Source organism: Pseudomonas sp. B2021 (assembly GCF_018135665.1).
GTDB lineage: Bacteria > Pseudomonadota > Gammaproteobacteria > Pseudomonadales > Pseudomonadaceae > Aquipseudomonas > Aquipseudomonas lactis.
This window is the reverse complement of record NZ_SMOF01000001.1, coordinates 3,267,524-3,325,194: the sequence shown is the minus strand read 5'-3', so window position 1 is coordinate 3,325,194 and position 57,671 is coordinate 3,267,524. Positions and strand designations below refer to the sequence as shown.

The following is a 57,671-nucleotide window of genomic DNA, read 5'->3' as shown; positions in this document are numbered from 1 at the left end:
GAGCTTTGCGCCGCCCGGGCCGGCCTTGCGCAGCCGGGTCAACCCAGAGCGGCTGATCGTGTTTTCTTCGTTCGAAAAGGTGTTGGGCCCGGAAGCCCCCTTTGGTTACCTGCTGGCGCGGCAGATGAGCAGTGAATTGCAGCGCCAATTCTTGCTGCGTTCATTTCGACTGTCTGCTATCCGACAACGCGCCATTGCCCGGCTTTATGAGAGTGGGCGGTTTGACCAGCACCTGCAGACGCTGCGTCAGCGCCTTCACGAGCAGGCCCATGCCATGAGTCACCGCTTGGATGTGCGTCTGCAAGGGCGTGTGCATTACCGCATGCCCGTGGCCGGGGCGAGTTTTTGGTTGCAGTCGACGGCGCCGGTGGACATGCGCCTGGTGTTTCAGCGCATGCTCGCCCAGCAGGTGGTGATTGCCCCGGGCGAGCTGTTCAGCCTCAGTGGTTTGCATCACCAGCATATGCGCTTGAGCCATACCTTTAGTGGCCATCCCAACCTCGACATCGCCCTGGATACGCTGGCGCAGTCACTACGGCAGGCGCAGACTGAGTAGGAGCGAGCTTGCTCGCGAAAAACGTCAACGATAACGCGCGCTGCCTGAATAAACGCGGCGCTTGTGAGTTTTTCGCGAGCAAGCTCGCTCCTACAACTATCCAATGTGGGAGCTGGCCTGACAGCCGGTCAGGCCGAGTGCATATCCTCACCTCAATTATGCGAAATTTCTCTTCAGGCTGTCGGATCGATACCGTCGCGCAGTAGTCCAAGTCTCAGTAAACTGTCATTTTTTCCGAATCCTTCTTTTCGAGGTTTATGCATGACTATCAGTCCTTTTGCGGGCAAACCGGCGCCAGCCCAGTTGCTGGTGGATATCCCGCGACTGGTCACGGCCTACTACACCGGCCAGCCTGATGCAGCGATCTCCACTCAGCGCGTGGCTTTTGGTACCTCCGGGCACCGTGGCAGTTCGTTCGAACTGAGTTTCAACGAGTGGCATGTGCTGGCTATCAGCCAGGCCATCTGCCTGTACCGCGAAGCCCAGGGCATCACGGGCCCATTGTTTGTCGGCCTGGATACCCATGCATTGTCGACGCCAGCCGGTGCCAGTGCCTTGGAAGTCCTGGCGGCCAACGGCGTGCACGTGATGCTGGCCGAGGGCGATGAGTACACGCCGACGCCGGCGATTTCCCACGCCATCATTTGCTACAACCGTGGCCGTACCAGCGGCCTGGCGGACGGCATTGTGATTACACCGTCCCACAACCCGCCGCAAAGTGGCGGCTACAAGTACAACCCGCCTAACGGTGGCCCAGCCGATACTCACGTCACCAAGTGGATCGAAGCCAAGGCCAACGAACTGCTCGCCAACAAGTTGGCCGGGGTCAAGCGCATCACTCACGCCCAGGCGCTCAAGGCAGACACCACCCATCGCCATGACTACCTCAACAGCTACGTGGCCGACCTGATCAACGTGATCGACATGGACGCGATCCGTAGCGCCGACCTGCGCTTGGGCGTGGATCCATTGGGCGGAGCAGGGGTGCGCTATTGGTCGGCGATTGCCGAGCACTACCGCTTGAACCTGGAGGTGGTGAATACCGAGGTCGACGCAACCTTCCGCTTCATGAGCGTCGACTGGGATGGCCAGATTCGCATGGACCCGTCTTCCAGCTACGCCATGCAAAGCCTGATCGGGCTCAAGGAACGCTTCGACGTTGCGTTTGCGTGTGACCCGGACCACGACCGCCACGGCATCGTCACGCCCTCTGGTGGCTTGCTGGCGCCCAACAACTACCTGGCGGTGTCCATCGACTACCTGTTCCAGAACCGTCCGGACTGGCGTGCCGACGCGGCCGTAGGCAAGACCGTGGTCAGCAGCGGCCTGATCGACCGCGTCGCAGCGCGCATCGGCCGTCGCCTGTACGAAGTACCGGTGGGCTTCAAGTGGTTTGCCGATGGCTTGTTCGAAGGTTCGTTGGGGTTTGGCGGCGAAGAAAGCGCCGGCGCCTCGTTCCTGCGCAAAGACGGCAGCGTGTGGAGCACCGACAAGGACGGCCTGATCCCGGCCTTGCTGGCCGCAGAAATGACCTCGCGCAAAGGCCAGGACCCGAGCCAGTTCTACCGTGGCTTGACCGATGCCCTGGGTGAGCCGTTCGCCATTCGCGTGGATGCCAAGGCCACTCCAGCGCAAAAAGCCCTGCTGGGTAAACTGTCGCCGGAGCAGGTCACGTCCACGCAATTGGCCGGGGAGAGCATCCAGCAGATCCTCAGCCATGCGCCGGGCAACAACCAAGCGATTGGCGGTTTGAAAGTCATGACCGAAAACGGCTGGTTTGCCGCACGGCCTTCGGGCACTGAGGACATCTACAAGATCTACGCCGAGAGCTTCATTGGCGAAGAACACCTCAAGCAACTGGTGGAAGAGGCGCAGGTGTTGGTCGATGGTGCAATCAGCCAATAACTGACACTGTATGTAGGAGCGAGCTTGCTCGCGAAAAACGTCAACGATAACGCGTGCTTCTGAATGAACGCGGCGTCGGTGAGTTCTTCGCGAGCAAGCTCGCTCCTACATGATCAGGCCAGGTCTACCAGCACAATTTCGCTGTCTTCAATCGCCGTCACCCGCAATACCTCTTCATCCTCCACCGCCACACCGTCTCGCGCCTTTGCCTGCACACCATTGACTTCAATCACGCCCGTGGCGGGCACCAGGTAGGCACGGCGACCGCTGTCCAACCGGTACTCCGCGCTTTCCCCGGCCTTCAGGTTCGCCGCCACCAAGCGTGCATCCGCACGAATCCGCAAGCTTTCAATGTCGCCAGCCTTACCACTGGCCAGCGTTACAAAGCCCTCGCGGTGGCCTTGTGGAAACGGTTTGGCGCCCCAGGACGGCGGCAAGCCAGCCTCATTGGGAATGATCCAGATCTGAAAGATCTTGGTGGGCGTAGCCTCCAGGTTGTACTCGCTGTGGGCAATGCCGGTGCCTGCACTCATTACTTGCACGTCGCCGGCTTCGGTGCGGCCTTTGTTACCCAGGCTGTCGGCATGGCTGATGGCCCCTTCGCGCACATAGGTGATGATTTCCATGTCGCGGTGCGGGTGCTGGGGAAAGCCGCTGCCGGGGGCGATAATGTCGTCGTTCCACACCCGCAGGTTGCCCCAGTGCATGCGCTGGGGGTCGTGGTATTCGGCAAAGGAAAAGTGGTGATGAGCGTCAAGCCAGCCATGGTGGGCGCCGCCCAGTGTGTTGAAAGGTCGAAGTTCAAGCATGATCGTCTCCTGTTGATGGGCCTATCATCCAGCAGCGCATGATCGAGAAAAAGCGTAAAAAACGCCTGTTTATGATTCATTTATTCGATGGTTAACCCCGGTGTTCACTTTCACTTCATCGCCTAACTGCATGACAGCAAAGCATTTGGCTGGAACTGAGCGGCGTTTCCGGCGACCATGACGGCTTGGTCAAAACAAGCTCACCGCAGGAGTCCGCGTGTCGCAACAACAGCCTGATCTACCTCCCGAACTGCGCCCCTTGGCTGAAATGCCGCTGTTGAAGCGGCTTGCCGCTCGCCTGTTCGGCCATGGCCTCACGCGTTTGCGTGCGCAACATCGGTTTTCCTGGTTGCATGGCCAGGCGGACGGCTTTCGCAGTGGGCATGAGGCGGGCGTTGAATACGGTTACCGCGAGGGCAAGGCCGATGGCATTGAAGAGGGCCGCCAGGTCCTGTTGATTCGTGACTTTCGCCCCGATGAGTACCGTGCGCCAGGCGTAGATGACAGCCTGTTCGACGATTGGCGGTTGCCGCTCACCGCAGAGCTGAAGAAACGCATGAAGGCCGATGTCGCACGCCTGCTGCCAGCCCACGCGCAGCCAAGTGCGGCGCAATGGAAGATGATCTTCAGCGACACGCCCTCGACCTCAGTGATTGCGGGCGCAGGCGCCGGCAAGTCGACGTCCTTGGTGCTGCGCATCCTGCTGCTCAGCCATTACCTGGGCTTTGAGCTAAGTTCCATGACGGTGGTGACGTTCACCCGCGAGTCGCGCAAGGACTTCATCAACAAACTCATGGAGATTCTCAGCCTGTGGGGCCAACCCCTTGGCATTAAAGAAGCTCAGGCGGTGGTGCGCACCTTTCATTCGCGCATCCTGCCGATGGTGCGCAGCCTGCCGGGCTTTGAACGGCTGCAAGCCTTTGAGAACCTCAATGGTGGTTTTGACGACGCCGACAGCAACGCTTTCGACCTGCGTATCAGCGACGCCCAGCGGCAACAGATGAACGCCTGTTATCACCGCTTGTATGGCCGCCATGAGCGCTTTCGCGAGTTGATAGCGCCGTTGGCACGCCATGGCCTCCAGCTCAAGGAGCTGGAGCGCGATCATCCGGACGTGCAAAAGCGCATGGCCGTGACTGAACTGGCCGCCAAGCGTGATGAAGAACTCTGTGATGTGATCGAAGACCTGTGGTTTCGCGCCGGTGCCTGGCCGATCAAAGGCATCGAGCCCAGCCGTCAGGTCTTTGAAATCAACGGCGCGCAATTTCATTGCCACGGCTATATCCCGGAGCTCGATGCCTGGGTGGTACTGGGGTTCGATGGGCGCGAAAACCCGCAGATCAGTCGGCCGAATTCGAAACTCTCGGTGCGTGCAGAATGGGCGGTGAAGCGCACGTTGTTTCAAGCTTTCTGCAATAAGCCGCTGATATGGCTGGATAATTACGAATCTTCCAAGCGCCTTTTGAGCAGCCTGGGCGGCGATGCTACGGCCGGGCCAGGCTTTGATTACAAGGTTAAAGGCGAGCTCGCTTCGGCGCCCCTGTTGGACAGTTTTGTCATGGCAGCCGGGTTTATCGAGAACCTTGGTTTGGATGTGCCTACGGCGGTTGGCCAGATGAGCTTCGCCAAAGACGACCCGGACCGGCTGTTCTTCGAGGCTCTGAGCATTTTCTGGAAGGCCCTGGAAGATCACCTGCTGGAACAATCGCCGCCGATCATGACCTACAACCGGATGTTCTCGCTATTTGGCGAAAACACCCCGGAGAACCTCAAGCTGCTCAGCGATCCGCTGTTGCGGCCGATGTCGCACCTGATGATCGATGAATTCCAGGACGTGTCGCCGCAGATCGTGTCCTGGATCCGCGCCAGCCTGCGGGAAATCCGCAGCCGCGGGCCGGCCATGCACGTCGGGCGTGGGGCGCAACGCTCATCCTTGTTGTGCGTGGGGGATGACTGGCAATCGATCTACGGCTGGCGCGGCAGTTCGCCCAAGTACTTCATGGAGTTCAACAAGGAGTTTGTTTCGCCCAGCACTACCCGCGTGATGCTGGGGGAGAACTACCGCAGCCACCAGCACATCATCGACGCCGCCGAACATATCGTACGCAGTGCACCGGCCATCCCGGGCAAGAAGGCCAGGGCCAGTGGCGAGCCCAAGGCATTGGTGCCCGTCACGGTGTTGGAACGTGACGACGCGGCACTGGGGCAGCGGTTGCTGAAGCACTATCAGCGGGGCGATTCAATCCTGATGCTTTATCGAAAAAGTAGCGATAAGTTATTGATTCAGGAACATATTCAGTCGGTAGTTAATGTTGATTCTAGCTTGGCGCCTCAGGCGCGCAGGCTTAAACAGCTGACTTATCACAGTGCCAAGGGCTTGCAGGCGGATGCGGTGTTTTTGCTGGGTGATTGTCAGCATGTCACCAGTTCGCCGTACAAGAATCAGGTGTATCGCATGGCGGGTTTGGGCAAGGATGGCGACAGCGAGCCTTATGACAATGCGCAGAGAGACGAAGTGTTGCGCCTGGCCTACGTGGGGATTACCCGGGCGGTCAGCCATTGTTATTGGTATGTGGAGAAGCCGGAAGGCCAGGGTGTGAATGTGCCGAGGGCGTCTGAGCGGGTGGATGGCAGGAAGGTGTTTTTTGATGATCAGCGTTCAGTGAAGGGGGCTGGCTGACCTGCGATGACGGCCTGCCAGCCGACGCCTATCTACCTGACACCCCAACGATCGAAAATGTGGGAGCTGGCTTGCCTGCGATTGCGGCCTGCCAGCCGGCGCCTATCTACCTGAAACCCCACGATCAAAAATGTGGGAGCGGGCTTGCTCGCGAAGACGGCCTCACAGTCGACACCGTTATACCGAGTGCATATCCATTCCTGCGGTAACGGCCGCTTAGGGTTCCGCTCTGACAGCGGCTCACTTTGCAAAAGCGGCAAAGTAAGCAAAACGCTCTTGCCCCACCACTCGGCACCTCGCCTAGGCTCGGTGTGCCCGAACGCAGGCTTGAATCCGTGGGCCGCCGCCACGCGCCATCCATGGCGCGGGGCGGCTAACCCGGCGTCCTGCCGGGTTACCCACGAATTCAAGCCTGCATTCGGCCAGCGTGGTTTAACGGGGCGCCTGAGATCAAGATCAAAAGCAGATCAAGATCAAAAGCAGATCAAGATCAAAAGCAGATCAAGATCAAGAGCGACTCGCTTCGCATCGTGGTTACCGTCAAAGTGGGGCGTTACTACGCTATTGCCACCTCACGCCCGCAACGACAACGGCGGCACGAAACTCTCCAATTCATCCTCCACTGCCTCGATGATGCGCTCAACATCAGCCGCGTTCATCACCGTAGCGCACGGAATCCCCGCGATAGCGATCAACGTCTCACCGCTGGCCCGGTCGAACAGGCGGACGATCATGCTGCCGGGGGCGTCCATGCTGCCCTCGAAGCCCATCGGGTGAAAATGCCAGCGCATCAGCTGGCAGGCGTTGGGGAATGTCACTTTGTTCATGTTGCCCACCTTGTTCATTGAGCGCTTCCTTTAGCTCGCGGCAGGGGCCAGGACCTTCACTGGTCATGACAGATAAGGACTTAAAAATAGCATTCGTTCGCAACTGCAAGGTGACTTTTTTGGGCCCGTTCAGCGGTTCTTTCGCCTAATTTTGATATGGATCATGTCCTACAGAGGAATAGGCAAAAGGCCATTAGTCAGGCGCTCGATTTGACTCTTGAAGAGGCGGGTAAACTTCGGCAGTCTCAAGTATTTTTCCCGCGATAGAGCCCGATATGCCCGACATCGCTCCAGACGATGAGTATCAGAATTCCCACGCTACCGGCGCGCTGGTGCTGCGCCATCACTTGTGCTGGCGCCATCGCGATCTGGACGGAGTGATGGCCTACTATCACCCCGAGATCCAGTACCACGATTTTTTCCAGAACCGTGTGGTGGGCTATGCCGAGTTGCGCGAGTACTTGCAGGCCAGCATGCCCCGTGAGGCAGACGAGGCGATTGAACACACCGATCGCATCCGCGCCGATGGCGATACGGCGTTTATCCAGTACCGCATTACCTTGCGTGGCGGCCAGGGCCTGGTGTCGTTTCGTACCAGTGAGGCCATTACGGTGCGCGACGGGTTGATCTGGCGGGTGAATGAATATGCGTCCCTGGTGCACGAGCAACCGACCCAGGCGCTGCGCCCGACGGTCAGCCGCCTGGGTCTGTCGCCCCAGCAGTTGGGTTATATGGCCAATGACCTGCAACAATATTTCGAGCGTCAGCAACCGTACCTGGACCCGGAGCTGGACCTGCAGCGGGTCGCCAAGGCCTGTGGCTACAGTCGCAACCAGATGTCCTACCTGCTGAACCAAGTGCTGGGGCAGAGCTTCTATCGCTACGTCAACCAGGCGCGACTTCAGCATTTGCTGGCCGCGCTGGACTGCGCCACACCACCCATCAAGGTGGATGATCTGGCCTTTGCCGCCGGTTTCAATTCACTTTCGGCGTTCTACAGCGCTTTTCGCCAGCACACCGGGCAATCGCCCAAGGCGTACCTCAAACAAATTTCTCTGCGTGCACGCGCGCAAGACAGCCCCTGACGCTGCGCTCTAGGATCGACCCTATCGAACCGAGGTAGGGGAACCTGGCATGCCGGCATGGCGCAGTATCAGTTTATGGATGGACCAACTGGACGACCCGCTGGTGGCGCGGCCGTCGCTGGAGCACGACCTGGACGTCAATGTGGCGATCATCGGCGCCGGCTACACCGGCCTGTGGACCGCCTATTACCTGAAGCGCCAGGCCCCCGAGCTGAAAATTGCAATCATCGAGGCGCAAACGGCCGGTTTCGGCGCATCCGGGCGCAATGGTGGCTGGTTGATGGGCAACCTCTTGGGAGAAGACCGTCTTCTGGCGGGGCTTGCCCCCAATCAGCGTCGCGCTTCGTTTGATCTTTTGCATGGCATTCCCGATGAAGTGGCCCAGGTGCTGGCGCGCGAAGGCATTGACTGCGATTACCGCAAAGGTGGCGCCTTGTATTGCGCCGCACGCTACCCCGAACAGGAAGGCAGCCTGCGCCGCTATCTGGACAAGCTGTACGCCCAAGGCCTCACCGAAGCGGACTACCGCTGGCTCAGCCCGCAGCAATTGGCCGAGCAGGTCCGCATTGCCAAGCCTTATGGCGGCATCTATGCCCCCCACGTCGCGACCATCCACCCGGCGAAACTGGTGCGTGGCCTGGCGTGGGCCGTTGAGAACCTGGGTGTAGCCATCTACGAGAACAGCCCCGTGACCCATTGGCAGTCCGGCAGCCTGCGCACCGCCAAGGCCAGCGTGCGCGCCGCCTGGGTGGTGCCTGCTGTCGAGGGTTACGCCAATACCTTGCCGCCGTTGGGCCGCTATCAGTTACCGGTGCAGAGTTTGATCGTTGCCACCGAACCGCTGTCGGCCAGCACCTGGGCAGACATCGGGCTCAGCCAAGGCCAGGCCTTTGGCGAGAGCAGCCGTCAAGTTACCTACGGCCAGCGTACGGCCGACAATCGCCTGGTGTTCGGCGCCCGTGGCGGTTATCAATTTGCCGGCAAGTTGCGGCACAACTTCGACCTGACCGACAGCGAAGTGGAGTTGCGTCGCTACCTGTTTGGCGAACTCTTCCCACAGCTGAAAAAGGCCAGGATTACCCACTCCTGGGGCGGCAACCTCGGCATGTCGCGCCGTTTTCGACCGCACATGCTCTGTGACCACAGCACCGGCGTCGCACTGTCCGGCGGCTATGGCGGGGAGGGCGTGGGGGCCACCAACCTCGGCGGCCGCACCCTGGCCGATTTGATCCTGGGTCGCGACACCTTGCTGACCCAACAACCCTGGGTGATTCGCGAGGGCGGCCTCAAAGCACTAAAGGCCTGGGAGCCCGAGCCGTGCCGCTGGCTGGGCTACAACGCGATCATTCGCAGTTTTGTTCATGAAGATCAGGTCTTGGCCAACCCCAACACTGCGCCCTGGCGTCGCAAGCTGGCGACCGGCATTGCCAGTTTCATGGAAGGTTTAATGCACTAAGTCGTTCCACCCACAGGGGAAAACCCATGAGCATCACCCAATTCAAAGACACGCTGAACACCCCTCTGCCGGATTCATCACCGGTGGCGGCGCCCCTGGGCGAGCCCATCGCCGTGGCCTCCACGCTGAGCGTGGAGCGCAACGACGGCGTCGAGACCGGTATCTGGGCCTGTACGCCGGGGCGCTGGCGTCGGCAGATCACGTCCCAGGAGTTCTGCCATTTCATCCAAGGGCGCTGCACCTTCACGCCTGATAACGGGGAAACCCTGCACATACAAGCCGGTGACGCACTGATGTTGCCAGCCAATAGCACCGGTATCTGGGATATCCAGGAGACCGTGCGCAAGACCTATGTCCTGATTCTGTAACGCTTTGATCCTTGATCGCCTGCCATAAAAAGCCCTAAAACCGCCAGGAAATCGAACCATGAAAGCCATTGCCCTGTTGCCCTTGATGTTGGTGGCCTCTATCAGCCAGGCCGCTGAGACTGTGAAGATCTATAACTGGTCGGACTACATCGCACCGGACACCACCAAAAATTTCCAGCAAGACACCGGCATCGGTTTCACCTACGACGTGTACGACAGCAACGAAACCCTCGACGGCAAGCTGATGACCGGTAAATCAGGCTACGACGTGGTATTCCCCTCCAACCATTTCATGGCTCGGCAGATCCAGGGCGGCGCCCTGAAAAAGCTAGACAAGAGCCAGTTGCCCAACTGGAAAAACCTCAACCCGGTGCTGCTCAAGGCCCTGGAAAATAACGACCCTGGCAATGCCCACGGCTTCCCGTACCTGTGGGGCAGCACCGGTATCGGCTACAACATCGACAAGGTCAAGGCGGTACTCGGCGACAATGCCCCGGTGGACTCCTGGGACTTGATCTTCAAACCGGAAAACATGGCCAAGCTGCAAAAATGCGGCGTCGCCATCCTCGATAACGGCCCCGAACTGCTGCCTGCCGCGCTGAATTACCTGGGCTTGCCGCACCACAGCAAAAAAGCCGAGGACTACAAAAAGGCCGAAGCCCTGCTGATGAAAGTGCGACCTTACGTGGCGTATTTCCATTCTTCGAAATACACCGCCGACCTGGCCAATGGCGATATCTGTGTAGCCGTCGGTTTCTCCGGCGATATCCTGCAGGCCGAAAGCCGCGCCAAGGAAGCCAAGAACGGCGTGAATATCGGCTACAACATTCCCAAGGAAGGCGCAGCGATCTGGTTCGACATGGTGGCCATGCCCGTCGACGCACCGAATGAGAAAGCCGGCTATGCGTTCATGAACTACCTGCTGCGCCCCGACGTGATGGCGAGTATCACCAACTACGTGCACTACGCTAACGGCAACGCGGCGGCCGACAGCCTGGTAGACCCGGCGATCAAGGCCGATACAAAGGTGTATCCAAGCGCGGAAATGATGGGCAAGTTATTTGCACTGGAGGCCATGCCGTTGAATATCGACCGGGTGCGTACTCGGGTTTGGAACACCATTCGCACAGGGCGATAATTCACACCTTTCGTGTGCTGGCATGGAGTGTTTTTTAATAGTGCGGACTTTATTAAGGTGTCCGCATAATTAAACTGCCATACCAGCATACTGCCATTGAAATAAATGCTCGCAACAGGGAGCTCTTTCGGGATTGTTAAGTCACTATAAAGTTGATAGGGCGAATGAACGGTTGCGAGATATGTACAGTGTCAATTTCTTGAAATGATGTGTTAAAGATAATGGCTGGGAGATGAGGGGGGAATGTGAGAGCGTTGCGTACTGAAATATGCGTAGTACTTCAACATAAAACTGACTAAAGGGTTATAAATATGACGACATACGCCCCCCTTCCTATCGGTGGAACCTGGACCTCACCGGTCTCTCATACTCCCGTATTACGGGGCGAAAACCGTGCTGAACGGCTTGTCGCCGTCCCCGGCGAAGCGTCTGTGCTTATCGGGCGGGGCGGCGCTGACCATTTATGGGGAGCGTGGGGTGCAAATACCTTCAAGTATGAAAAGCTCTCCGACTCCTCTCGCACTAACGAAGATGTTATCTTTAATTTTGATCCTGGGGAGGACAAGATTGACGTATCAAAACTGCTAAGTAAGTACAAGGTGAAGGAAGTCAGAATTCGGAATGAGCCGCCCGAGAAAATAGGTGATGTACAGATCATACATAGCCCCTTTGGCGACAGTAGACTCACAATCAAAGTGCGCCCCCATGGGCCAGACTTCTCTGTTCGTATTGATGCCATGAAATTGTTGCCTGAGCATATCGATTTCTTCAGTCGTCGTTAAAGTCTTGGTTGATGCCGGGTCGATCAGGTAAGCCATACCGCTGAGTATCGATCACGTGGGTGCTCGGGTAGGGAATGCCATCCGAACGAGGGATGATTAGCTGGCGGTCACATTTATAAGCCGCTGGCTTGAAGTATAAGCCAGCAGCCCTGGCGCCCAGATGATAAATGCGCTATTGGCGGTGACCTTAATAAATAATAACGTCATATTTAAGACATTTAATGTCAAGTATTTCGAGTGGAAAGTGTTATTGCCTGCGTGAGAAATTTCGATCCGCAGCGCGTAACACTTTCACATACACTCATTATCTGACAGGTGACTTATATGTCCTCAATACAAAGCCTTCCCACTGGCGGCACGTGGACCCAACCGGAAAACAGCCCGCCGACCTTGCGTGGTACAGACCAGCGTGAGCGCCTGGAAGCCAAGCGCGGCGAGCCCTCGGTGCTCGTCGGCGGCGGTGGTGCCGACCAGTTGGTGGGGCGCCAAGGTGAGAATACATTCAAATATGAAAAAAGCACCGACTCCCTTGGCGATGACCCAGACACTATCTTGAATTTCAACCCAAAGGAGGATGAGATCGATGTGTCCGGAGTTTTAAAAGAAAACAACATCTCAGCCATTAATATCCAAACAGGCCCGCCCGTGGACGTGGGTGATGTGCAACTGACCCACGAATTTGGCGTAAGCACCTTGAATATCAAGGTTAACCCTGAAGGGCCGAACTTTTCTGTGCGAGTGGACGGGGTAAATCTCTTGCCGGAGCATATTAATTTCTTTCAGTAGGATTAAGCCTATGGGTTCTCCAAGTCATGGCCCAACGACTGAATGAATAACGAAAACAACTCGGGCTGCGACGAGATGTCCAGCTTGGCGTACAAATGCCTGCGGTGCACTTTTACCGTGTCCGGCGAGATCTTCAGGCGTTCGGCCATGGCCTTGGAGGAGAACCCACGCAACACCAGGCGGGCGATTTCCAGCTCGCGGTCCGACAGCACACCGCTGCCGAAATGACTCAGCGCATCGCGAATCTGGCTGTCCATCGCCGGCGCCCGCTGGGTGCTTTGCTGCCAATGCTGCTGCATGAGCGGCAACACCCAGGCCGACAGCGTGGTCAACAGCCCGGTTTCTTCAAAGCTGAAGCGCCGCTGCATGCCCAGTGACAACGACAATGTGCCGGCGCCAGGCAATTGCAGGATCAACTGCACCTCGTCTTCCAGCACGTTGTCGTGGAAGTAATTGAGGAAGTACTCACTCTGGCGGAAATGATCCGGCGCCACTTCCTCCAGGCGGTATACGCCGCTGGCATAGTGCTCGCGGCAGGCTTGGTAGAACGGGTCGAGCAGGTACAGGCCGTTGAGGTACACCAGCATCGATGCCGGTTTGCTGCTGGGTTGGGCGTCGTACTCTTCCAATGCCTGGGGCGGGCCATCCAGCGGGTAGAAAATCGCCAGGGCATTATCGAAGGGCAGGCATTGGTGCAACAACAGCACCAGTTGCTTCCAGAACCGCTCGGTGCCGATCTGAGACAAGGTGCGGCCCAACCCCGCATGCATACCCACTTCCCGGAACAGGCTCATCCAACCATCCCCACCCTAAAATGATCGGCCAAGGGTTAGGCTTCTGGCGAGCACCGTCAAGGGGAGTACGCCAATAGGGGAATTGGCCGACAGGCCCGTCAGCCGATAACGTCGCCACTACTCAACGGGAAGCATATCCCGAGCAAATATCATTTTTCGTTTCTGCCTCACACCAAAAACAACGACAGAGGATAACGATATGAGTGCTACCCCCGCGCCCGATGGCGTGCTCAAGCCCACCCTGAGCGTCTTTGATGTAGTAGCCATTACCGTTTCAGCGGTAACGCCGGCCAGTTCCGTCTTTGTGATCGCCCCGTTTGCCATCCAGCAGGCGGGCAGTGGCGTGTTCCTGGCGTTTGTGATGGCGGCGCTACTCGCGTTGATGTTCGCCTTCTGCTACGCCGAACTCGGCCGCGCCCATAACAGCGCCGGCGGCGAGTATGTGTATGCCAAGCGCGTATTTGGCGGCATGGCTGGTTACGCCACCTTCCTGACGGTGCTGGTGATGTTGTTGTTTATCCCGCCGGTATTGGCCACCGGTGCGGCGACTTATCTGAATAACGCCCTGGGCACCAAGTTCGACGCGCAAACGGTCGCCCTGGTGATCGTGGTGTGCAGCTACGCCCTGGGCATTCTCAATATCAAGCTCAACGCCTGGATTACCGGCACCTGCCTGCTGTTGGAAGTGGCAGCGTTGCTGGTGATCGTGGTGATCGGCTTCGGCAATCCGGTGCAGCCGGCCAGTGTGTTGTTGCAGCCGCAGATCGTCGAAAACGGCGTGTTGCACCTGGCGCCTTGGGCCTTGGTGATCGGCGCCGTCGGCATTGGCCTGTTCTCGTTCAACGGCTACGGCCCGGCGGTGTTGCTGGCTGAAGACATGAAGTGCGGCGGCAAGGGCGTGCACAAGGCGGTGCTCTGGTCCCTGGGGTTGGTGGTGGTCATCGAGTTGGTACCGATCACAGCGCTGTTGATTGGCGCGCCGTCCCTGAGCGAGATGATCAGCAGCCCCGACCCGATCGGCTACCTGTTGACCAGTCATGGCAATGAAACCTTGTCGCGGCTGGTGAGTGCCGGGATTTTCCTGTCGGTGTTCAACGCGATCGTCGCCATCGTGATCCAGATTGGCCGGGTGGTGTTCAGCAGCGGTCGCGATGCGCTGTGGACGCCGAGTATCAACAAGCTGTTCACGCGTATTCACCCGCGCTGGGACTCGCCGTGGCTGGCGACGCTGTTCCTGGCGATACCCTCGGCGCTGTTGAGCTTCAGCTCTAACCTGGCCGACCTGACCTCATTCAGCGTGCTGCTGATCATGCTGGTGTACCTGGTGGTGGCGCTGAGCGCGCTGATGAGCCGGGTGCTGCTGCGTGATCGCGAGCATCCCTATCGCATGCCGTTATGGCCGCTGCCGGCATTGCTGGCGGTGCTCGGTGCCGGTTACCTGCTGGTTACCTTGATCCTGGAGGCCTCGGTACGCGACATCATGATCATCATCGGCTTGCTGGCCCTGTCGGTGATTTTGTATTGCATCAGTGGCCGGTTGAGTCCGGCGTTTCAGAAACTGTAAGGAGTGGGTATGCGTGCACGTCAATTGGGCATTACGTTGGGGTTGGGCATGCCCGGCGAATTGAATGCCATCACCGATGTTCCCGGGGTTCGCGTCGGCCATGCCACGCTCAAGGCGCAGGTCGACGGCAAGCAGGTGCGTACCGGCGTTACGCTGATCCAGCCGCGTGCCGGGGAAGCGCGGCATCAACCGTGTTTTGCCGGCTACCACGTGCTCAACGGCAATGGTGACGCCACGGGGCTTGAATGGATCAGCGAGGCGGGGCTGTTGACCACGCCGATGGCGATCACCAACACTCACAGTATCGGGGTGGTACGCGACAGCCTGATCGCCCTGGAGCGCGAGCGGCTGGCGGACCCGGCGGTGTACTGGTGTATGCCGGTGGTCATGGAAACCTACGATGGCCTGCTCAACGATATCTGGGGCCAGCACGTGCGCCCAGAGCATGTGCGCCAGGCCCTGGACCAGGCGGAAAGCGGCTCGGTTCAGGAAGGCGCGGTGGGCGGTGGCACCGGCATGATTTGTCATGAGTTCAAGGGCGGCATCGGCACCGCGTCACGGCGGTTGCCAGCGGAGCAGGGCGGCTGGACCGTCGGCGTACTGGTGCAGGCCAACCATGGCAAGCGCCAGGAGCTGCGGGTCGATGGCTACCCGGTGGGCCGTCACTTGATGGACATTGCTTCGCCCTTTGCCGAGCAAGGTACCCCCGGCATGGGCTCCATCGTGGTGATCATCGCCACGGACGCCCCCTTGCTGCCCCACCAGTGCCAGCGCCTGGCACAGCGTGCGTCCATCGGCATCGCGCGCACCGGTGGAGGCACCGAGGATTCCAGTGGTGACCTGTTCCTGGCCTTTGCCACCGGTAACCAGGATTTGCCACCGGCCGACTATGGGCGCAAGGACCTGCCGCTCAGCACCGGCTTGCAGATGGTCAACAATGATCATATTTCGCCGCTGTTCAGCGCGGCGGCAGAGGCGGTGGAGGAGGCGATCATCAACGCCATTCTGGCGGGTGAAGACATGACCACCCAGGACGGCGTCAAGGTGCCGGGCCTGGCTGGCGAAACCCTCTTGGCAGCCCTGCAACAGTGTGGCTGGAGTATGTCCCGGTAATGGGGGGCAGCGCACTTTAATAGTGCGAATAGTGGCTCTTTAATGTTGCTAATGACACCGTGACAATATATTGGATCCATTAATCAAGTCGGCCGCTCACTTAGAGTGGCTTTACTTGTATTTAATATTTAAATAGTGGTGAGCGCCGATTCGGCCACACAAACGCAACGGCCCCCAATAAACACTGCGTGGGACTTCTGCAACTTGAACCTGCGTCACAATTGTGCGATGGAAATAGATGTAGACGAAAGATTTCAAGTTGTGTCAGTTTTCTTACGCCTTCAAAAGAGGTGAGTGATAGGACTATCCTCGCCCGCGAGGTTCCTATCGAACAAAGACTGATGCACTTGCAAACAAGGAAGTACGTTTATGTCAAAAGTAAAAGACAAAGCTATTGTATCTGCCGCGCAAGCCAGCACTGCTTACTCGCAAATCGATAGCTTCAGCCATTTGTATGACCGTGGCGGTAACCTCACAGTCAATGGCAAACCGTCCTACACCGTGGACCAGGCAGCGACCCAGCTGCTGCGGGATGGTGCTGCGTACCGGGACTTTGATGGCAACGGCAAGATCGATCTGACCTACACCTTCCTCACCTCGGCTACCCAGAGCACCATGAACAAACATGGCATCTCGGGGTTCAGCCAGTTCAACACCCAGCAGAAAGCACAGGCCGCACTGGCCATGCAATCCTGGGCGGATGTTGCCAACGTGACCTTTACCGAAAAGGCTTCCGGCGGTGACGGCCACATGACGTTCGGCAACTACAGCAGTGGCCAGGACGGCGCCGCGGCCTTCGCTTACCTGCCCGGTACCGGTGCAGGCTACGACGGCACCTCGTGGTACCTGACAAACAACAGCTACACGCCGAACAAGACCCCGGACCTGAACAACTATGGCCGGCAGACCCTGACCCACGAAATCGGCCACACCCTGGGCCTGGCTCACCCTGGCGACTACAACGCCGGGAACGGCAACCCGACCTATAACGACGCAACCTATGGACAGGACACGCGTGGTTATAGCCTCATGAGTTACTGGAGCGAGAGCAACACCAACCAGAACTTCAGCAAAGGCGGCGTCGAAGCTTACGCTTCCGGCCCGCTGATCGACGACATTGCCGCGATCCAGAAGCTCTACGGTGCCAACCTCAGCACCCGCGCCACGGACACCACCTACGGGTTCAACTCCAACACCGGGCGTGATTTCCTCAGCGCCACGTCCAACGCCGACAAGCTGGTGTTCTCGGTATGGGACGGTGGCGGCAACGACACCCTGGACTTTTCCGGTTTCACCCAGAACCAGAAGATCAACCTCACGGCCACCTCGTTCTCTGATGTGGGCGGCCTGGTGGGCAACGTGTCCATCGCCAAGGGCGTCACCATCGAGAACGCATTCGGCGGCGCGGGCAACGACCTGATTATTGGTAACCAAGTTGCCAACACCATCAAGGGCGGGGCCGGCAACGACCTCATCTACGGCGGCGGCGGTGCGGACCAACTGTGGGGCGGCGCGGGCAGCGATACATTCGTGTACGGTGCCAGTTCCGACTCCAAGCCAGGGGCTGCGGATAAGATCTTCGACTTCACGTCCGGTTCGGACAAGATCGACCTGTCTGGTATCACCAAGGGTGCGGGCGTGACCTTCGTCAACGCCTTTACCGGGCATGCCGGCGATGCTGTACTGAGCTATGCCTCGGGTACCAACCTGGGCACCTTGGCCGTGGACTTTTCCGGGCACGGCGTGGCGGATTTCCTCGTCACCACCGTTGGCCAGGCGGCTGCCAGTGACATCGTAGCCTGATGTAAAGCGCGCGGCGCTTCGGCGCCGCGCTCCTGGCTGGAGTTGGATATGCCACGTTTTTCCCCTTTGATCGCCTGTGTTGTGCAGGTGTTGTTCGTGTCGGCAGGAGCCCACGCAATGGCTAGCAGTCTTGTATTACCCACCTCCGCGCAGCTTGCCGGGCAGTGGGAGCTGAAGCAGCAGGATCAGGTGTGCGTGCTGAAGTTAGTGGAGCAAGCCAATGCCCTTGGGGGCGATATCGCTTGTGCCGAGCAGTGGCTGGGCGACAAGCCGCAGACATGGTCACCCACGCCGGATGGTATCTGGCTGTTTAACGCTGAAGGCTCAGGGATCACCCATTTAAATCGCCAGAAAGAGGGCGACTATCAAGCCCGCACCAAAGCTGGCGAAGTTGTAACGCTGCAACGTAAACCTTAATTAAAAGTTATAAGCATATAACTCGATTTGTTAGGCGGCCGTACCCTACTTGGTAGGGGTGACCCTTTTGCGTAATTCGCTGCAAGGAAAAACAATTAATATGGCGAAGTCCCATGGGGTGGCGCCCTTATTCAGGGCGCTGGGTGAATACAAGAGTATTTTGATCAGCGTTGGCTGTTTCACGGCACTGATTAACCTATTAATGCTGGTGCCCTCGATTTACATGCTGCAAGTGTATGACCGTGTGTTGTCCTCCCAGAATGAAACCACCCTGGTGATGTTGACGCTGATGGTCGTGGGCTTCTTTGCGTTTATCGGCCTGCTGGAAGTGGTGCGCAGCTTTATCGTGATCCGCATTGGCAGCCAGTTGGAGCGGCGTTTCAACTTGCGCGTGTACAAAGCCGCGTTCGAGCGCAACCTGCAGCGCGGCCAGGGGCATGCCGGGCAATCCTTGGGCGACCTGACCGCTCTGCGCCAATTCATCACGGGGCCGGCGCTGTTCGCGTTTTTCGATGCGCCGTGGTTTCCGATCTACCTGTTCGTGATTTTCCTGTTCAACGTGTGGCTCGGCGTGCTGGCTACGGCGGGCGCGGTGCTGTTGATCGCACTGGCGTGCCTTAACGAATACTTGACTAAAAAGCCGTTGGGCGAGGCCAGCGGCTATTCGCAGCAGTCCACCCAACTGGCCACCAGCCATTTGCACAACGCCGAAACCATCCAGGCCATGGGTATGCTCGGCGCGCTGCGCCAACGCTGGTTTGGCGTGCATTCGCAGTTCCTGGGCTTGCAGAACCAGGCCAGCGACACCGGTTCGATCATCACCTCCTTAAGCAAATCCCTGCGCCTGTGCCTGCAATCACTGGTGCTGGGCCTGGGCGCCTACCTAGTGATCAAGGGCGACATGACCGCCGGGATGATGATCGCAGGCTCCATCTTGATGGGCCGCGTACTCAGCCCCATCGACCAATTGATTGCGGTGTGGAAGCAATGGAGTTCGGCCAAGCTGGCCTACCAGCGCCTCGACGAGCTGCTGCGCGAATTCCCGCCAGAGGTCGAGCACATGGCCTTGCCGGCGCCCCACGGCCAGGTCAGTTTCGAGCAGGTCAGCGCCGGCCCACCGGGGCGACGCATGGCCACCCTGCATCAGGTCAGCTTCAACCTGGCCGCCGGTGAAGTGCTGGGCGTGCTCGGCGCGTCGGGCTCCGGCAAATCCACCCTGGCCCGCGTGCTGGTGGGCGTGTGGCCGACCCTGGCCGGTACCGTGCGCCTGGACGGCGCGGATATTCACCGCTGGAACCGCGACGACCTCGGCCCGCATATCGGCTATTTGCCCCAGGACATCGAGCTGTTCAGCGGCAGCATCGCCGACAACATCGCGCGCTTTCGCGAGGCCGACCCGGAGCTGGTGGTCAAGGCCGCGCAACAGGCCGGTGTGCATGAATTGATCCTGCGCCTGCCCCAGGGCTACGACACCGTGCTGGGCGACAACGGCGGTGGCTTGTCCGGCGGCCAGAAACAGCGGGTCGCCCTGGCTCGCGCCCTGTACGGCGGGCCGCGCCTGATCGTGCTGGACGAGCCCAACTCCAACCTCGACACCGTCGGCGAAGCCGCATTGGCCAGCGCCATCATGCAAATGAAAGCCCAGGGCAGCAGCGTGGTGCTAGTCACCCATCGTTCCTCGGCATTGGCCCAGGCCGATAAATTGCTGGTGCTCGGCGAAGGCCAGTTGCAGGCATTCGGGCCAAGCCAGGAGGTGCTGCGGGCGTTGTCCGGGCAGCAGGAAGCGCCGAAAGAAAAAACCGGTGTCAGTTTCAGTCGTCAGTACCCGGCCGCAAGGAATCCAGGCGCATGAGCAGCCTTACTGTTGAACCTCGTAGCAAAGAACGCGATGCCGGCTTTTTCGTAAAAATGGGCTGGGTGATGACCATTGTCGGTGCCGGCGGGTTTTTCCTCTGGGCCAGCCTCGCACCGTTGGATCAAGGCATACCGGTCCAAGGCACCGTGGTGGTGTCTGGCAAGCGCAAGGCGGTACAAACCTTCAGCCCCGGCGTGGTCAGCCGCATCCTGGTGAAAGAGGGCGAACTGGTCAAACAAGGGCAGCCGCTGTTTCGCCTCGACCAGACCCAGAACCAGGCCGATGTGCAATCGCTGCAAGCCCAGTACCGCATGGCCTGGGCCAGTGTGGCGCGCTGGGAGAGCGAACGTGACAACCTGCCCGGCATTACCTTTCCCGCTGAACTGAGCGCCAATCCCGATCCCGCGCTGATGCTGGTGCTCGAAGGCCAGCGCCAGCTGTTTAGCAGCCGTCGCGACGCGTTCGCCCGTGAACAGGCCGGGATTCGCGCCAGCATCGAAGGCGCCACCTCTCAGTTAAGTGGTATGCGCCGTGCGCGCAGCGACCTGACCTCACAGGCCCAATCCCTGCGCGCGCAACTGAGCAACCTGCAACCCTTGGCCGACAACGGCTATATCCCGCGCAACCGGCTGATGGACTACCAGCGCCAGTTATCCCAGGTGCAGCAGGACCTGGCGCAAAACGCCGGGGAAAGCGGCCGGATAGAGCAGGGCATTGTCGAATCTCGCCTCAAGTTGCAGCAGCACAGCGAGGAATATCAAAAGGAAGTGCGCAGCCAACTGGCCGACGCGCAACTGCGCAGCCTGACCCTGGAGCAGCAACTGACCTCCGCCGGCTTCAACCTGCAGCACAGCGAAATCAACGCGCCGGCCGATGGCATTGCGGTCAACCTCAGCGTGCACACCGAAGGCGCCGTGGTGCGCGCCGGTGAAACCCTGTTGGAGATCGTGCCCCAGGGCACGCGCCTGGAAGTGGAAGGGCATTTGCCCGTGCACCTGGTGGACAAGGTCGGCACGCACTTGCCGGTCGACATCCTCTTCACCGCCTTCAATCAAAGTCGCACTCCACGGGTGCCGGGCGAAGTCAGCCTGATCTCCGCCGACCAGATGCTCGATGAAAAAACCGGCGCGCCGTATTACGTGCTGCGCACCAGCGTGAGCGAGGCGGCGATGGAAAAACTCAACGGCCTGGTGATCAAGCCCGGCATGCCCGCCGAGATGTTCGTGCGCACCGGCGAGCGTTCCTTGCTCAACTATCTGTTCAAGCCGCTGCTGGATCGCGCCGGCTCCGCGTTGACCGAGGAATGAGCATGAAGCCAGTGTTCATTTCGCTGTTGCTGGTGTGTGGCAGTGCCCAGGCAGCCATGGGGCCCTTCGATGTGTACGAGCAGGCGCTGCGCAACGACCCGGTATTCCTCGGCGCCATCAAGGAACGCGACGCCGGCCTGGAAAACCGCACCATTGGCCGCGCCGGCTTGCTGCCGCGGCTGTCCTACAACTACAACAAGGGCCGCAACAATTCCGAAGCGCACCTGCCCGACGGGCGCGGCGGCAGTTACCGCGACGACCGCAACTACAACAGCTACGGCTCGACCTTCAGCTTGCAACAGCCGCTGTTCGACTACGAAGCCTATGCCAACTACCGCAAGGGCGTGGCCCAGGCGCTGTTTGCCGATGAGAGCTTTCGCGACAAGAGCCAGGCGTTGCTGGTGCGGGTGTTGAGCTATTACACCCAGGCGCTGTTTGCCCAGGACCAGATCGACATCGCCAGGGCCAAGAAGAAGGCCTTCGAGCAACAGTTCCAGCAGAACCGCCATCTGTTCCAGCAAGGCGAGGGCACCCGCACCGATATCCTTGAAGCCGAGTCGCGCTATGAGCTGGCCACCGCCGAAGAGATCCAGGCCCTGGATGAGCAGGACGCCTCGCTCCGGGAACTGGGCGCATTGATCGGTGTGCAAAGTGTCAACATCAACGACCTGGCACCGCTGAACCAGAGCTTTGCCGCGTTCACCCTGACCCCGGCCAACTACGACACCTGGCATGAGTTGGCATTGACCAACAACCCGGTGCTGGCTTCGCAGCGCCAGTCCCTGGAAGTGGCGCGTTATGAAGTGGAACGCAACCGCGCCGGGCATTTGCCGCGAATCACCGCGTATGCCACCTCGCGCAAGCAGGAGTCCGACAGCGGCAACACCTATAACCAGCGCTACGACACCAACACCATCGGCGTCGAAGTGAGCATGCCGCTGTATGCCGGTGGCGGTATCTCGGCCTCCACCCGCCAGGCCAGCCGCGCCATGGAGCAGGCTGAGTACGAGCTGGAAGGCAAGACCCGCGAAACCCTGATCGAACTGCGTCGCCAGTTCAGTGCGTGCCTGTCAGGCGTGAGCAAGTTGCGCGCCTATCAGAAAGCGCTGGCATCCGCCGAGGCGCTGGTGGTGTCGACCAAGCAAAGCATTCTGGGCGGCGAGCGCGTCAACCTCGACGCCTTGAACGCCGAACAGCAGCTGTACAGCACCCGCCGCGACCTGGCCCAGGCGCGTTATGACTACTTGATGGCCTGGACCAAATTGCACTACTACGCGGGCAACTTGCGTGACACCGACTTGGCCAAAGTGGACGAAGCCTTCGGCCCAGATGGAAAACTGTAGGAGCGAGCTTGCTCGCGAAAAACGTCAACGATAACGCGGGCAACCTGGATGCACGCGGCGTCTGTGAGTGCTTCGCGAGCAAGCTCGCTCCTACAGGGGGAATAACAATAATAGGGAGTGTGCACATGATCACCGATTCACCACGTTTCAAACCCTTCACCGCAGGTTCCTTGCTCTTGCTGTCCGTTGCGGCACAGGCGCAATACACCGAGACCGGCCAACCGGGTAACCCTGCCAGCTGGCGCTCGACCGAGTACCAGAGCGACTGGGGCCTGGGCCGTATGAAAGCCGATGAAGCCTACGCCGCCGGGATCAGCGGCAAGGGCGTGAAAATCGGCGCGCTGGACTCAGGGTTCGATGCCAATCACCCCGAAGCCGCCAAAGACCGTTTCCACCCGGTCACCGCCACTGGCACCTATGTCGATGGCAGCGCCTTCAGCACCACCGGCGCGCTCAACCCGAACAACGATTCCCACGGCACCCACGTCACCGGCACCATGGGCGCCGCCCGCGACGGCGTGGGTATGCATGGCGTTGCTTACAACGCGCAAGTCTTTGTGGGCAACACCAACGCCAACGACAGCTTCCTGTTCGGCCCCACGCCAGACCCCAAATACTTCAAGACCGTGTACACCGCTTTGGTGGACTCCGGCGTGCGCGCTATCAACAACAGCTGGGGCAGCCAGCCCAAGGACGTCAGCTACCAGACCCTGGACAACATGCATGCGGCGTACGCCCAGCATTACAACCGGGGCACCTGGCTGGACGCTGCGGCGGACGTGGCCAAGGCCGGTGTGATCAACGTGTTCAGCGCTGGCAACAGCGGCTATGCCAACGCCAGCGTGCGCTCGGCCTTGCCGTATTTCCAGCCGGAACTGGAAGGCCACTGGCTGGCCGTATCCGGGCTGGATAAAGCCAACAACCAGAAATACAACAAGTGCGGCGTCGCCAAGTACTGGTGTATTTCTACCCCCGGCGCGCTGATCAACAGCACTATTCCCGACGGGGGGTATGGGGTGAAGTCCGGCACCTCGATGTCAGCGCCCCATGCCACTGGCGCGTTGGCGCTGGTGATGGAACGTTATCCTTACATGACCAACGAGCAAGCCTTGCAGGTGCTGCTGACCACCGCCACGCAGCTCGACGGCTCGATCACCCAGGCGCCTAACGCCATCGTCGGCTGGGGCGTGCCTGACCTGGGCCGGGCGATGCACGGCCCAGGGCAACTGCTCGGGCCCATGGAGGTCAACCTGGCAGCCGGACAGGCTGACGTGTGGAGCAACGGCATCTCCGACCAGGCGCTCATCCAGCGCCAGGCCGAGGACCGCGCCGAACACACGGCTTGGCAGCAAACCCTGATCGACAAGGGTTGGCAAAACGGCGTGGGCGCCACTGCCAGCCAGCAGGACCAGACCGACTACGCCATCGGCAATGCCCGCGACCAGGCCGCCGCCAACCGCGTGTACGAAGGCAGCCTGATCAAGGCCGGTGCCGGCAGTCTGGTGCTCAGCGGCGACAGCACCTATCGCGGTGCGACCCTGGTCAACGGCGGACTGTTGGCCGTCAATGGCTCGCTGGCTTCGGCAGTGACGGTCAATGACAGCGGCACCCTGGGGGGGGCCGGACGTATCGCCGCGCTGTCGGTAAACAGCGGCGGCCGTGTGGCGCCAGGCAATTCGGTGGGTACATTGCAGGTGGCGGGGGATGTAAACCTCGGCGCCGGCTCGACCTATGCCGTGGAACTGACGCCCACCAGCAGCGACCGCATTGTTGCCGGCGGTCAGGCAGTTCTGGGCGGCGGCACCGTCACGCTGGCGCTGGAAAACAGCCCCACCTTGCTCAGCCAGAGCGAGGCCCAAAGCCTGATCGGCCGGCAGTACTCGATTCTCGAGGCAGCGGGCGGCATTCAGGGCCAGTTCGGGCAAGTGCTGCCCAACTACCTGTTCCTCGGTGGCACCCTGGACTACGCCGCCAATGCCGTGCAACTGAACGTGGGGCGCAACGACGCCAGCTTCGCCAGCGTCGGCGCCACCCGCAACCAGCGCAACGTCGCGGCGGCCGCCGAGCAATTGGGCGCTGGCAACCCGGTGTATGAAAGCCTGCTGCAGTCGCAATCGGTCACCGTGGCCCAGCAGGGCTTGCAGCAACTGTCCGGGGAAATCTACCCCGCCGTGGGTGCGATGCTGATCAACGACAGCCTGCAACTGCGTAATGCCGTGGGCGAGCGCCTGCGCCATGTGCCAGTGACCGGTGAAAGCAACCTGTGGTTCAAAGCACTGGGCGCCTGGGGCAAGACCGACAGACGCACTGAAACGGCGGGTTCCACCACCTCCATCGGTGGCCTGTTGGCGGGCGTGGATGGCGCGCTGGATGAGCAGACCCGCGTGGGTGTGGTCGCCGGTTACAGCGACAGCTCCTTGAACATGGGCAGTGGTACCCATTCATCGGCATCCATCGACAGCTACCACTTTGGCGCGTACGCCGGGCGCGAGCTGGGTGATTGGCGCCTGAGCGTCGGCGGTGCCTACAGCTGGCATCGCGGCGATGTGAAGCGCGACCTGCAATGGGGTGATGTCAGCGGCAAGCAAAAAACCAAGCTGGACGCGACCACGGCGCAAGTCTTCACCGAAGCCGCGTACCGCCTCCGCCTGCAAGCCGTGGCGCTGGAGCCGTTCGCCAACCTGGCCTATGTGCATCTCAACAGCGAGTCCTTCCACGAAAAAGGCGATGCCGCGGCCCTGGAGCGCGGCAGCGACCGGCGTGACGCGGTGCTCAGCACCCTTGGCGTACGTGCCCTGAAAACCCTGGCCCTCAATGACCATCAGCAACTGGACCTGTCCGGTTCGTTGGGCTGGCAACACAGCCTGACGGCGGTGGAGTCCGAAGAGCACTTGGCGTTTGTCGCGGGCGGGCCTTCATTTGCCGTGCGCAGTGCGCCATTGCTGCGCGACGCTGCCTTGGTGGGCGTGCAGGCCAGCCTGGCGCTGAATGCATCGACACGGGTCAACCTGGATTACAACGGCCAACTGGGTGGGCGCGCGAAAACCCAGGGCGTGGGCTTGAGCCTGAACTGGCAGTTCTGAAGACACAGCGAACCTGATCGTTCCCACGCTCCGCTGATCGTTCCCACGCTCCGCGTGGTAACGCCTCTTGTGACGCTCCGCGTCACGCTTTGGGACGCAGAGCGTCCGGGGCCGCATTCCCACGCGGAGCGTGGGAACGATCAGCGGCGGTGTTCTGGAGAAGTGATTTACACACGTGCAATAAGAAAACTAAGGAAGGTCACCGTGAAAAAACGCAAGTCAGGGTTAACTACCGCCATCCACACAGGCCCGGGCTATCCGCTCAAGGCGCTGAGCTGCGTGCCATATGGCGCGTTGTTGTGTTGCCTGGCAAGCCTGGGGACCGCCCAGGCTGCACCCTATGTGGAAACCGGCAAACTGGGCGACGCCGCCAGCTGGCGCAGCAATGAGTTCAAGGCCGACTGGGGCCTGGGCGCCGTGCACGCCGACACCGCCTATGCGGCTGGCTATACCGGCAAGGGCGTCAAGCTGGGGATCTTCGACCAGCCGGTGTACGCCCAGCACCCGGAGTTCGCCAGCCCTGACAAGGTGGTGACGATTGTCACCGAGGGCATTCGCCAATACACCGATCCGTATATCCCGGTGAAGGCGGGCGACGCGTTCCGCTACGACGGCACGCCGTCCAAGGACTCCAACGGCAAATTGGGTAACCACGGCACCCACGTCGGCGGCATTGCGGCCGGTAACCGCGATGGCGGGCCGATGCATGGCGTGGCGTTCAACGCACAGATCCTCACCGCCGAAAACGGTGACCCGGGGCCGGAAGACGGGATCATCCTTGGCAACGACGGCGCCGTGTACAAGGCCGGTTGGGATGGGCTGGTCGCCAGTGGCGCGCGCATCATCAACAACAGTTGGGGCATCGGCATCGGTGATCAGTACGCCAAAGGGGGCCGTGATCCGGCGTTCCCCAACTTCACCGTCAACGAGGCCCAGGCGCAGTTCAATACCATCCGGCCGATCCTTGGCACCCTAGCAGGTGGTGCGTACCAAGGCGCCATCGACGCGGCCCGCAGCGGTGTGCTGACCATCTTTGCCGCAGGCAATGACTACAACCTCAACAACCCGGATGCGATTTCCGGCCTTGCGTATTTTGTGCCAGAGATCGCGCCTAACTGGCTGTCCGTCGCGGCCCTCCAGCAGAACCCGAATACCGCCAGCCCCGATCCGTATGTGATCAGTACGTTCTCCTCGCGTTGTGGCTATGCGGCGAGCTTCTGCGTATCGGCACCCGGCACCAAGATCTACAGCTCCATCATCAACGGTACCAGCCTGGAAAACCTCACCACCGACTGGGCCAACAAAAATGGCACCTCCATGGCCGCACCTCACGTGGCGGGCGCCGCAGCGGTGCTGATGGAGCGCTTCCAGTACATGAGCGGCGACCAGATTTCCACCGTGCTCAAGACCACCGCCACCGACCTCGGCGCGCCGGGCATCGACTCGTTGTACGGCTGGGGCATGATCAACCTGGGCAAAGCGGTCAACGGCCCAGGGATGTTTATCACCGCTGAAGATATCCCGGCCGAGTTCCGTATCGACGGCGCCTACGGCAGCGGCCAGTTCGTCGCGGACCTGCCGGGTGTCGGCGCGGTGGTGGATGCCGGCAAACCCACCCAGCGTGTGTGCGACGACCTGCACTGCGGGCGCGATGTGTGGAGCAATGACATCTCGGGCCATGGCGGCCTGACCAAGCAGGGCATCGGTACCTTGGTGCTCACCGGCGCCAATACCTACAGCGGGCCGACGCGGGTCAACCAGGGCTTGCTGGCGATCAACGGTTCGGTTACCTCCGACGTCACTGTGAGCCAGAGCGGCGTGGTCGGTGGTTCGGGGCGTATCGGTTCGCTGAGCGCGAACAGCGGCGGCACCGTGGCGCCGGGCAATTCCATCGGCACCTTGAACGTGGCGGGCAACGTCAACTTTGAACCGGGTTCCACCTACGCGGTAGAACTGTCGCCCACCAGCAGCGATCGCATCGTCGCCGGCGGCACGGCCACCCTCAACGGCGGCACCGTGACCCTGGCCCTGGAAAATAGCCCGACCTTGTTGAGCGCCACCCAGGCCCAAAGCCTGATCGGCCGTCAGTACAACATCCTGCAAGCGGCAGGTGGCGTCACCGGCAGTTTCGCGGCAGTGGTGCCCAACTACCTGTTTGTCGGCGGCACCTTGAACTACGCCGCCAACGGTGTGCAACTGGATGTGGCACGCACCAACAGCTTCACCAGTGTGGCCGCCACGCCGAACCAGCGCGCCGTGGCCGGCGCCGTCGAGCAATTGGGCGCGGGCAACGGTGTGTATGAAAGCTTGCTGCTGGCACCCACGGCCGCCTCGGCCCAGGGCGCGTTCCAGCAACTGAGCGGCGAGGTTTACCCGGCGCTGGAAACCGCGCTGGTCAATGACAGCCGCTACGTGCGCGAAGCCGTGGGCGAACGCCTGCGCAACGGTGAAATGGGCGCTGCCAGCCAAGCCATCGACAGCCGTGGCAACGTGTGGGTCAAGGCACTGGGCGCATGGGGCAAGACCGACAGCCGCAACGACACCGCGGGCTACACCACCTCCATCGGCGGCATGCTCGCCGGTGTGGACGGTGCCCTCGATGACGCCACACGCATTGGCCTGGTGGCCGGCTACAGCGACACGTCGCTGAACATGGGCAGCGGCACCCACAGCCGCGCTTCGGTCGACAGCTACCATTTCGGCGCCTATGCCGGGCATGAAATCGGCGCCTGGCGCCTGAGTGGCGGCGCGACCTACAGCTGGCACCGCGCCGATGTCAAACGCGACCTGCAATACGGCGACGTCAGCGGCAAGCAAAAGGCCAAGGTCGATGCCCACAGCACCCAGGTGTTCACCGAAGCTGCGTACCGCATCAACCTGCAACCGCTGGCCCTGGAGCCGTTCGCCAATCTGGCCTACGTGCACCTGGCAACTGACAGCTTCAAAGAGAAGGGCGACGCCGCCGCGCTGAGAAGTGGCGATGACAGCCGTGACCTGGTGCTCAGCACCCTGGGTATGCGCGCCTTGAAGACCTTCAATATCAACGATCACCAGCAACTGGAAGTCTCCGGCACCCTGGGCTGGCAGCACAACCTGAGCAGTACCGATTCGGAGCAGCACCTGGCGTTTGCCTCGGGCGGCCCTTCGTTCGCTGTGGAAAGTGCGCCAATGGTGCGCGATGCTGCGTTGGTCGGGGCACGGGTCAGCCTGGCCTTGAGCAAGGATGCGCGGGTGAACTTCGATTACAACGGCCTGCTGGCCAGCAAGGAGAAGGTGCACGGCGTCGGCTTGAGCCTGGATTGGGCGTTCTAAAGTTTTGAAAAACCACTGTAGGAGCGAGCTTGCTCGCGAAAAACTCAAGTGCGCCGCGTTCCTTCAGGTAGAACGCGTCATCGTTGACGACCTTCGCGAGCAAGCTCGCTCCTACAGGTGGTAACAGATAACAGGTGTTTTGGCTTTCTCTACAAATCCAACAACAGAGAGGCACTACCAATGGGTATCTTTGACTATAAAAACCTCGGTACCGAGGACTCCAAGGCGCTGTTCGCCGATGCCATGGCGATCACGCTGTATTCCTACCACAACCTGGATAACGGCTTTGCCGTCGGCTACCAGAACAACGGCCTCGGCCTGGGCCTGCCCGCCACCCTGGTCAGCGCGCTGATTGGCGGCACCAACGCCCAAGGGGTCATCCCCGGCATCCCCTGGAACCCCGACTCGGAAAAAGCCGCCCTTGAGGCGGTGCAAGCAGCCGGCTGGACGCCCATCAGCGCCAGCACCCTGGGCTACAGCGGCAAGGTTGATGAACGCGGCACCTTCTTTGGCGAAAAATTCGGCTACGGCACGGCGCAGGCCGAGGTGCTGGGCAAATATGATGACGCTGGCAAACTGCTGGAACTCGGCATCAGTTTTCGCGGCACTTCGGGGCCTCGGGAAAGTGTGATCACCGACTCCATCGGCGATGTGATCAGCGACCTGCTCGCCGCCTTCGGGCCCAAGGATTACGCCAAGAACTACGCGGGCGAAGCCTTTGGCGGCTTGCTCAAGAACGTGGCGGACTACGCCAGCGCCCAGGGCCTGAGCGGCAATGACGTCGTGGTCAGCGGCCACAGCCTGGGGGGCCTGGCGGTCAACAGCATGGCCGATTTGAGCGACAGCACCTGGTCAGGGTTTTATAAGGACTCCAACTACGTGGCCTACGCGTCGCCGACCCAGAGCGCCGGCGACAAGGTGCTTAACGTCGGCTATGAAAACGACCCGGTGTTCCGCGCCCTGGATGGCTCGTCATTCAACCTGTCGTCTCTGGGCGTGCACGACAAACCCCACGAATCGAGCACCGACAACATCGTCAGCTTCAACGACCACTACGCCTCATCCCTGTGGAACGTGCTGCCGTTTTCCATCCTCAACCTGCCCACCTGGGTCTCGCACTTGCCCACCGGTTACGGCGACGGCATGACCCGCATCCTCGATTCGGGCTTCTACGAGCAGATGACCCGCGACTCCACGGTGATCGTCGCCAACCTGTCCGACCCGGCACGGGCCACCACCTGGGTGCAAGACCTCAACCGCAATGCAGAGACGCACAAGGGCAATACCTTCATCATCGGCAGCGACGGCGACGACCTGATCAAAGGCGGCAGGGGCGCGGACTTTATCGAAGGCGGCAAGGGCAATGACACGATCCGCGACAGCAGCGGGCATAACACGTTTTTGTTCAGCGGGCAGTTTGGCAATGACCGGGTGATTGGCTATCAGGCGACGGACAAGCTGGTGTTCAACGATGTGGCGGGCAGCAATGATTACCGCGATCACGCCAAGGTGGTGGGCGGGGATACCGTCATTAGTTTTGGTACGGATTCGGTGACGCTGGTGGGTGTGAGCAGTCTGTCGGGGGAGGGGATAGTCATCAGCTAACGTATTCGGTGTGGGAGCTGGCTTGCCTGCGATGGCGGCGGTCGAGACAGCCATGCGGTGACTGACAAATCGCTATCGCAGGCAAGCCAGCTCCCACATTTGATGGGGTGTTGCTAGATGATCATTTTTCCTTACGCACCGTGGCCACATCATCGGCCTTGATACGAATACGCTTGCCGGCAATATCGGTGAACTCGTAGAAGCCGTCGGCCGTCTTGGCGTTGGGCGTGTCCTTGGTCAAATATTGCGTGCCATTTTGCAAGGTCACTACGGTTTGCGTGGAGCAACCGGCTAATACCAGAAAAGTGAGTGCAACCAGTGGCAGACCCAAATTCTTCATGTTCATAACCCTTACCTTTAACCCTGAAAAGTCCCGCAGCGTCTGGCTGCGCGGCCATAAATATTACTTGATCAACCCCCTCATCAGATTGTTTTTTTGCAAAAAGTTGCAGGCGCCATTTATCTATTACTGATTGCAACAACCGCTTTGCCCCGGCACTCTGTATGCATAACCAGTACTTGATTGCTTTGCGCCATGGCCAATCCCCTCGAAGACCCCTTGTATTACCTGCATAACTTCCGCCAAGTGCTGGTGTGGTTGGGGCAACGCTATGCCGATTTGCTCGATGCTCACGAACAGCATTTCATTCAGCAATTTGACAGGTTGCCCCAGGCGTCCCAGGCGTTGTTGGTGCGGATGGTGATGCGCAAGGGCGTGCATTTTCGTGCCGCCAAGCTCCATTACCTGGAAATCGGTTGCCCTCATGCGGCGGCGCGGCCTTTGCGTGAGTTGGGATGGGTCGAGGATCAAAGCCCGCTGCCGTTTGCCACCCTGTTTGCGCTGCTGCAAAAAAGTGAACTGCTCGGCGCCTTCAGGCCCTGGATCGATCAACCCAAGGCCAACAAGGCCGATTGGCTTGAACCCTTGGCCGCGCAATTTACCGAAACGCGCAGCTTTGCCCAGTGGTGCCCCGACGTGGACGATGTGCTCTATAGCCTGACGGTAATGGAGTTATGTGATCGCCTGCGCCTGATGTTCTTCGGCAACCTGCACCAAGACTGGTCGGAGTTCGTGCTGGCGGACCTGGGTATCTACACCTATGAAAAAGTCGAGTTCTGCGCCGAGTCTCGCGGTTTACGCAGCCGTGACGACGTGCACGGGTTTCTGTTCCTGCACCATTGCCAGCAAGCCTTTGAAGCCGGTGAGGCATTGGATACGGTGTTGGCACAGGTCGCCACGCTGTGTACCGGCAACCCCTGGCTGGAAAAGCGCCGCGCCAAGCTGCTGTTCCAGATCGGCCAGTATTGCGAACGTTGCGCCGAGCTGGCACTGGCCGAACAGATCTACCGCAATTGCACTTATCCCGGCGCGCGGGCGCGGCTGATCCGCGTACTGGAGCGCCAGGAGGATTACGCCCAAGCCATGGCCTTGGCGAGCGAGGCGCAACAGGCCCCACACAGCGCAGCGGAACAACAACACCTGCTGCGCGTCGTGCCGCGCCTGCGCCGCAAACTTGGCGGGCCGGCGCTGCCCAGGGCCAAGCCCCAAGCGGTGGCGCGCCTGGACCTGGCGCTGGTGCAGGAGCCGCTGCTGTCGGTGGAGTCCTGTGTGCTGGCGCACCTGAGTGAACCGGATGCGCCGGTGCATTACGTCGAGAATGGCCTGATCAATTCGCTGTTTGGCTTGCTGTGCTGGGAAGCGATTTTCGCACCGCTGCCAGGGGCGTTCTTCCACCCGTTCCAGCGCGGGCCGGCGGACTTGCACAGCGAGGACTTTTATCAGCGCCGTGAAGCCTTGTTTGCCGCGTGCTTTGCGCAACTGGAGGACGGTCGCTACAAGGCCAGCATCCGCCAACGCTACATGGACAAATGGGGCATTCAGTCGCCCTTTGTGTTCTGGAACCTGCTCAGCGAAGAACTGCTGGAGCAAGCCCTGGCCTGCCTGCCCGCCGAGCATTTGCGCCATTGGTTTACGCGCCTGTTGCAGGATATCCGTGCCAACCGGGCCGGGATGCCGGACCTCATCCAGTTCTGGCCGGCGCAAAACACCTATCGCATGATCGAGGTCAAGGGCCCCGGCGACCGCCTGCAAGACAACCAGTTGCGTTGGCTGGCATTCTGCGGCGAATACCAGATGCCGGTCACCGTTTGCTACGTGCGCTGGGCGGAGCAACCCGCTTGAGTTACAGCGTGGCCGTGCGGGCGCTGTGTGAGTTCACCGCCAAGGTCGGCGACCTCGACCTGCGCTTTACGCCGTCGCCCAGCGCCCAGGAAGGCATTGTCGGCCATCGTACGGTGGCGTCCCGGCGCAGCGCGCATTATCAGCATGAGGTTGCCCTGGAGGGCGACTACCAGCAGCTCAAGGTGCGGGGCAGGGCGGACGGCTATGACCCGGACGCCAACCGCCTGGAAGAAGTCAAGACCTACCGTGGCGACCTCGCCGCTCAGCCCGCCAACCACCGGCAACTGCACTGGGCCCAGGTCAAGGTGTATGGCTGGCTGATGTGCCAGAAACTCGGGCTCGATCACATTGACCTGGCGCTGGTGTACTTCGATATCGTCGGCGAAGGCGAAACCGTGCTGAACCAGCGATTCGATGCGCCAGGCCTTGAGCAATTCTTCAATCACCAATGCGCGCTGTTCCTGGACTGGGCCCGGCAAGAGATGCAGCATCGCGACGCGCGTAACGCCGCTGCGCAGAGCCTGGCGTTTCCCCATGCCGACTTCCGTACCGGGCAGCGCGACCTGGCCGAGTCGGTCTACAAAGCGGTGAGTACGGGCCGGTGCCTGATGGCCCAGGCGCCCACTGGCATTGGCAAGACCATCGGCACTATTTTTCCGCTGCTCAAGGCCCTGGCGCCGCAGCAACTGGACAAACTGTTCTTCCTCACCGCCAAGACGCCCGGCCGCAAGCTGGCCCTGGATGCCGCCCAGGTTCTGTACGACAGCAGCCCCGAGCTGTCACTGCGTGTGCTTGAACTGGTGGCCCGGGACAAGGCGTGCGAACACCTGGACAAAGCCTGCCACGGTGATTCCTGCCCATTGGCCAAGGGTTTTTACGACCGCCTGCCTGCCGCCCGCCAGGCTGCGTCCCAGGTGCGCTTGCTCAACCAGCGCAGCCTGCGCAACGTAGCGCTGGCCCATCAGGTATGCCCGTACTACCTGAGCCAGGAAATGGCGCGCTGGAGCGACCTGATCGTCGCCGACTACAACTATTACTTCGACTTTGGCGCCATGCTGTTCGGCTTGGCCCAGCTCAACCAATGGCGCGTCGCGGTGCTGGTGGACGAGGCGCACAACCTGGTCGAACGCGCGCGCTCGATGTACAGCGCCAGCCTGGATCAGTACAGCCTCAAGACCTTGCGCGATAACGCGCCCGAGCCCCTGAACAAACCCTTGCAGCGCTTGAACCGCGAGTGGAATGCGTTGCACAAGGACCAACTCGCGCCGTATCAGGCATACGCGGCCAAACCGGACAAACTGCTCCAGGCGCTGAGCCTGTGCACCAGCGCCATGGGCGACTACTTCAACGACCACCCCGAAGCCCTCAGCGGCGACCTGCAAGCCTTCTACTTCGACGCGCTGCAATGGGCCAAAGTGGCTGAGCTGTTCAATGAGCACTTTATCTTCGATATCACCAAGCGCCAGTTCAGCGGCAAGCGCAGCAGCTCGACCCTGTGCCTGCGCAATGTAGTGCCGGCCGAGTTCATTCGGCCCAGGCTGACCGCCGCACGCAGCAGCGTGCTGTTTTCCGCGACCTTGAGCCCGCGCCATTATTACGCGGACTTGCTGGGCCTGCCGGCGGATACCGCCTGGGTTGATGTGGCATCACCGTTCAAGGCCGAGCAATTGCAGGTCAGCATCATTGACCGCATCTCTACGCGGTTTGTGCATCGCCAGGCATCGCTGGAGCCCATTGTGGAACTGCTCGCCCGGCAATTCGCCGCGCAACCGGGTAACTACCTGGCGTTTTTCTCAAGCTTCGATTATCTGCAACAGGTGGCCCAGTTAATGGCCGAACGGCACCCACAGGTTGAGTTGTGGTTGCAGGCGCGGGGCATGGCCGAGGCCGAGCGCCACGCCTTTTTGGAGCAGTTCACCCACCACAGCCAGGGCATTGGCTTTGCGGTGCTGGGCGGTGCGTTTGGCGAAGGTATCGACCTGCCGGGTGCGCGCCTGATCGGTGCCTTTATCGCCACCCTGGGTTTGCCGCAGCTCAACCCGGTGAATGAACAGATCAAAGCGCGCATGGGCGCGGTGTTCGGCGCGGGGTACGACTACACCTACCTGTATCCCGGCATTCAGAAAGTGGTGCAGGCAGCGGGGAGGGTGATCCGCAGCCAGCAGGATCGCGGGGTGGTGATGCTGATCGACGACCGCTTCGGCGAGTCGCGGGTGCGCCAGTTGCTGCCGCGCTGGTGGGCGATCACCCCCCTGTAGGAGCGAGCTTGCTCGCGAAAAACGTCAACGATAACGCGGGTTTTCTGAATAAACGCGGCGCCGGTGAGTTTTCCGCGAGCAAGCTCGCTCCTACAGGTTTGTGTTAGACCACTTCCAGGTAGGAGCTTTGTATCTCCCGCGCCAACTCACGCACGGTGTCGATGAATTCTGTCAGCCGAGTGTGCAGCCCATCTTCCAGAATCTCATCAATCCCCGTGTACCGCAGCCGCGCCTCGAACTCCGCCGCCAGGCGTTGCGCCGTGCGCCCATAACTGCCGGGCAGGTCCGCCAGAATATGGCTCAATTCCTCGATGCAGGCATGCAGCGAACGCGGCACATCACTGCGTAACAGCAACAGCTCGGATACCGAGCGTGCATTCAAGGCATTCGGATACAGCTCGGTATACGCCTCGAACGACGACAACGCGCGCAGCAGGGCGCTCCACTGGTAATAACCGCGTGCCGACAGGTCGCTGACTTCTTCGGACTCTTCGCCGAACATCTCATAGCGTGCATCCAGCAGGCGCAGGGTGTTATCGGCGCGCTCGACAAAGGTGCCCAGGCGAATGAAGCGGTAGGCGTCATTGCGCATGATGGTGCCCGAGGTTGCGCCACGAAACAGGTGCGAGCGCTGCTTGACCCAGTCACAGAAGTGGCTGATACCGTGTCGCGCCAGGCCACCGGCGGCGATGCTGCGCATTTCCAGCCAGGTGGCGTTGAGGTTTTCCCACATGTCGGCGGTGATGCGCCCGCGTACCGCATGGGCATTGCCTCGGGCGGCGCGCAGGCAGTTGTAAATGCTCGCGGGGTTTTCTGCATCGAGGGCAAAGAAGTGCAACATGCGCTCAGCATCCAGGGTCTGGTGCCGTTCCAGGTAGCTGTCCAGGGTGCCGCTGCTGAGCAACGACATCGCCAGTTCATCCAGGCCATCGCTGCGCCCGGCCTGGGGCATCAAGGACAGCGAATAACTGACTTCCAGCATGCGTGCCAGGTTCTCGGCGCGTTCCAGGTAGCGCGACATCCAATACAGATCTGCAGCCGTTCTACTCAGCATACTCAGCCCTCCACCACCCAGGTGTCCTTGGTTCCACCGCCTTGCGACGAGTTGACGACCAGCGAGCCTTCCTTCAGCGCCACGCGGGTCAAGCCACCGGGCACCAGGCGGGTTTCCTTGCCCGAGAGCACGAAGGGTCGCAGGTCGATGTGCCGGGGCGCGATGCCGTTTTCGACAAAGGTCGGGCAGGTGGACAGGCTCAAGGTGGGTTGGGCGATATAGGCATGGGGACGGGCCTTGATGCGCTGGCGGAAGTCTTCGATCTCGGCGGCCGTCGACGCCGGGCCCACCAGCATGCCGTAGCCGCCGGAACCCTGGGTCTCCTTGACCACCAATTGCTCAAGGTTGGCCAGCACATGGGACAGTTCATCGGGCTTGCGGCATTGGAAGGTCGGCACGTTCTGCAGGATCGGTTCCTCGTCCAGGTAGAAGCGGATCATGGCCGGTACGTAGGGGTAGATCGACTTGTCGTCAGCCACCCCGGTGCCGATGGCGTTGGCCAGTACCACATTGCCGGCGCAGTAAGCCGCCACCAGCCCGGGCACGCCGAGCATCGACTCGGGGTTGAACGCCTGGGGGTCGAGGAAAGCGTCGTCGATGCGCCGGTATATCACGTCCACGGCCTTGGGGCCGTCGGTGGTGCGCATGAACACCTTGAGGTCCTGCACGAACAGATCGGCGCCTTCCACCAGTTCCACGCCCATTTCCCGGGCAAGGAACGCGTGTTCGAAGAAGGCGCTGTTGAAGCGCCCTGGAGTCAGGACGACCACGTTGGGATTGTCCAGGCGGCTGGAGTTCTTCAAGGTCTTGAGCAGCAGGTTAGGGTAATGATCCACCGGCGCAATGCGCTGCTTGGCGAACACTTCCGGGAACAGGCGCATCATCATCTTGCGGTCTTCGAGCATGTAGCTCACGCCGCTGGGGGTGCGCAGGTTGTCTTCCAGCACGTAGTAGGTACCGTCGCCGTCGCGAACCAGGTCGACGCCGGAGATGTGCGAGTAGATGCCGCGGTGCAGGTCAAGACCGACCATGGCTTTCTGATAGCCCTCATTGCCCAGGACCTGGTCGGCGGGAATAATCCCGGCCTTGATGATGCGCTGGTCGTGGTAGATGTCGGCGAGGAACATGTTCAATGCATTAACCCGCTGGATACAGCCGCGCTCGATCAGGCTCCATTCACTGGCGGGGATGCTGCGGGGAATGATGTCGAAGGGAATCAGGCGTTCGGTGTCTTGCTCGTCGCCATACAGGGTGAAGGTGATCCCGGCGCGATGGAACAGCAAATCCGCTTCACGGCGACGCTGGGCCAGCAGTTCCGGCGGCGTGTTGGCCAGCCAGCGAGAGAAGTCCTGATAGTGCGCACGGCATACGCCGTTTGCGTCATTCATTTCATCAAAGAAAGATCGAGCCATTCCAGTACCTTGTCAGTGCCCAGTGTGTGGCTTTGGGTGGCACTGCCGCTTAAAAAAACGCATGTTTTTATGAGCCCGTGGCTGAAGGTGCCAACAGACCTGGTCCTTACTTTCTTATAGGGGCGGCTCTGGGTCAGGGGGTAACGCATGCTCCTGTTTTCCGGGTGGTGAATGGATAAAGCAATGCCTGTGCCGGAATGCCGTTAATCCCCTGTAGGAGCGAGCTTGCTCGCGAAAAACTCACCGGCACCGCGTTTAATCAGGCAGCCCGCGTTAGCGTTGACGTTTTTCGCGAGCAAGCCCGCTCCTACAGAGGGCGGTGGCTGCCCTGAATTGGTGCGTGAACCGACTTGAACTTCACTAGGCCCCGATTCTTCTAAGGAGTTTCGTCACCTTGTGGAGCACCGTCGTGTCCAGAATCATCTCCCCCCACACTCCGGAAGCGGCCCTGAACGACCACAGCGAACACAACGCAAAGATTTTCGGCTCGCCCAAGGACCGCCTCGACTTTTACCGGCGCGAGATTCAGTACGAAACCAGCATCCTGGCCAACCGCACCGACGCCTACCTGACGGCGCAGTCCTTCCTGGTGATTGCCTTTGTTTCCGGCATGGGTAACCTCAACCCGGAATGGGGCAAGCTGTTCACGCTGGTGGTGCCGATCTTCCTGGTTTCGCTGGGTATTCTCAGTTCGCTGAATGCCTGGCCCGGTATCCGTGCGGCGTATGAAATCATCGACCACTGGCACTACAAGCAAAGCGAATTGCTGCGCAGCGAGCCGGTGATGGGCATGGCGTACGATGAATCGCCGCTGTTTTCCGAGGTGGAGTCGAGCCACAAGGGCTATCGCAAGTCGCTGTTGTTTTCCATGCGTGCGCCATGGCTGTTCATGGTGTTCTGGCTGGTGTTGGGCATCTATGCGTTCTATATCCAGGTGGACAACCCGCTGCGCTGAGCAAGCGAACGGAACTTCAGCCGTGGCCATGACGCCTTACCTCTATGCGGTACAGATTTTTTACCGGCCTGCAAAGAGGTGCCTCATGACCCAATCTAATGATCCACAGACTAACAATCGCAATGACCCGGCGATCGACGGCGGCGAGCCTGCCCCTGGCACCGCCGCCGATGCGCCCAAGGATCCGACGCCTGCGAGCGACCCAAAGGCCAAGGAAAACGACTACAGTCCAGACTTCAAGCCTGAGCGCGAGCCCAAGCCTGAAACCGATGCCGACATCGATACCCAAGGCGGTTAGAGGAGACGCTCATGTCAAAAGAACTGGACGAAGAACTCAACGACCCCGGCAACGAAGACCCGGGTTCGCTGATGGACGATGCCGAAGTACCGCTGAACGACCTGGATGAAGCGGCGGACGTTGGCAACACTGAAAATCAGGACTGATCCGGCGGCGGGCCCGAGGGATTGCTGAGCTTGAAGTAGACGTCTTCCTCGGCCCCGCCGTCCAGCGACACCTCCTGGCCCACCACGCGGTTATCGATCAGCGTCTGCGCCTGGTCGCGGCTGATATTGACCACCGTGCTGCGCTTGCCCGTGATCACATACACCACATCCACCCCATGCTCGGCCAAGGCTGCCAGATAGTCGGCATGGGGCAGGTCTTCGCCCACTTCATATTGACGTTGCTCGCGTGCGGTCACGCCGCCTGCCTGCGCCAGATATTGCTGCGAATATCCCAGGCGTTGGCGTTCCTCAAGCAATCGTTGGGCGATCTTTTTCATTGGCTGGCTCGTACTGTGGGTCCTGACTGTTTGAAACCCCGGCGCGGTGCAGGATTCATTTTTTTTGCGCAGCCTTACGCTCATACCACGCCAGCATCGGCTGGGTACTCAGGCCATGGGCCAGGATGCTCAACGCGATGACCGACAGCGTCAGGTTGACCGCCACCTCGCTGCTGGTGCCGACCAGCCCATGGTTGAGCGCATAGAACAGGTAGTAAATGCTGCCGATCCCACGAATACCGAACCAACTGACCAGGCTGCGTTGACGACGGTCCAGGAGGCGGCCCCACGGCATGGCGAATACGCTGGCGGGGCGAATTACACAGAACAGCAGCAGCGCTACCGCCAACGCGGCCCACTCCCAGTGGCTGATCAGCACGATGCCCAAGACTGTCACCAGGAACACCTCCATGGCCCGCTCCACCAGGCTGCCGAAGGCCAGCATGTCGCCCATCATCACACCTGCCGCGATCTGGGTGTCTTTCAGGTGGCTGACGTCGCCATGCAAGGCTTGCTCGGGCTCGATTTCAAGGTGGCCCACCACCGGTTGCGCCAGGTGCTCGGCGGGTGTCTGGGCATTACCGGTGGACTTCACCTCGGCCTGACGCAACCCCAGGCCCGCCGCGAATACCGACAGGAAGCCATAGCCGCCCACGGCTTCGGCGCTCACATAGGCGAGGGCGATCAATGCCAGCGTCAGGTAATCATTGGGCGACAGGGTGCTGTCGGCATTGATCAGCCGCAGGCGCAACGTCACACGGCCGATACCTCGCCCCATCCAGTAGCCGATCAATAGCCCGACCGGCACCGCCCATACCAGGTTTTTCAGCACCCAACCGCCGACCCAGTCGCCATCGAAGCCGCTGTGTTGCATGAACAGCAGGCCGAAGATCACAAACGGAAAGGCGCTGCCATCGTTCAGCCCCGCTTCGCCGGACAGGCCGAAGCGCAGCGCGTCGTAATCCTGGGCATTGTTGACCTGAACCAGGCCCGCCAGCACCGGGTCGGTCGGCGCCAAAATCGCGCCCACCAGCAATGACACGCCCCACGACATATCCAGCAGGTGATGCAGCAACAGCCCGGTACCGAGGATGGTCAACAGCATGACCGGGCCGGCCAGCCCAAAGGCGATGCGCCAGGTGCGATGCTTGAGCGGCAGGCGCAATTTCAAGCCGCTGACAAACAGCGAAAACAGCACTGCCACTTCGGTCAGGTGCTCCATCCAGCGCGCCGAATCCTTGATGTCCAGGTCCAGCAGGTCAACGCCCAGCGGGCCGATGGCGATACCCAGCAGCAGGCACACCGCTGAGGTGGTGACTGGCATCCAGCGCAGGTAGGAGGAAGTGAGCGCGAGCGTCAGCAGCACCGCGCCCAATACGGCCAACCATAAAATGAACGTCATTGTGCGTGTACCCGGCCGTGGTTCATTCAGGTTGGAGGGCCGTGGCCAAGTGCGGGTTCAAACAATCAACGGCTTGAAGTGGCTTCTGTGGGAGCGGGCTTGCCCGCGAATGCGGCGTGTCAGTCACTGAATATTCAACTGAACCATCGCTATCGCAGGCAAGCCAGCTCCCACACTAATTATGTATTGCCCACAGAATCAGCGCCCGGCGCAGATCCCCTGTGGGAGCGGGCTTGCCCGCGAATGCGGTATACCCGTCAACATAGTCGGTGACTGACACCCTGTATTCGCGAGCAAGCCCGCTCCCACATTTGACTGTGTTTGGTCATGACACGCCCTTGGCATGGCACCTTAGCGATCCCCCAGCGGCGGCAGGCGCCGTTTCACCGGGGTTTTCTTCACGATCGCCGTATTGGTTTCGGCATACCCATTGATCCGGTCCAGCAGGCTGTCCAACTGGTCCATGGTGCGCACATGCAGGCGTGCGATGAAGCAGTCCTCGCCGGTGACCTTGTCGCATTCGGTGAATTCAGGGATTGCCTGGATCTGGCGCTCCACTTCCTGCAGTTTGCCGGGCAGGGGGCGGATGCGCACGATGGCTTGCAGCAGGTAGCCGAAGTGTTTGGGGTCGATGTCGACGGTGTAGTGGGTCAGCACGCCGCGTTCTTCCAGGCGCCGCAGGCGTTCGCTGACGCTGGGCGAGGACAGCCCGGTGATGCCCGCCAGGGCCTTGAGGGACAGCCGCGAGTCGTCCATCAAGGCGGCGATCAATTGCTGGTCGATGGTGTCGATCATGGTCTGTGCCTAATAAGAAAAGGTGAATTCGGGGTTTTGCCTTTTTTTGACGCTGTAGCCGTCGCGGACAGATTGCCATACTGGAGCTTCACTTGAGGAGCTTCAATCATGGATTCATCCATCCGTCGCGGGTCGTGGGAAATGGTCGCCGCCATGCTGATCTCGGGCAGTATTGGCTGGTTTGTGCTGGTGTCTGGCGTGTCGGTGATCGAGGTGGTGTTCTGGCGCTGCGTGATCGGCGCGCTGACACTGTTACTGGTGTGCGCCTGGCTGGGTTACCTGCGTGTAGACCTGCTCAGTTGGGCGAAACTGGGGCTGGCCATGCTCAGCGGCGTGGCCATTGTCGGCAACTGGCTGTTGCTGTTTGAATCCTATTCCCGTGCCTCCATCGCTATCAGCACGGCGGTGTATAACGTGCAGCCGTTTATGTTGGTGATGCTGGCGGCGGTGTTTCTCGGTGAAAAAATCACCGTGCAGAAACTGGCGTGGTTGAGCGTGGCGTTCCTGGGCATGTTGGCGATTGTCACCGCCCATGGCGAGCAAACCGGTGGCGGTGATTATCTGGTAGGCATCGCGCTGGCCCTGGGGGCGGCATTTTTGTATGCGATCGCTGCGCTGATCATCAAGCGCCTCAAGGAAATACCGCCACATTTGATGGCATTGATTCAGGTGGCCACTGGTGCGGTACTACTGGCACCGCTGGTGCCCTGGAATGGCTTACCTGCGTCCACAAATGCCTGGGCTGCGCTGCTGATCTTGGGGGTTGTGCATACCGGGTTGATGTATGTGCTGCTGTATGGCGCGATCCAGAAACTACCGACCGCCATTACCGGCGCACTGTCGTTCATCTACCCGATTGCAGCGATCTTAGTGGATTGGATTGCGTTCGGGCATCGCCTGGGGTGGCTGCAATGGCTGGGCGTGGCGGCGATTCTGCTGGCAGCGGCGGGGTTGCAGCGGGGCTGGTGGTGGCCCCGCAACCTGGGTAGGAGCGAGCTTGCTCGCGAAGAAGGTTAACGATGACGCAGCGCATCGGGGTGAAACGCGGCGTTCTCTGGTTTTTCGCGAGCAAGCTCGCTCCTACAGGTGAGGGTTAGTGCGTGCCTTGGTAGATAAGGTTTTCCGGGTTGAAATGCTCCACTGCGCTGCCTGGCTGCGGCAGGCCGAGGATATGCCCCTTGATCTTGCCCACCACGTGCATCTCGCAAGGTTTGCAGTCGAACTTCAAGGTCAACACTTCGTCACCATGGATCAACTGCATCGGCGCCACCTTGGTCTTCACCCCGGTCACGCCCTTGGCCTGTTTAGGGCACAGGTTGAACGAGAAACGCAGGCAGTGCTTGGTGATCATCACCGGCACTTCGCCGGTTTCTTCGTGGGCTTCGAAGGCTGCGTCGATCAGCTTTACGCCGTGACGATGGTAGAAGTCCCGGGCCTTCTGGTTGTAGACGTTGGCCAGGAACGACAGGTGCGCCTCAGGGTAAACCGGCGGCGGCGAGGTTTCAGCCTTGCGCCCACCCCGTGGGTGCGCGGCGACGCGTGCGACAGTCAGCGCTTCGATCACTTCACGGCGCAAGGCCTTGAGCTGCGAGTTGGGGATGAAGAACGCCTGCGGCGCATCCAGCTCGATGCGGGTGGCATGGTATTCGGTGGTGCCGAGCTGGCCGAGCAGGTCGCGCAGGGTGTCCAGCGCCTGTTCCGGCTTGTTGGCCACGCCAAACGGGCCGGGCAGGATAACGCTGGCGCTGATGCCTTCTTCGCTGGTCGCGGTGATTTGCAGCTGCTCTTCACGCAGGCGCGCGACCCATGACAAGCCGATACGGCGCTCGGCCGAGGTCTTGAGCAGGGCCTGTTGCCAGTTGTGGTCCAGGTTGCGGTTGAGCGGGTGATGGGGGCGCAGTTGATGCAGGCCGGCCGGCATTTCGTTAGGCTCGACGCGGTAGCGGTAGCGCTTCTCACCGTCTTCCTCGAACTCACCCTTGGGCTCGGCGATGTTGGCACGAAAGCCCACCACTTCACGCTTGATCAGCACATTCAGGCCGTCGCCGTTGGACAGCGGCTCATGGGTGACCACCTGCAAGTCGCGCTTGCCGGCTTTTTCCACGGTGCCCACGGGCAGCCCGGTGAAGGTCGGGGTGTCAAAGGCGCCGATGTCGATCTTGCGGTCGCTGACAAAGTAATCGGTGCTGCCACGGTGGAAGGTTTTTTCCGGGTCGGGCAGGAAGAAGTGCGCGGTACGGCCGCTGGAAGCGCGGGCCAGGTCCGGGCGGTCTTCGAGGATCTCGTCGAGGCGCTGGCGGTAGTAGGCGGTGATGTTCTTCACATAGCCCATGTCCTTGTAGCGGCCTTCGATCTTGAACGAACGCACACCCGCTTCGACCAGGGCGCGCAGGTTGGCGCTCTGGTTGTTGTCTTTCATCGACAGCAGGTGCTTTTCAAAGGCTACAACGCGGCCTTGGTCATCTTTTAAGGTGTAGGGCAGGCGGCAGGCCTGGGAGCAGTCGCCACGGTTGGCGCTGCGGCCATTTTGCGCGTGGGAGATATTGCACTGGCCGGAGAAGGCTACGCACAGGGCGCCGTGGATAAAGAACTCGATGGCAGCATCGGTCTCATCGGCAATGGCGCGAATCTCTTGCAGGTTCAACTCGCGGGCCAGTACCAACTGCGAGAAACCGGCCTGGTCGAGAAACCTGGCCCGGCCCAGTGTGCGGATGTCGGTCTGGGTGCTGGCGTGCAGCTCGATCGGCGGAATATCCAGCTCCATCACGCCCAGGTCTTGCACGATCAACGCATCGACACCGGCATCGTAGAGCTGATGGATCAGCTTGCGTGCGGGCTCCAGCTCGTTGTCATGCAAGATAGTGTTGATGGTGGTGAAGACGCGGGCGTGGTAGCGGCGGGCGAATTCCACCAGTTGAGCGATATCGCTCACCTCGTTACACGCATTATGGCGGGCGCCGAAGCTCGGCCCGCCGATATAAACGGCGTCGGCGCCGTGCAAGATAGCCTCGCGCGCAATGGCGACATCGCGGGCAGGGCTGAGCAATTCCAGGTGATGCTTGGGCAAGGACATAGTTTTTTTAGTCAGGCTTGTCACGGTTGAGGCGCGCATTGTAGCCGCGAAATGCCTGGGCGGCATCTACCGCAGGGCTGTCGGGCCTAATGCAAGTCCGTTAAGCGAACGCATTACTCAACGCAACGAAGCCCCAATGTGGGAGCTGGCTTGCCTGCGATGGCGATTGAACATTCACCACCGCTATCGCAGGCAAGCCAGCTCCCACCTTTTTGACCGAGTTCAACATTCCGATCAGTTCGGTTCTAAAAACGTCACAGATTCAAGCCTTGGCAGCCATCGCCGTCACTTCCACCCGCATACCTTCCACCGCCAAGGCGGCAACGCCCACTGCTGCCCGCACTGGCCAGGGCTTGGCGAAAAAGCGCTTGTAAACCTCGTTGAACGCCGCGCGGTCGGCCATGTCGGTGAGGTAAATAGTCAAGTGCATAACCCGGTCCATGGAGCTGCCGGCTTTTTCCAGCGCGACTTTCAGCGCTTGCAGGGTGCACTCGCTTTGCTGGGTGATATCGCCCAGCTCCAGGCTGCCATCGGCACGGGTGGGAATCTGGGTGGAGACCAGGATGCCGTTGAAGCCGATCACGTCAGAGGAGATGGAATCGGCGTCCGGATCAGGGGTATAGGACAGGTCGTGGTTGGCCATGGGCACCTCTTGTTGGCAGGAACAGAAAGGCGCCATGGTCGGTGAAATTCACCTCTGGGGCAAACCCTGGCTCATCTCCAGCGTCGGAACAGCACGCTGGCGTTCACGCCGCCAAAGCCAAAGCCATTGGACAGCGCATATTCAATCGCCATGGGGCGCGCCTCACCACGCACCATGTCCAGGCCGTTGGCGAGGGCGTCCGGGTTTTCCAGGTTGAGTGTCATTGGCGCGATCTGGTCACGCAGGGCAAGCACGGTGAAGACGGCTTCGATGCCCCCCGCAGCACCGAGCAAGTGGCCGGTGGCGGATTTCGTCGAGCTGATCGCCGGGCTGCCGCCGGTACCAAATACCGTTTTGATCGCCGCCAGCTCGCCTTTGTCGCCCACAGGTGTGGAGGTTGCGTGGGCATTCAGGTACTGCACCTGCGACGCCTCGATACCCGCTTGGCGCAACGCTTGGGTCATTGCCCGGCGCGCACCGTCACCATCCTCAGGCCCTGCTGTCATGTGATAGGCGTCTGCGCTGGTGCCATAGCCCACCAGTTCGGCAATCGGCTGCGCACCCCGTGCCAGGGCATGCTCCAGCTCTTCAATCACCAGAATGCCGGCGCCTTCGCCCATCACAAAGCCGTCGCGCGCCTGATCGAAGGGCCGCGAAGCACGCTGCGGGCTGTCATTGAAATCGCTGGACAACGCCCGCGCCGCGGCGAAGCCGGCAAGGCTGACGCGATGAATCGCCGCTTCGGCACCGCCGCATACCGCGATGTCGATTTCTCCGGCGCGGATCATTCGCGCTGCGTCGCCGATAGCTTGAACCCCGGCGGCACACGCTGTGACAGGCGCACCCAGAGGGCCCTTCAAGCCATAGTTGATCGACACATGTCCGGCAGCCATGTTGCTCAGAAACGATGGAATGGTGAAGGGCGACAAACGACGCGGGCCCTTGCTGTCGGTGGTGCGCACCGCATCGGCAATGGCCGGGAAACCACCGACGCCGGAGGCGATGATGGTCGCCGTGCGCTCCTGCTCCTCGGGTGTTTTGGGTGCCCAATTGGCCTGCTTCAAGGCTTCATCCGCGGCCGCCAGGGCGAACAGGATAAAGCGGTCCATCTTGCGCTGTTCCTTGGCCGCCAGCAGTCGATCAGGATCAAAACCGGCTTCGGGGTCTTGCAGCACACTTTGCACCTGGCCGCCGATGCTGATCGCCAGATCACCGATCAATTCTTGCGGCAAACGACGGATGCCCGACTGCCCGTCCAGCAAGCGCTGCCAAGTGGATTCCACGCTCGATCCCAGCGGCGTCAGCGCGCCCATGCCCGTCACGACGATACGTTTACTCATGCTCAATCGACTCCTGTTGCTTGAAGGATACACAGCGTATGGACGTCACTATCATCATGAAAGTAACATGGCATCCTTCAAGTTTTTACTCGCACACAGGAATACTTATGCAGCGCAAATCCCTCATCAGTGCCGAATGCCCCATCGCCCGCAGCCTTGAGCGGGTAGGGGAGTGGTGGAGCATGCTGATCATGCGCGACGCCTTGCACGGCCTGCGCCGTTTCGATGAGTTCTCGCGCAGCCTGGGCATCGCGCCCAACATGTTGACGCGCCGGCTTAATGGCTTGGTGGAAGCGGGGATGCTGGAGCGCCGTGCCTACAGCGAGCGCCCGCCACGCTACGAATACGTGCCGACGGCCAGGGGCGAGGACTTTCGTATGGTGCTGATGGCGTTAGTGGCGTGGGGCAACCGGCATTACGCCGAGGAGGGCATCAGTGTCGAGGTGGTGGAACGCGAGACGGGCCGACCGGTGCAGCCGGTGATGGCGACGGCTGAAGGTGCGTTGGTGGCGATGGATCAGTGCGAGGTACAGCCCGGCCCGGCCGCCAGCGCAGGGATGCGCCAACGGCTGAACCGTGAGTGATTGATTACTCTTTTACATCCATGAACTCTTCAGCCCACGCCACATAACTTTCCGGCAAGGTGTAGGTGTGGGTCAATTCCGTGGCACTGAGGTTCGAAGTGCTGTGGGTCAGCTGACGCTGGGCACGCAGGCTGTCGTAGGTGGCCTTGATCGCGGCGAAGTAGGCGCCATGCCCGGCTACCACGATGCGCACACCCAGGCTGGCCAGGCGCTCACTGTCGTGCAGTTGTGGGTTGCCGTAGGTCACCAGCATCAGGGGAACGCTGAGGTTCTCTGCGATCTGCTCCAGGTGGTCGAAGTCCTTGACGCCGACCATGCAGATGCCGTCAGCACCGGCCTTTTCATAAGCCTTGGTACGCGCAATCACATCGCTGGTGGGCAGCACGCCGGCATTGGTGCGCGCAATGATCGACAGCGCCGGGTCGACGCGCGCTTCCAGCGCGGCCTTGACCTTGCCGATGCCCTCTTCGACGGAAATCAGGTCCGTGGATTTACGCCCGAATTGCGCGGGCAAGAGGGTGTCTTCGATGGTCAGCGCCGCGACGCCGGCGCGTTCCAGCTCTTCCACCGTGCGCATCACGTTCAGGGCGTTGCCGTAGCCGTGGTCGGCGTCGGCAATGAACGGCAACTGGGCCACACGGCCGATGCGGGTGGCTTGCTCGACGAACTCACTCAGGGTAATCAACGCAAAATCGGGGGCCGCCAGCACCTGCAGGGAGGCGACCGAGCCGCCCAGGATACCCACTTCAAACCCCAGGTCAGCCGCGATGCGGGCAGACATGGGGTCGAATACGGAAGCGGTTTCAACGCAGATCGGCGTTGCCAGCAGGTCACGGAAGTTACGGCGTAGCGCTGAATGAGAAATCTTGGGCATGGTCTTTCCTGGCTTTGGTCATCGTCAAGTGACGATCAATGTCTATTCGTGGTGCCGGGAGATTACCACGCAGATGCCCCTGTGATTATGACGTTTGAGCAAGGCGAGGGTTATCGAGCGACTGCACTGTACGACGTACCCAGGTCGCGGGCCCAGCCGTCGAGCACGTCCTTGACATTGTCAGCGGTCATGACTTCTTTGTCATTGGCCAGGGGAGCACCGGTGCCTTTACGCACCATGGCCGCCACGACATCGCCGGTCGAACCATCTTCCAATGACAGCTCCGTGGCGATTTCACTGTCTCGATCGCGGATGCCAGTGGCGGCGCTCACGCCCGCTGCGACCAGGGTGATCGGCAGCCACTCATAAAACCGCAGTCCCTGGGGGCTGGTGGCGATGTGTGTGATGGCAGGGCGTACTGTGAGGGTGTCAGGGCCAGGTTTCGAGGCCAGGTAAACGTATTTGCCAAGTTCCGAGCGCAGTACCAAGTCGTAGTAGCCGGTGACGTGGGAGAGCGTATTTTGGGGGATCTGAGCGGAGGGTTCAACAGCCGGGAAAAACTGGCTGGGCGCCAGATATACCTGCTTGTAGCGGCCACGCTTCAAGGCCGGGCTGACCCAACTCTGTACGGTCTGGCCCGACGGGCTCTGTTGCTCTTTAAGCAGGCTGTAGTCATGAAGAAAGCCTGTATATCGCTCGGGTTCGACCTTGTTGCTGCTGCAAGCGATCAGGCTCAGGGTGGCCGCCATCAGTAGCAGGAATGAGCATTTACGGGCCATCAATGGGTTGCCTGTTCGTTTGGAGTGTCGTGCGAGGATTCGATGTGCAACTGGCCATGGGTCATGATCCAGTGGACAAGCTCGGCGATGGGAATGGAGTGGGCGTACTCGACCCACCGCCCGGCGTCGGGGCTGTAGTGTTCGAAGTAGCGACGCAGCACGATACGGTCCAGTTCCGCGTTCAGCCCCAGGCAGGATTCCTGGAACAGCATCGGGCTATCCTGAGCCGGGGAAGAGGTGCGCTGGCTCAGCACCAATGGTCGCGCGTCGCTCGCGGCCTGCTCGGTGTACCTGCTGCTCGAAACTTTCATAGGCGTCTCCTTGAATGGAAGACGTGCAGAATGCCCGACAGGTTTTACCCAAAGATGTCCGGGTTGTGTCCGTGGCGAAGGAATGTTGCTCGATTGAAATAAATGACCCCGGCGCCGGAATGGTTTTAGATGTCGTTCTTTTTTTGGCTTGGGAACCTGTGAACGTGAGCAGACTGCTGATCGTCGATGACGACGTGGAAGTGCTGGCATTGCTGAAGAAGTTCTTCGTCCAGCACGCCTATGAAGTCGACGTGGCCGCCGACGGCGAGGCCATGTGGGCGGCCATCGCGCAGCAGCGGCCGGACACGATCATCCTCGACCTCATGTTGCCCGGCGAAGGCGGCCTCAGCCTGTGCCAGAAAGTGCGGGCACAGTTCGGCATTCCTATCATCATGCTCACGGCCATGGGCGAGTTGAGCGACCGCATTGTTGGCCTGGAACTGGGCGCCGACGACTACCTGACCAAACCCTTCGCCCCGCGTGAATTACTGGCCCGCCTGCGCGCTGTGCAACGGCGTGCGGGGCAGTCGGTCAGTGCGGCCGACGAGCGCTCACGCCCGGTGATTGCCTTCGCCGGTTGGCATCTGGATATCACCTGTCGCGAACTGCGTTCGCCCGAGGGCGTCATGATCCCGCTGTCCGGTGGCGAGTTCGACCTGCTGGTAGTGTTTCTCGAACACCCCCAGCGCATTCTTACCCGCGACCAATTGATCGACCTGACCCACGGCCAGGGCCACGATGCCTTCGACCGCAGTATCGATGTGCAGGTCAGCCGGCTGCGCCGCAAGATCGAGCCCGACTGCAAGCGCCCGGACCTGATCCGCACCGTGCGCAATGGCGGCTATCTGTTTACCGCGCCGGTGACCCGCTCATGATCCGCCGCCTGTTGCGCCGCGACACCCTGAACCGGCGCATCGCCCTGACCATCCTCGCTGCGATGCTCGCCTCACTGGCCCTTAACGCCTTGTTCGTGCAGGTGGCCGGGGTGTGGGCGCGCCCGCCCATCGACCGCACGGGGTTACTGGAACAAATGGCCGCGACGTTGAAAGTGATCGAGGCCGCGCCTGCGCCGTTGCGCTCGCACCTGGCGGCAGCGGCCAGCGATACTCGGTTGCAGGTGACGTGGCATACCAACCCCGTGGATTTCGGCCTGCCCAGCGGCGGCAACGTGCTACAAGCCGGCGAAGTCCCTGGGATACAGGCATTGTTTGGCACGGGGCGCACCATTCAGGTGTACAGCCCGGACGATTGGCCGCGTGGCAGCCCCGACGCACGTTATGTGGCGCTGGTGCAGTTAGTTGATGGCAGCTGGTTGTCTTTCATACCGCCCGTACGCAGTTGGGGCCTGAGCGCACCCACGCGGATTGCGGTCATCATCATTCTTGGGCTGATCGCTACCTTGCTGGTCGCCTGGGTCGCCACCCGGCAATTGGCCAAGCCGTTGCAGCGTTTCGCCAGTGCCGCCAGACGCTTCGGCGGCGATCTGCGAGCACCGCCCATCGACATCGAAGGCCCCGACGAGATACGCCAGGCCACCATCGCCTTCAACGCCATGCAGGCGCAGATCCAGCACTTTATCGGCGAACGCACCCATATGCTGGCGGCCATTTCCCATGACTTGCGCGCGCCTTTGACGCGGATGCGCCTGCGCTGCGAGTTCATGGAAGACCTGGACCATCAGCACAAGCTGATTCGCGATGTCGAGGAAATGCAGTCGATGATCAACGCCGCATTGGCGTTTTTCCGCGACGATACGGTGCTGGAGCACAGCACGGCGTTCGATCTGTCGGAACTGCTGCAAACCATCATCGACGACTATCGCGACCAGCAACTGGTGGTCGACTTCCGGGGGCCGCCCCATCTGGTCTATCACGGCCGGCCACTGGGGCTTAAACGGGTAGTGGTCAACCTGCTGGAAAATGCTGCCAAGTACGCACGGCACCCCAGCATTGCTCTGAGTGTTGACGATCAGAGGGTGTGCATCGAGGTCTGCGACGAGGGCCCGGGGATTCCTGAAGCGGACCTGGAGCGTGTGTTCGATCCGTTCTTTCGCCTTGAGACCTCACGTAACCGCAATACCGGTGGGGTGGGGCTTGGGCTCTCGGCGGCGCGGGCCATTGTGCGCGAGCAGGGCGGTGAGCTGAGCCTGAGCAATCGGCGCGGTTCGGGGTTGGTGGCCCGGGTTGAATTGCCGCGCTAGCGTGATGCGATATGCGCATTATTATTGAATTAGGTTATGCGTTATCAGTATTTTACATCCCGCCTTCAACACCGCAAAAATACCCCTGACAACAAATGACCTTATAAAACCGAGACCGTACGCGCGGATCGATTTGAATGCCTCACAAGGCATCTGGAGACGAACGTGCGTTACCTCAAAAACCTGGCGGCTGGATTGGTTGCCTCATTGCTGTGCCTGACGGCGCAGGCGCAAACCCTGGTGGTCGGCGACCAGAGCTACAACGCCCAGGCCGTGATGGAAGCGGCGGGGGTGCTGGATGATCTGCCTTATACGCTGGACTGGAAACAGTTCACGGCCGGGTCACCGGTGGCCGAAGCGCTCAACGTTGGCAGCCTGGACCTGGGCCTGCTCGGGGATGCCCCGGTGTTGTTCCTGGGCGCCCTGGGTGCACCGATCAAGGTGATCGCCGTGAGCCGGCAGAATCTCGACGGCGTGGCCATCCTGGTAAAAAAGGACTCGTCGATCCACAGCCTGGCCGATCTGGCAGGCAAGCGCGCCGCGATCTGGAAAGGTTCCTGGAGCCAGCAACTGTTGCTGACTGCACTGGACAAGGCCGGGGTTGCACGGGATTCGCTGCAATGGCGCTACCTCAGCGCCCTGGATGCTTCCCACGCGCTGGAAGGCGGTGCGGTTGACGTGATCGCCACCTGGGAACCCTACGTCACGCAACAGGAGCGCCAAGGTGCGCGGGTGTTGGCAACCGCTGAAGACCTGATTCCGGCCCAGAGTTTCATTGCCGCCAACGCCAGTGCCGTCGAGGCCAAACGTGAACCCATCAGCGACTTCCTCCAGCGCCTGAAAAAAGCCCGTGACTGGGCGCGCCAAAGCCCGGCCAACGCCAACGCGTATGCCGATGCCTGGGCCAAGCGCACCCGCGCGGATGCCGACATCGCCCGCGTCTGGTTTGCCCGTGCGCGCACCACCGTCGAGCCGCTGACGCCTCAGGCGCCCATCGAGGCGCAAAAGACCGTGGACTTTTTTGCCGGCCTGGGCCTGGTCAAGTCTTACTCGGCCGCCACGTTGTTCGACCCTTCATTCGCGGCCGCCTTGCAGCCCGCCGTCGCCACCACCCAGCCCTGAACGCTTGAAGGACTACTGCGCAATGACTAAAAGACAGCTCAAACTGGGCGCCCTGACCATGGGCTGCGGTGGGCCGGGCCGCCATAACCTGTGGCTTGACCCGCAATTGCCGGCCGATGCCAGCGTCAACGTCGATTGGTACATCCAGATAGCGCGCCAGGCTGAGGCCGCACTGTTCGACCTGATGTTTATCGTCGACAGCCAGTTCATCACCGAAGGTTCGCCTTCCCATTACCTCAATCGCCTGGAGCCGTTGACGTTACTGTCGGCACTGGCCGTGAGCACCCGGCATATCGGCCTGGTCGGTACGCTGACCACCTCGTATAACTCGCCGTATAACGTCGCCCGGCGCCTGGCCTCCCTGGACCTGATCAGCAAAGGCCGCGCCGGCTGGAACGTGGTGACCAGTGGCGATGCCGGTACCGCCGGCAATTACAGCCGCGACGAACACTACGACTACGCCACCCGCTACGGTCGCGCCGCCGAACACGTTCAGGTGGTACAGGGGTTGTGGAACTCCTACGAAGACGATGCGTTTGTGCGCAACCGTGCCACTGGGCAGTTTCTCGACCCGAGCAAGCTGCACAGCCTGAATCATCAGGGCGAACACTTCTCGGTGGTGGGCCCGCTGAATATCCAGCGCTCGCCCCAAGGCCAGCCGGTGATTTTCCAGGCCGGAGACTCTGAGCAAGGCCGCGACCTGGGCGCCGCCACCGCCGATGTGATCTTCACCCACGCGGCCAGTATCGAGCAGGGCCAGGCGTTTTACCGGGATATCAAGGGCAGGGCGGCACAACGGGGGCGCGATCCGGAACAGGTGCTGATCATGCCCGGTGCGGAAATTTATGTGGGCGACACCGATGCCCATGCCCGGGAAATCGAGCAGCACTACCATCAGCTCGACCACAGTTTTGCGCAGGCACTCAAGGAGTTCGGGCGCAATTTTGGCTGGCATGATTTCAGCCAGTACGACCTGGATGCGCCATTCCCACAAGAGAGCCTGGAGGCGGCGCGCAGCAGTTTTTTCACTGCTGCCAAACGCATCGCCGACCAGGCCCGGGAAAAGGGCTTTACCCTGCGCCAGGCCGTCGAATTTGGCCGGCAATTGCGCCCAGGCGCGTTCGTGGGCAGCGCTGCCACGGTGGCGCAGAAACTAGCGGATTGGTTCGAGGCGCGGGCCGTGGATGGGTTCAATATCTACCTCGGGCACCCTGGGCAATTTGATCGTTTTACACAGGAAGTGATTCCGTTGCTGCAAGAGCGCGGTGTTTATCGCACGGCCTACGAGGGCTCGACCTTGCGCGAAAGCCTGGGCTTGGCGATTCCGAGGTTCCAGCGCACCCCCTCACCCTAAGGGGTGATTTCGATGACTTTGCGGGTGTGGGACTATCACTTCAGTCCCCGGCGCCAGTGACCTGGTGTCGCACCCAACCGTTATGACGGCGAGTCTTCGACGTGGAAAATGATCGACTGTCTTCAGCCCAGTGGTTCGAACAGATAGCCAGGGTGACCGAGAGCATCGGGCACGCGGGGTTTGCCGCCACGTTGTTCGATGCTCTGGGGTGTATCCGCCCCATTCAGGCCACGACCTTGTACCTGTACCCCCACGACGGCATGCCCAGCGCAGTGTTCGAACTGGACGGGCCATGGCTGCCCCAGGGCAATGTGCGCCAGTACCTCTCCGGGTTTTACTTGCTCGACCCGTTCTACGGCGCCTGCGTGGAGGGGGCGGCTTCCGGCTGCTACGACCTCGCCGACGTAGCCCCCGATCACTTCGAGCACAGCGAGTACTACCAGTCGTTTTACCGGCATTCGCACCTGGAGGATGAGCTCAACTACATCCTGCAGGCCAGCAACGGCTTGAGCCTGGCGGTGTCGCTGGCCTTTACGCAGAAGCTCGACGCGACCACCACCGAGCAATTCAAGCGCATAGCGCCTTGGGTACTGGCGGTGCTGGGCAAGCACTTCGTCGGCCTGGAGACTCAGGGCGCGCGTTTCGAAAGCCTGTTGGAACAGCGTATTCACTCGGCACTCAACAACTTCGGCTCCTCGCTGCTCACCGAACGCGAATGCCGGATCACCCAGTTGATCCTGCGCGGCCACTCCACACGTTCGCTGGCCGAGCGCCTCGGGGTCTCCGAAGACACCATCAAGTCCCACCGCAAGCACATCTACAGCAAGCTCGACATCGGCACGCAATCGGAACTGTTTTCCCTGTTTATCGACTCGCTGGCCGAGGCCCAGGGTGGGCTGAGCAAAGACCCCCTTGAACGCTACATGAGCAAAGGCCGTTGACCGGCTGCATGACTACCCACAACAAGAGAAAAAGCCATGAACCTACCCTTTGAACCGCAACGCCAGACCCGGGACTATCAGGCCTCGGACGCGGCCCACCATATCCATGCCTTTGTGGATCAAAAGGCGCTGAATGCCGAAGGCCCCCGCGTAATGGTCCGGGGTGAGGGCCTGTACCTGTGGGACAGCGAGGGTAAGCGTTACCTGGACGGGATGTCGGGCCTGTGGTGTACGCAATTGGGTTATGGCCGCAAGGACCTGACCGCTGCGGCGGCCGCGCAGATGGATCAGCTGGCGTACTACAACATGTTCTTTCACACCACCCATCCGGCGGTGATCGAGCTGTCCGAGTTGCTGTTCAGCCTGTTGCCAGGGCACTACAGCCATGTGATCTACACCAACTCCGGTTCCGAAGCCAACGAGGTGCTGATCCGCACCGTGCGCCGCTACTGGCAAGTGCTCGGCAAGCCGCAGAAGAAGATCATGATCGGCCGCTGGAACGGATATCACGGCTCCACACTGGCGGCGTCTGCCCTGGGCGGCATGAAATTCATGCATGAAATGGGCGGCTTGATCCCGGACGTCGCGCACATTGACGAGCCTTATTGGTACGCCCAGGGCGGTGAGTTGACCCCGGCCGAGTTCGGGCGGCGCTGCGCTCTGCAACTGGAAGAAAAGATCCTGGAGTTGGGCGCGCAAAACGTCGCCGGTTTTATCGCTGAACCTTTCCAGGGCGCCGGCGGCATGATTTTCCCCCCAGAAAGCTATTGGCCAGAGATCCAGCGCATCTGTCGCCAATACGATGTGCTGCTGTGCGCTGATGAAGTGATTGGCGGTTTCGGCCGTACAGGTGAGTGGTTTGCCCATCAGCATTTCGGCTTCGAACCCGACACGTTGTCGATCGCCAAGGGCCTGACCTCCGGTTACCTGCCCATGGGCGGTTTGGTATTGAGCAAGCGCATGGCCGAAGCCCTGGTGGAGCGGGGCGGAGTGTTTGCCCATGGACTGACGTATTCCGGGCACCCGGTTGCGGCGGCGGTGGCCCTGGCCAACCTCAAGGCCCTGCGTGACGAAGGGATCGTGCGCCAGGTGAAGGACGACACCGGGCCGTATTTGCACACGCTCCTGCACGAAGTCTTTGGCAACCACCCGCTGATCGGCGATATCCAGGGCACCGGCCTGCTGGCAGCCTTGCAGTTTGTCGAGGACAAGGGCACGCGCAAGCGCTTTGCCAATGAAAACGACCTGGCCTGGCAATGCCGCACTTTTGGCTTTGAAGAAGGCGTGATCATTCGCTCGACCCTGGGCCGCATGATCATGGCGCCGGCCCTGGTGGCCAGCCACGCGGAGCTCGATGAGCTGGTCGACAAGACCCGCATCGCGGTGGACCGCACCGCACGGATCGCGGGAAAACTGTGAAGGGCTAAGCCCCCGCATGCCGCTTCGGTTGAACAGGGTGGGCGCCCCATAGCGGCCTGCCCACCGCTCCCAATGGATGACTCATCAAAGGTGTCGATTTGATCGAACGCCGCGGCGCCCTGCATTCCACTTTCCAGGAGTCAGCAATGAATACAATAACAAACGTAGCCGATACTCCCGTCCATCAAACCCCAACCCAACCAACCTCATCGCGCCGCTTTCGACAACCCCTGGGCCTTGTCGGGCTGGTACTGTTCGGCCTGGCGTATATGGTGCCGCTGGCGGTGTTCACCACCTACGGCCTGGTGACCCAGATGACCAAAGGGCACCTTGCCACCGCCTACCTGCTGACCCTGGCTGCCATGCTGCTGACGGCCTACAGCTATGGGTGCATGGTCAAGGCGCACCCGTATTCGGGCTCGGTCTACACCTATACGCGCAAGGCGTTTGGCGCCTCCTTCGGCTTTATCGCCGGCTGGACCTTGCTGCTGGACTACATCTTCCTGCCGCTGCTCAGCTATTTGCTGATCGGCATCTACTTGTCCGAATACTTTCCTACCGTGCCCACCGCCGTATGGGTATTGGGCTCCATTGCCCTGGTGACGGCGCTGAATCTGGTGGGTATCGAGTCGATTACCCGGGTCAATTGGGTGCTGATCGTGGCCCAACTGGTGTTCATCGTGGTGTTTGTGGCGTTGTCGATCCACAACCTCAGCGGGCAAGCCGAGCCGGTGTCGCTGCTCAAGCCGTTTCACCATGAAGGCTTCAGTGTGCCGCTGATCATGACCGGCGCGGCGGTGCTGTGCTTGTCGTTCCTGGGCTTCGATGCCGTGTCGACCATGGCTGAGGAGACACCTGACCCGCGCCGTACCATTCCGCAGGCGATCATGGCGGTGTCGCTGATCGGTGGGTTGCTGTTTCTGGTGGTGTCGTATTGCGCCCAGATGGTCTTCCCGGAATGGAATAGTTTTGCCGATCCCGACTCGGCTTCGGTCGATGTGATGCGCCGGGTCGGCGGCGAGCTGCTGGTGAGTGCGTTTACCGCCACCTATGTGGCGGGCTGTTTCGCCTCCGCGATGGTCTCCCAGGCCAGCGTGTCCCGCGTGCTATTCGCCATGGGCCGCGACGGCGCATTGCCCAGGGTATTCGGCAAGCTGGTGACGAAAAAACGCGTCCCGGCCAACGCGATCATGCTGGTCAGCCTGTTTTCGCTGATTGCGCTGTTTATCAGCCTGGACACCGTGGCCAACATGATCAGCTTTGGCGCGCTGTTCGCGTTTTCGGCGGTGAACCTGGCCGTGATCAAGCATTACCTGGGCGACCAGAAGCTGCACGGTACACGCAACTATCTGCTGTACGCCGCGCTGCCGGGCCTGGGGTTTCTCAGCACGCTATGGTTGTGGACGAGCCTGTCCGGCCTGTCGTTCACCATCGGCCTGTGCTGGATGGCCCTGGGGCTGCTGTGTTTGCTGTGCCTCACCCGAGGGTTCCGGGTACGCATGCCGGACCTGCAAATGGCCGAATAAACAGGCCCCACCTCGGTTCATCTGTAGGAGCGAGCTTGCTCGCGAAAAACGTCAACGATAACGCGTGCTTCCTGGAT

Annotated in this window: 48 protein-coding genes and 1 pseudogene (1 of these 49 cut by a window edge); 33 read left to right on the top strand and 16 right to left on the bottom strand. The window is 60.8% G+C overall.

Annotated features, from left to right (window positions below; translation table 11 throughout):
- On the top strand, positions 1 to 556 hold the 3' portion of the coding sequence (locus E1K68_RS14830; RefSeq protein ID WP_212614330.1) for a PLP-dependent aminotransferase family protein. 848 nt of this gene lie to the left of the window's left edge; the window shows 556 of its 1,404 coding nt (coding positions 849-1,404); its start codon lies off the left edge, out of view; its stop codon occupies positions 554 to 556.
- 261 nt (positions 557 to 817) lie between these two features.
- Positions 818 to 2,461, top strand: coding sequence for a phosphoglucomutase (alpha-D-glucose-1,6-bisphosphate-dependent) (gene pgm / locus E1K68_RS14825; protein ID WP_212614329.1), 1,644 nt, complete (start codon positions 818 to 820; stop codon positions 2,459 to 2,461).
- A 113-nt stretch (positions 2,462 to 2,574) separates the two neighbouring features.
- Here pgm and E1K68_RS14820 read toward each other — a convergent pair whose 3' ends face one another.
- Positions 2,575 to 3,270: a pirin family protein gene (locus E1K68_RS14820; protein WP_212614328.1), complete on the bottom strand. Its 696-nt coding sequence runs from the start codon at positions 3,268 to 3,270 to the stop codon at positions 2,575 to 2,577.
- Between the two features lie 217 nt (positions 3,271 to 3,487).
- On the opposite strand from E1K68_RS14820, the gene E1K68_RS14815 reads away from it, so the two are divergent.
- Positions 3,488 to 5,950, top strand: coding sequence for a UvrD-helicase domain-containing protein (locus tag E1K68_RS14815; RefSeq protein WP_212614327.1), 2,463 nt, complete (start codon positions 3,488 to 3,490; stop codon positions 5,948 to 5,950).
- A gap of 572 nt (positions 5,951 to 6,522) precedes the next feature.
- Here the strand turns inward: E1K68_RS14815 and E1K68_RS14810 are convergent.
- Positions 6,523 to 6,795: a DUF1652 domain-containing protein gene (locus E1K68_RS14810; RefSeq protein WP_034135599.1), complete on the bottom strand. Its 273-nt coding sequence runs from the start codon at positions 6,793 to 6,795 to the stop codon at positions 6,523 to 6,525.
- Between the two features lie 257 nt (positions 6,796 to 7,052).
- Between E1K68_RS14810 and E1K68_RS14805 the strand changes: the two genes are divergently transcribed.
- From E1K68_RS14805 to E1K68_RS14780, 6 genes are all read left to right on the top strand, one after another.
- Positions 7,053 to 7,862 carry a helix-turn-helix domain-containing protein gene (locus tag E1K68_RS14805; RefSeq protein ID WP_034135600.1) on the top strand — a complete coding sequence of 270 codons (810 nt, stop codon included), beginning with the start codon at positions 7,053 to 7,055 and terminating at the stop codon, positions 7,860 to 7,862.
- 49 nt (positions 7,863 to 7,911) lie between these two features.
- The gene (locus E1K68_RS14800; protein WP_169856849.1) at positions 7,912 to 9,318 is read left to right on the top strand and encodes an FAD-binding oxidoreductase; all 1,407 of its coding nucleotides are present in this window, start codon (positions 7,912 to 7,914) and stop codon (positions 9,316 to 9,318) included.
- Positions 9,319 to 9,344: 26 nt separating this feature from the next.
- Positions 9,345 to 9,686, top strand: coding sequence for a cupin domain-containing protein (locus E1K68_RS14795; RefSeq protein ID WP_003191142.1), 342 nt, complete (start codon positions 9,345 to 9,347; stop codon positions 9,684 to 9,686).
- Between the two features lie 58 nt (positions 9,687 to 9,744).
- A complete protein-coding gene (locus tag E1K68_RS14790; RefSeq protein ID WP_034135602.1) occupies positions 9,745 to 10,824 on the top strand; it encodes a polyamine ABC transporter substrate-binding protein in 1,080 nt (359 codons plus the stop codon).
- 311 nt (positions 10,825 to 11,135) lie between these two features.
- Complete coding sequence (locus E1K68_RS14785; protein WP_082628760.1) at positions 11,136 to 11,606, top strand: M10 family metallopeptidase C-terminal domain-containing protein; 471 nt, start codon at positions 11,136 to 11,138, stop codon at positions 11,604 to 11,606.
- Positions 11,607 to 11,930: 324 nt separating this feature from the next.
- Positions 11,931 to 12,392, top strand: a complete 462-nt coding sequence (locus tag E1K68_RS14780; protein ID WP_003191145.1) for a M10 family metallopeptidase C-terminal domain-containing protein — start codon at positions 11,931 to 11,933, stop codon at positions 12,390 to 12,392.
- 8 nt (positions 12,393 to 12,400) lie between these two features.
- Here the strand turns inward: E1K68_RS14780 and E1K68_RS14775 are convergent, their stop codons facing one another.
- Positions 12,401 to 13,186 (bottom strand): helix-turn-helix transcriptional regulator, encoded by a 786-nt coding sequence (locus tag E1K68_RS14775; RefSeq protein WP_003191146.1) that lies wholly within the window; start codon positions 13,184 to 13,186, stop codon positions 12,401 to 12,403.
- A 199-nt stretch (positions 13,187 to 13,385) separates the two neighbouring features.
- On the opposite strand from E1K68_RS14775, the gene E1K68_RS14770 reads away from it, so the two are divergent.
- The 9 genes from E1K68_RS14770 (at position 13,386) to E1K68_RS14730 (ending at position 28,983) form a co-directional block, all read left to right on the top strand.
- On the top strand, positions 13,386 to 14,750 hold the full coding sequence (locus tag E1K68_RS14770; protein WP_003191147.1) for an APC family permease: 1,365 nt from the start codon (positions 13,386 to 13,388) through the stop codon (positions 14,748 to 14,750).
- Between the two features lie 9 nt (positions 14,751 to 14,759).
- Positions 14,760 to 15,863, top strand: coding sequence for a P1 family peptidase (locus E1K68_RS14765; protein WP_094774831.1), 1,104 nt, complete (start codon positions 14,760 to 14,762; stop codon positions 15,861 to 15,863).
- 369 nt (positions 15,864 to 16,232) lie between these two features.
- Positions 16,233 to 17,666 carry a serralysin family metalloprotease gene (locus E1K68_RS14760; protein WP_003191149.1) on the top strand — a complete coding sequence of 478 codons (1,434 nt, stop codon included), beginning with the start codon at positions 16,233 to 16,235 and terminating at the stop codon, positions 17,664 to 17,666.
- 48 nt (positions 17,667 to 17,714) lie between these two features.
- On the top strand, positions 17,715 to 18,083 hold the full coding sequence (locus E1K68_RS14755; RefSeq protein WP_003191151.1) for a protease inhibitor Inh/omp19 family protein: 369 nt from the start codon (positions 17,715 to 17,717) through the stop codon (positions 18,081 to 18,083).
- 100 nt (positions 18,084 to 18,183) lie between these two features.
- Positions 18,184 to 19,935, top strand: coding sequence for a type I secretion system permease/ATPase (locus E1K68_RS14750; RefSeq protein ID WP_212614326.1), 1,752 nt, complete (start codon positions 18,184 to 18,186; stop codon positions 19,933 to 19,935).
- On the top strand, positions 19,932 to 21,245 hold the full coding sequence (locus E1K68_RS14745) for an HlyD family type I secretion periplasmic adaptor subunit (protein ID WP_212614325.1): 1,314 nt from the start codon (positions 19,932 to 19,934) through the stop codon (positions 21,243 to 21,245). Before E1K68_RS14750 ends, E1K68_RS14745 begins: the two co-directional genes overlap by 4 nt.
- Positions 21,246 to 21,247: 2 nt before the next feature.
- Positions 21,248 to 22,588 (top strand): TolC family outer membrane protein, encoded by a 1,341-nt coding sequence (locus E1K68_RS14740; protein ID WP_003191155.1) that lies wholly within the window; start codon positions 21,248 to 21,250, stop codon positions 22,586 to 22,588.
- A 125-nt stretch (positions 22,589 to 22,713) separates the two neighbouring features.
- Positions 22,714 to 25,671, top strand: a complete 2,958-nt coding sequence (locus tag E1K68_RS14735) for an autotransporter serine protease (protein WP_212614324.1) — start codon at positions 22,714 to 22,716, stop codon at positions 25,669 to 25,671.
- 204 nt (positions 25,672 to 25,875) lie between these two features.
- On the top strand, positions 25,876 to 28,983 hold the full coding sequence (locus E1K68_RS14730; protein WP_212614323.1) for an autotransporter serine protease: 3,108 nt from the start codon (positions 25,876 to 25,878) through the stop codon (positions 28,981 to 28,983).
- A gap of 13 nt (positions 28,984 to 28,996) precedes the next feature.
- Here the strand turns inward: E1K68_RS14730 and E1K68_RS27845 are convergent.
- Positions 28,997 to 29,110: pseudogene (locus E1K68_RS27845) on the bottom strand (outer membrane lipoprotein carrier protein LolA); the annotation flags it as partial.
- A 53-nt stretch (positions 29,111 to 29,163) separates the two neighbouring features.
- On the opposite strand from E1K68_RS27845, the gene E1K68_RS14725 reads away from it, so the two are divergent.
- Complete coding sequence (locus E1K68_RS14725; RefSeq protein WP_094774836.1) at positions 29,164 to 30,588, top strand: lipase; 1,425 nt, start codon at positions 29,164 to 29,166, stop codon at positions 30,586 to 30,588.
- A 121-nt stretch (positions 30,589 to 30,709) separates the two neighbouring features.
- Here E1K68_RS14725 and E1K68_RS14720 read toward each other — a convergent pair whose 3' ends face one another.
- Positions 30,710 to 30,934 (bottom strand): YgdI/YgdR family lipoprotein, encoded by a 225-nt coding sequence (locus E1K68_RS14720; protein ID WP_003191162.1) that lies wholly within the window; start codon positions 30,932 to 30,934, stop codon positions 30,710 to 30,712.
- Between the two features lie 189 nt (positions 30,935 to 31,123).
- Between E1K68_RS14720 and E1K68_RS14715 the strand changes: the two genes are divergently transcribed.
- Both E1K68_RS14715 and E1K68_RS14710 read left to right on the top strand, forming a co-directional pair.
- Positions 31,124 to 32,770 carry a VRR-NUC domain-containing protein gene (locus tag E1K68_RS14715; RefSeq protein ID WP_212614322.1) on the top strand — a complete coding sequence of 549 codons (1,647 nt, stop codon included), beginning with the start codon at positions 31,124 to 31,126 and terminating at the stop codon, positions 32,768 to 32,770.
- On the top strand, positions 32,767 to 35,028 hold the full coding sequence (locus E1K68_RS14710) for an ATP-dependent DNA helicase (protein WP_212614321.1): 2,262 nt from the start codon (positions 32,767 to 32,769) through the stop codon (positions 35,026 to 35,028). Before E1K68_RS14715 ends, E1K68_RS14710 begins: the two co-directional genes overlap by 4 nt.
- Positions 35,029 to 35,131: 103 nt before the next feature.
- On the opposite strand, the gene E1K68_RS14705 is transcribed toward E1K68_RS14710, so the two are convergent.
- Positions 35,132 to 36,082, bottom strand: coding sequence for an alpha-E domain-containing protein (locus tag E1K68_RS14705; protein WP_003191166.1), 951 nt, complete (start codon positions 36,080 to 36,082; stop codon positions 35,132 to 35,134).
- 2 nt (positions 36,083 to 36,084) lie between these two features.
- Positions 36,085 to 37,494, bottom strand: a complete 1,410-nt coding sequence (locus E1K68_RS14700) for a circularly permuted type 2 ATP-grasp protein (RefSeq protein ID WP_034135613.1) — start codon at positions 37,492 to 37,494, stop codon at positions 36,085 to 36,087.
- Between the two features lie 409 nt (positions 37,495 to 37,903).
- On the opposite strand from E1K68_RS14700, the gene E1K68_RS14695 reads away from it, so the two are divergent.
- From E1K68_RS14695 to E1K68_RS28065, 3 genes are all read left to right on the top strand, one after another.
- On the top strand, positions 37,904 to 38,449 hold the full coding sequence (locus E1K68_RS14695) for a hypothetical protein (RefSeq protein WP_014718415.1): 546 nt from the start codon (positions 37,904 to 37,906) through the stop codon (positions 38,447 to 38,449).
- A gap of 85 nt (positions 38,450 to 38,534) precedes the next feature.
- Complete coding sequence (locus tag E1K68_RS14690; protein WP_003191170.1) at positions 38,535 to 38,747, top strand: hypothetical protein; 213 nt, start codon at positions 38,535 to 38,537, stop codon at positions 38,745 to 38,747.
- Positions 38,748 to 38,758: 11 nt separating this feature from the next.
- Positions 38,759 to 38,893 (top strand): hypothetical protein, encoded by a 135-nt coding sequence (locus tag E1K68_RS28065; RefSeq protein WP_003191171.1) that lies wholly within the window; start codon positions 38,759 to 38,761, stop codon positions 38,891 to 38,893.
- On the opposite strand, the gene E1K68_RS14685 is transcribed toward E1K68_RS28065, so the two are convergent.
- The 3 genes from E1K68_RS14685 to E1K68_RS14675 all read right to left on the bottom strand — a co-directional run bounded on the left by E1K68_RS14685 (position 38,884) and on the right by E1K68_RS14675 (position 41,428).
- Positions 38,884 to 39,231: a helix-turn-helix transcriptional regulator gene (locus E1K68_RS14685; RefSeq protein WP_094774840.1), complete on the bottom strand. Its 348-nt coding sequence runs from the start codon at positions 39,229 to 39,231 to the stop codon at positions 38,884 to 38,886. The two genes, E1K68_RS28065 and E1K68_RS14685, sit on opposite strands and share 10 nt — an antisense overlap.
- Before the next feature lie 55 nt (positions 39,232 to 39,286).
- Positions 39,287 to 40,633 carry a cation:proton antiporter gene (locus E1K68_RS14680; RefSeq protein WP_212614320.1) on the bottom strand — a complete coding sequence of 449 codons (1,347 nt, stop codon included), beginning with the start codon at positions 40,631 to 40,633 and terminating at the stop codon, positions 39,287 to 39,289.
- Between the two features lie 351 nt (positions 40,634 to 40,984).
- Complete coding sequence (locus E1K68_RS14675) at positions 40,985 to 41,428, bottom strand: Lrp/AsnC family transcriptional regulator (RefSeq protein WP_032897385.1); 444 nt, start codon at positions 41,426 to 41,428, stop codon at positions 40,985 to 40,987.
- A gap of 108 nt (positions 41,429 to 41,536) precedes the next feature.
- Between E1K68_RS14675 and E1K68_RS14670 the strand changes: the two genes are divergently transcribed.
- Complete coding sequence (locus E1K68_RS14670; protein ID WP_212614319.1) at positions 41,537 to 42,445, top strand: DMT family transporter; 909 nt, start codon at positions 41,537 to 41,539, stop codon at positions 42,443 to 42,445.
- 76 nt (positions 42,446 to 42,521) lie between these two features.
- On the opposite strand, the gene E1K68_RS14665 is transcribed toward E1K68_RS14670, so the two are convergent.
- The 3 genes from E1K68_RS14665 to fabF all read right to left on the bottom strand — a co-directional run bounded on the left by E1K68_RS14665 (position 42,522) and on the right by fabF (position 46,484).
- On the bottom strand, positions 42,522 to 44,501 hold the full coding sequence (locus tag E1K68_RS14665) for a U32 family peptidase (RefSeq protein WP_212614318.1): 1,980 nt from the start codon (positions 44,499 to 44,501) through the stop codon (positions 42,522 to 42,524).
- Between the two features lie 262 nt (positions 44,502 to 44,763).
- Complete coding sequence (locus E1K68_RS14660; protein WP_003191178.1) at positions 44,764 to 45,144, bottom strand: RidA family protein; 381 nt, start codon at positions 45,142 to 45,144, stop codon at positions 44,764 to 44,766.
- A gap of 71 nt (positions 45,145 to 45,215) precedes the next feature.
- Positions 45,216 to 46,484, bottom strand: coding sequence for a beta-ketoacyl-ACP synthase II (fabF, locus tag E1K68_RS14655; RefSeq protein WP_212614317.1), 1,269 nt, complete (start codon positions 46,482 to 46,484; stop codon positions 45,216 to 45,218).
- A gap of 107 nt (positions 46,485 to 46,591) precedes the next feature.
- On the opposite strand from fabF, the gene E1K68_RS14650 reads away from it, so the two are divergent.
- A complete protein-coding gene (locus tag E1K68_RS14650) occupies positions 46,592 to 47,068 on the top strand; it encodes a helix-turn-helix domain-containing protein (protein ID WP_057709980.1) in 477 nt (158 codons plus the stop codon).
- Positions 47,069 to 47,072: 4 nt separating this feature from the next.
- Here E1K68_RS14650 and E1K68_RS14645 read toward each other — a convergent pair whose 3' ends face one another.
- The 3 genes from E1K68_RS14645 to E1K68_RS14635 form a co-directional block, all read right to left on the bottom strand.
- Positions 47,073 to 47,942, bottom strand: coding sequence for an oxaloacetate decarboxylase (locus tag E1K68_RS14645; RefSeq protein ID WP_003191182.1), 870 nt, complete (start codon positions 47,940 to 47,942; stop codon positions 47,073 to 47,075).
- A 110-nt stretch (positions 47,943 to 48,052) separates the two neighbouring features.
- Positions 48,053 to 48,721 (bottom strand): DUF3313 domain-containing protein, encoded by a 669-nt coding sequence (locus E1K68_RS14640; protein WP_212614316.1) that lies wholly within the window; start codon positions 48,719 to 48,721, stop codon positions 48,053 to 48,055.
- Complete coding sequence (locus E1K68_RS14635) at positions 48,721 to 49,032, bottom strand: hypothetical protein (protein ID WP_034135621.1); 312 nt, start codon at positions 49,030 to 49,032, stop codon at positions 48,721 to 48,723. The genes E1K68_RS14640 and E1K68_RS14635 overlap by 1 nt, the downstream gene beginning before the upstream one ends.
- A 164-nt stretch (positions 49,033 to 49,196) precedes the next feature.
- On the opposite strand from E1K68_RS14635, the gene E1K68_RS14630 reads away from it, so the two are divergent.
- The 7 genes from E1K68_RS14630 to E1K68_RS14600 all read left to right on the top strand — a co-directional run bounded on the left by E1K68_RS14630 (position 49,197) and on the right by E1K68_RS14600 (position 57,594).
- Positions 49,197 to 49,907 (top strand): response regulator, encoded by a 711-nt coding sequence (locus E1K68_RS14630; RefSeq protein WP_032900604.1) that lies wholly within the window; start codon positions 49,197 to 49,199, stop codon positions 49,905 to 49,907.
- Positions 49,904 to 51,232 carry an ATP-binding protein gene (locus E1K68_RS14625; RefSeq protein WP_034135622.1) on the top strand — a complete coding sequence of 443 codons (1,329 nt, stop codon included), beginning with the start codon at positions 49,904 to 49,906 and terminating at the stop codon, positions 51,230 to 51,232. Before E1K68_RS14630 ends, E1K68_RS14625 begins: the two co-directional genes overlap by 4 nt.
- Before the next feature lie 165 nt (positions 51,233 to 51,397).
- Positions 51,398 to 52,354, top strand: a complete 957-nt coding sequence (locus E1K68_RS14620; protein ID WP_057709984.1) for an ABC transporter substrate-binding protein — start codon at positions 51,398 to 51,400, stop codon at positions 52,352 to 52,354.
- 22 nt (positions 52,355 to 52,376) lie between these two features.
- Entirely contained in the window at positions 52,377 to 53,708 is a 1,332-nt protein-coding gene (locus E1K68_RS14615) for an LLM class flavin-dependent oxidoreductase (RefSeq protein WP_212614315.1), read from the top strand.
- Between the two features lie 101 nt (positions 53,709 to 53,809).
- Positions 53,810 to 54,649: a helix-turn-helix transcriptional regulator gene (locus E1K68_RS14610; RefSeq protein WP_116667479.1), complete on the top strand. Its 840-nt coding sequence runs from the start codon at positions 53,810 to 53,812 to the stop codon at positions 54,647 to 54,649.
- 36 nt (positions 54,650 to 54,685) lie between these two features.
- The gene (locus tag E1K68_RS14605; protein ID WP_137203740.1) at positions 54,686 to 56,068 is read left to right on the top strand and encodes an aspartate aminotransferase family protein; all 1,383 of its coding nucleotides are present in this window, start codon (positions 54,686 to 54,688) and stop codon (positions 56,066 to 56,068) included.
- 146 nt (positions 56,069 to 56,214) lie between these two features.
- Complete coding sequence (locus tag E1K68_RS14600; protein ID WP_212614314.1) at positions 56,215 to 57,594, top strand: APC family permease; 1,380 nt, start codon at positions 56,215 to 56,217, stop codon at positions 57,592 to 57,594.
- Positions 57,595 to 57,671 lie beyond the last annotated feature (77 nt).

Excerpts from the sequence above, each read along its gene's own strand:
- pgm (WP_212614329.1), top strand. The coding sequence starts at position 818 with ATGACTATCAGTCCTTTTGCGGGCAAACCGGCGCCAGCCCAGTTGCTG.
- E1K68_RS14820 (WP_212614328.1), bottom strand. The coding sequence starts at position 3,270 with ATGCTTGAACTTCGACCTTTCAACACACTGGGCGGCGCCCACCATGGC.
- E1K68_RS14810 (WP_034135599.1), bottom strand. The coding sequence starts at position 6,795 with ATGAACAAGGTGGGCAACATGAACAAAGTGACATTCCCCAACGCCTGC.
- E1K68_RS14805 (WP_034135600.1), top strand. The coding sequence starts at position 7,053 with ATGCCCGACATCGCTCCAGACGATGAGTATCAGAATTCCCACGCTACC.
- E1K68_RS14800 (WP_169856849.1), top strand. The coding sequence starts at position 7,912 with ATGCCGGCATGGCGCAGTATCAGTTTATGGATGGACCAACTGGACGAC.
- E1K68_RS14795 (WP_003191142.1), top strand. The coding sequence starts at position 9,345 with ATGAGCATCACCCAATTCAAAGACACGCTGAACACCCCTCTGCCGGAT.
- E1K68_RS14790 (WP_034135602.1), top strand. The coding sequence starts at position 9,745 with ATGAAAGCCATTGCCCTGTTGCCCTTGATGTTGGTGGCCTCTATCAGC.
- E1K68_RS14785 (WP_082628760.1), top strand. The coding sequence starts at position 11,136 with ATGACGACATACGCCCCCCTTCCTATCGGTGGAACCTGGACCTCACCG.
- E1K68_RS14780 (WP_003191145.1), top strand. The coding sequence starts at position 11,931 with ATGTCCTCAATACAAAGCCTTCCCACTGGCGGCACGTGGACCCAACCG.
- E1K68_RS14775 (WP_003191146.1), bottom strand. The coding sequence starts at position 13,186 with ATGAGCCTGTTCCGGGAAGTGGGTATGCATGCGGGGTTGGGCCGCACC.
- E1K68_RS14770 (WP_003191147.1), top strand. The coding sequence starts at position 13,386 with ATGAGTGCTACCCCCGCGCCCGATGGCGTGCTCAAGCCCACCCTGAGC.
- E1K68_RS14765 (WP_094774831.1), top strand. The coding sequence starts at position 14,760 with ATGCGTGCACGTCAATTGGGCATTACGTTGGGGTTGGGCATGCCCGGC.
- E1K68_RS14760 (WP_003191149.1), top strand. The coding sequence starts at position 16,233 with ATGTCAAAAGTAAAAGACAAAGCTATTGTATCTGCCGCGCAAGCCAGC.
- E1K68_RS14755 (WP_003191151.1), top strand. The coding sequence starts at position 17,715 with ATGCCACGTTTTTCCCCTTTGATCGCCTGTGTTGTGCAGGTGTTGTTC.
- E1K68_RS14750 (WP_212614326.1), top strand. The coding sequence starts at position 18,184 with ATGGCGAAGTCCCATGGGGTGGCGCCCTTATTCAGGGCGCTGGGTGAA.
- E1K68_RS14745 (WP_212614325.1), top strand. The coding sequence starts at position 19,932 with ATGAGCAGCCTTACTGTTGAACCTCGTAGCAAAGAACGCGATGCCGGC.
- E1K68_RS14740 (WP_003191155.1), top strand. The coding sequence starts at position 21,248 with ATGAAGCCAGTGTTCATTTCGCTGTTGCTGGTGTGTGGCAGTGCCCAG.
- E1K68_RS14735 (WP_212614324.1), top strand. The coding sequence starts at position 22,714 with ATGATCACCGATTCACCACGTTTCAAACCCTTCACCGCAGGTTCCTTG.
- E1K68_RS14725 (WP_094774836.1), top strand. The coding sequence starts at position 29,164 with ATGGGTATCTTTGACTATAAAAACCTCGGTACCGAGGACTCCAAGGCG.
- E1K68_RS14720 (WP_003191162.1), bottom strand. The coding sequence starts at position 30,934 with ATGAACATGAAGAATTTGGGTCTGCCACTGGTTGCACTCACTTTTCTG.
- E1K68_RS14715 (WP_212614322.1), top strand. The coding sequence starts at position 31,124 with ATGGCCAATCCCCTCGAAGACCCCTTGTATTACCTGCATAACTTCCGC.
- E1K68_RS14705 (WP_003191166.1), bottom strand. The coding sequence starts at position 36,082 with ATGCTGAGTAGAACGGCTGCAGATCTGTATTGGATGTCGCGCTACCTG.
- E1K68_RS14700 (WP_034135613.1), bottom strand. The coding sequence starts at position 37,494 with ATGGCTCGATCTTTCTTTGATGAAATGAATGACGCAAACGGCGTATGC.
- E1K68_RS14690 (WP_003191170.1), top strand. The coding sequence starts at position 38,535 with ATGACCCAATCTAATGATCCACAGACTAACAATCGCAATGACCCGGCG.
- E1K68_RS28065 (WP_003191171.1), top strand. The coding sequence starts at position 38,759 with ATGTCAAAAGAACTGGACGAAGAACTCAACGACCCCGGCAACGAAGAC.
- E1K68_RS14685 (WP_094774840.1), bottom strand. The coding sequence starts at position 39,231 with ATGAAAAAGATCGCCCAACGATTGCTTGAGGAACGCCAACGCCTGGGA.
- E1K68_RS14680 (WP_212614320.1), bottom strand. The coding sequence starts at position 40,633 with ATGACGTTCATTTTATGGTTGGCCGTATTGGGCGCGGTGCTGCTGACG.
- E1K68_RS14675 (WP_032897385.1), bottom strand. The coding sequence starts at position 41,428 with ATGATCGACACCATCGACCAGCAATTGATCGCCGCCTTGATGGACGAC.
- E1K68_RS14670 (WP_212614319.1), top strand. The coding sequence starts at position 41,537 with ATGGATTCATCCATCCGTCGCGGGTCGTGGGAAATGGTCGCCGCCATG.
- E1K68_RS14665 (WP_212614318.1), bottom strand. The coding sequence starts at position 44,501 with ATGTCCTTGCCCAAGCATCACCTGGAATTGCTCAGCCCTGCCCGCGAT.
- E1K68_RS14660 (WP_003191178.1), bottom strand. The coding sequence starts at position 45,144 with ATGGCCAACCACGACCTGTCCTATACCCCTGATCCGGACGCCGATTCC.
- fabF (WP_212614317.1), bottom strand. The coding sequence starts at position 46,484 with ATGAGTAAACGTATCGTCGTGACGGGCATGGGCGCGCTGACGCCGCTG.
- E1K68_RS14650 (WP_057709980.1), top strand. The coding sequence starts at position 46,592 with ATGCAGCGCAAATCCCTCATCAGTGCCGAATGCCCCATCGCCCGCAGC.
- E1K68_RS14645 (WP_003191182.1), bottom strand. The coding sequence starts at position 47,942 with ATGCCCAAGATTTCTCATTCAGCGCTACGCCGTAACTTCCGTGACCTG.
- E1K68_RS14640 (WP_212614316.1), bottom strand. The coding sequence starts at position 48,721 with ATGGCCCGTAAATGCTCATTCCTGCTACTGATGGCGGCCACCCTGAGC.
- E1K68_RS14635 (WP_034135621.1), bottom strand. The coding sequence starts at position 49,032 with ATGAAAGTTTCGAGCAGCAGGTACACCGAGCAGGCCGCGAGCGACGCG.
- E1K68_RS14625 (WP_034135622.1), top strand. The coding sequence starts at position 49,904 with ATGATCCGCCGCCTGTTGCGCCGCGACACCCTGAACCGGCGCATCGCC.
- E1K68_RS14615 (WP_212614315.1), top strand. The coding sequence starts at position 52,377 with ATGACTAAAAGACAGCTCAAACTGGGCGCCCTGACCATGGGCTGCGGT.
- E1K68_RS14605 (WP_137203740.1), top strand. The coding sequence starts at position 54,686 with ATGAACCTACCCTTTGAACCGCAACGCCAGACCCGGGACTATCAGGCC.
- E1K68_RS14600 (WP_212614314.1), top strand. The coding sequence starts at position 56,215 with ATGAATACAATAACAAACGTAGCCGATACTCCCGTCCATCAAACCCCA.